This is a genomic window from Micromonospora sp. NPDC048999, assembly GCF_040649295.1.
Classification (GTDB): domain Bacteria; phylum Actinomycetota; class Actinomycetes; order Mycobacteriales; family Micromonosporaceae; genus Micromonospora.
In genome coordinates, this window is sequence record NZ_JBEZFI010000017.1 from 1 (window position 1) to 55,543 (window position 55,543).

Sequence of the window (55,543 nt, forward strand, 5' to 3'; positions counted from 1 at the left end):
GAGTTCTCAAAGAACAACCACACACCATCCGAAAGCCCCGCACCGCAGGACCCCCATCCGGGGCATCTCGTTCAACCGCCCCCGCCGCTCTCGCGGCGGGCACTCTTACTACGTTACCCGGTGGTTTCTGCCGTGTCAAACCGGTGTCTCGCGGTTTGACATGCTTCCACCCATTTGCCGGGCACCACGATCCGACCGACTCACGTCGTCCGCTCCGTGGATTTCGGCAGGACGGCCGCTGCGGTCTCCCGCTCGCTCGCCCGTTTCCCTGCCGGCCGGTAACCATACCCGGTCAGTTCCGCCTCGCCAAATCCGCCTCGCGGCGGATCCGGGGCACTGCCCGTTCCAGGTCTTGCGCTCCGGCCTTCCAGGTCTTTCGCCCTGTTTCGTCCGTTCCGCGCTGGCAGAGAGAAAGTTACGCGCCCAGCGGTTTGATCGTCAAATCCGCTGGGCGCGTCCCGCGTCACATTGTCGAGGTACGACTATTTGCGCAGCTCAACCCCAGCAAAGGAACGCTTGCCGCGGCGCAGCACCAGATACCGCCCGTGCAGCAGGTCCTCCGGGGAGACTGTGGCGTCCACCTCCGTGATGCGGTTGTTGTTGACGTAGGCGCCGCCCTCGGCGATCACTCGCCGCGCCTCCTTCATGCTCGGCACCAGGCCCGACTCCTTGAGCAGGCCGGCGACGTCCGGCAGCTCGTCGAGGTGGACCAGGCCGGCCTCGGTAAGCGCCGCCCGCAGGGTCTCCGGCGTGAGCTCGTCGAGCGAACCCCGCCCGAAGAGCGCCTGGCTGGCCGCGACCGCCTGTGCCATCTCCCGCTCGCCGTGCACCAGCGCGGTCAGCTCCTCGGCGAGCGCCCGCTGGGCGAGCCGCGCCTGCGGGCGTTCCGCCGTCGCCTTCTCCAGCTCCTCCAGCTCCTCCCGCGACCGGAAGCTGAAGTAGCGCAGGTAGCGGCTCACGTCGCGGTCATCGGCGTTGACCCAGAACTGGTAGAAGGCGTACGGGCTGGTCATCTCCGGGTCGAGCCAGACCGCGCCGGTCTCGCTCTTGCCGAACTTGGTGCCGTCGGACTTGGTGACCAGCGGCGTGGTGAAGGCCTGCACCGGGCCGGCGCCGCGCCGTCGGATGTAGTCGACCCCGGCGGTGATGTTGCCCCACTGGTCGGAGCCGCCGTACTGGAGCTGGCAGCCGTGCCGGCGGTGCAGCTCGAAGAAGTCGTTGGCCTGCAGGAGCTGGTAGCTGAACTCGGTGTAGCTGATCCCGGTCTCCAGGCGGGCCTTGACCACCTCACGCGCGAGCATCTTGTTCACCGGGAAGTGCTTGCCGACGTCCCGGAGGAACTCCACCACCGACATCTCGCCGGTCCAGTCCAGGTTGTTGACCAGTTGGGCCGCGTTCTCCCCGGTGTACGAGACGAACGGCGCGAGCTGGTCGCGGATCCGCTGGACCCAGCCGGCGATGACCTCGGGCGGGTTCAACGTCCGCTCCGCGCTCTCCTTCGGGTCGCCGATCTGGCCGGTGGCGCCACCGACCAGCAGCAGCGGCCGGTGCCCGGCGAGCTGGAGCCGGCGGGCCATCACGACCTGCATGAGGTTGCCGACGTGCAGACTCGGGGCGGTCGGATCGAAGCCCACATAGAAGGTGGTCGTCCCGCCGTCGAACAGCTCGCGCAGCTCGTCAAGGCCGGTCGAGTCCTGGATCAGGCCCCGCCACCGCAGGTCTTCGGTCAGGGAGTCCCGCCCGTGCGGGAGGTTGCTGTCGGTCACGGTCACCGATTCTCCCCCATCACCGGCCCCGGTCCGTAGCGGGTTTGCCCGCCAGGGACGACTACGCTGGCCGCGCCAGCGCAGGCGAGGAGGGGTTGCTGTGGAGATGCCGGACCTGACGGTGGGCTTGGTGGCCCTGCTGGGCCTCAAGCTCGACGAGGTCAGCGGGGACCGGGTGGTGATCCGCTGGCGGGTCCGCCCGGAGTTGCACCAGCCGTACGGGATCCAGCACGGCGGGGTCTACTGCTCGGTGGTGGAGACGGCGGCCAGCATCGGCGGCGCCCTCTGGCTGGGCGACCGGGGCCAGGTTGTCGGCGTGTCCAACCAGACCGACTTCCTGCGCGCGGTGCGGGACGGCGACCTGACCGCGGTCGGCACCCCGATCCACCGGGGCCGCAGCCAGCAGCTCTGGGCGGTGGAGATCACCGACGAGCGCGACCGGCTGGTGGCGCGCGGTCAGGTGCGGTTGCAGAACCTGACGTCCGCCTGACCGAGGGGGCGCGTCGGATCCGCGCCCGGCTATCCCCTGGCGTGGGCCGGAGAGACGGGCAGGTCGAGGACGTACGCGTCGCCCTCCCGCTGGAAGCCGAGCCGGTGGTAATAGGGGGCGACCATGCCCGGCGGACTGACCACTCGGCGGAAGCCACGGTCGGTGAAGAGGCGGCTGCGCCGGTAGACGAACTCGCCCGGGGTGAAGTCGCGGAACGACGGGGTGACGTAGTCCAGGTCGATCTGGGCCACCCCGTCAGCCTCGGCGTGCGACACCACCACGCCAACCACCTCGTCGGCGCGGACCACCAGGAACGCCGAACAGTCGGCGGCAGCCGGCTCCCAGCGGAAGTCCGGGTTGAACCGGGCGATGTCGGCCTCGTGCACCCGCAGCGTGTGGGCCAGGAACGCGTCGTCGGTGCGCACCTCGACCACCTGGTACGTCTGCTCGTCGTGCCGGGTGGCCAGCAGCGTGCGCAGATACCAGACGTTGATCACGGCGAGCACCACGTTCAGCCCGACCATGGGCCACACGTGCACGGCGGCGTTGTAGCCGATCAAGATGAGGCAGCCGACCAGGTTGAGGGCACGCAGCCGCAGGATGCGCGTCTGCAGCAGCGACCAGACCAGCAGCGCGGAGCCGGCCCAGCCGACGAGTTCCAGCCAGTTCACCCGGCGAGACTACTGCCTGCGCTGGTCAGCCGCCGATTCGGACAGCTCCAGCACGTACTCCTCGACCTCGGTGCCACGGCCCTCGGCGTACCCGGAATCCTCGCCGATCACGACGAAGCCGCACTTACGGAGCACGGCGAGCGAGGCGGCGTTGTCCTTTGCGGCGCGGGCCTGCACCGGACGCTGCGGCAGCTCGCGCAGGAGCTCGGCCAGCGCGGCCGTGGCGTGGCCGCGACCCCAGCGGCGCGGATCGATCCAGTAGCTGACCTCGGTGTGCTCCCCCACCGGGAAGGCAGCCACCCGCCCGACCACCTCGCCGTCGACCGTCACGGTCCGGGGGACGATCCGCTCGTCGGCGCGGATACGCGCCCAGTGGGCGTCGAAGGCGGCCCGATCGGACGGGTCCTTCGGGCCGAACGCGGCCATCCAGTTGGCCTGCGGATCCTGCTCGTGGCGGAAGAACGCGGGCAGGTCCTCGTCGCGTACCGGGCGGAGCCGCACCTCACTGGTCACCCGGGGAGGATACGCCCTCCGGCCGGCCTCGGGGGACCCCAGCGGGGTCACCCGGGCGGTGGACACGGTGCCCGCACCGGCCCGGCGGACCGGGGGACCCCCGACGATCGGAGCATGACCATGATGCACCGCCGCCCCGCTCGTCCCCACCATCACCACCATCACCACCGTCCCCACCACGGCCACTGCGGCCCGGCGCACCGCGTACGCCTCATCGCCGCCTCGGCGGCCGGAGCGCAGGCAACCGGCGCGCGGGCACTGGGCGCTACGGCCGCCGGGCACTTGGCGCTCGGCGCGGCGGCCCTGGGCGCCGTGGCGGTGGGCGCGCTCGCCATCGGCCGGCTGGCGATCCGGCGGGCGGTCATCCGGGAACTGCGCATCGGCCGGCTGGAGGTGGATGAGCTGGTCGTCCGCCACCGCACTCAGCCCGCCGCGGACGCCGGTTAGGCGTACCGCTCAGGCCGGGTCGCGGCCGGCGAGCAGGTCTTCGAAGCTGGTGGTGAGGGCGAACGGGTCGGCCGGTCCGGCCGCGGCCGGGCGGCGGTCCACCTGCTCGGCCAACTCGCTGCCGGCCCGCCGGATCCGGGCGCGCAGGGCGTTCTCGGCGCCCTGCCCGGACCAGTCCTCGGGCGCCGCGAAGACCGCCGTCGGCACCACCACCGCCCGCAGGTACGTGAACATCGGTCGGACCGCGTGTTCCAGAGCCAGCGAGTGGCGGGCGGTGCCGCCGGTGGCCCCGACCAGCACCGGCCGGTCGGCGAGGGCGTCCTTGTCCACCACGTCGAAGAACGATTTGAACAGCCCGTTGTACGACGCGTTGAAAATCGGGGTGACCGCGACCAGCCCGTCCGCGCTCGCCACCGTGTCCAGCGCTTCCCGCAGGGCGGCCGGCGGGAAGCCGGTGAGCAGGTGGTTCACCACGTCGTGGGCGTGCTCGCGCAGCTCGATCGGCCGGATCTCCACCTCGGCGCCGCGCCGGACCAGCTCGTCGCGGGCGGCCGCGGCGAGCTGGTCGGCGAGCAGCCGGGTCGAGGAGGGCTGGCCGAGGCCGGCCGAGACCACGGCCAGGGTGCGCCGGGTCATCGGCCATCCTCCGCGCCGCTCACGGCGTCTCGGGCCGCCTTCAGGCTGGCGTGTGTGGGCGCCTCGGGCACGTGCGGCGGTCGCAGCGAGTCGAACTCCTTGCGGAGCACCGGGACGACCTCCTCGCCGAGCAGGTCGAGCTGTTCCAGGACGGTCTTGAGCGGCAGCCCGGCGTGGTCGACCAGGAAGAGCTGACGCTGGTAGTCGCCGACGTACTCGCGGAAGCCGAGCGTCCGGTCGATGACCTGCTGCGGGCTGCCCACGGTCAGCGGGGTCTCCCGGGTGAACTCCTCCAGCGACGGCCCGTGCCCGTAGACCGGGGCGTTGTCGAAGTACGGCCGGAACTCGCGGACCGCGTCCTGGGAGTTCTTGCGCATGAAGACCTGCCCGCCGAGGCCGACGACGGCCTGGTCGGCGGAGCCGTGGCCGTAGTGCTCGAAGCGCTGCCGGTAGAGGCCGACCATCCGCTGGGTGTGCTCCTTGGGCCAGAAGATGTGGTTGGCGAAGAAGCCGTCCCCGTAGTACGCGGCCTGCTCGGCGATCTCAGGGCTGCGGATCGAGCCGTGCCAGACGAACGGCGGCACGCCGTCGAGCGGGCGCGGGGTCGAGGTGAACGACTGCAGCGGGGTGCGGAAGCGCCCCTTCCAGTCGACCACGTCCTCGCGCCACAGCCGGCGCAGCAGGTCGTAGTTCTCGATGGCCAGGGGGATGCCGTTGCGGATGTCCTGCCCGAACCAGGGGTAGACCGGGCCGGTGTTGCCGCGTCCCATCATCAGGTCCACCCGGCCGTCGGCCAGGTGTTGCAGCATCGCGTAGTCCTCGGCGATCTTCACCGGGTCGTTGGTGGTGATCAGCGTGGTCGAGGTGGAGAGCAGCAGCCGCTCGGTGCGCGCGGCGATGTGGCCGAGCATGGTGGTCGGCGAGGACGGCACGAACGGCGGGTTGTGGTGCTCGCCGGTGGCGAAGACGTCGAGGCCGACTTCCTCGGCCTTGAGCGCGATGGCCACCATGGCCTTGATCCGCTCATGCTCGGACGGCATCCGCCCGTTGGTCGGGTCGACCGTGACGTCGCCGACGGTGAAGACTCCGAACTGCATGATCCAGCTCCTCGCGTGACGCCCGGGTCGGTGCGGCCCGGATCGCACCGCACAACATACTTGACGAGTCAACTATTCCGGGTCGACGGAACGGCCATCACCGGCGACACCCGCTCGGGTGGCTCCGCTCACAGACGGCAGACCGACCGGCCGCGGGCGGCGCTCCCGATTACCGGTGAAGTGTCAGGTGCGCCGCCGCCGCGGAACATGGCGGCGATAGGCGCTCACCGTCGGGTCACCGTCGATCCAGAACCGCCAGGGCACGTCGAGCGCCCCGGTCACCCCGACTCGGGGGCCGGCCGCGATCGCCGGCACCGGCGCCACGGCGGGCCGTAGCCGTACCGGGCCGTCGCCCAGCAGGTCGGCGCCGTAGACCGCGCGGTCGATGCCGAGCGCCGCGCAGAGCCGGGCGGGCCCGCGTGCCAGGTCCACGTCCCGGCGTACGGCGAGCCGGCGCGCCCGGGCGAGGTCGAGGCCGTCGACCACCTCGCCGGCGCGCAGCAGCACCGCCGACGCTTCCCCTTCCGGGCCGGTCACCACATTGACGCACCAGTGCATGCCGTACGTGAAGTAGACGTAGGCGTGGCCGGACGGCCCGAACATCACCGCGTTGCGTGGCGTGCGCCCCCGGTGCGCGTGCGAAGCCGGGTCCCCGGCGGTGCCCGCGTACGCCTCGACCTCGGTGATCCGGACGGTGACCTCGCCGGCGGTGAGCAGGCAGCCGAGCAGCCCGCGGGCGGCGGGCACCACCGGCCCGGCGAGCAGGTCCGCGAGGGTGGCGAGGTCGGTGCTGGTCACCCGGAAACCCTATCCGGCGACAGCCGGAACTGGCACAGAATGGTTTCAATAGTCCGTTGACAAAGAGCTGTTCAAGCGGCTTTGATGGACGGCATGGTCACCATGGACAACGACCCGTTCACCGCTCCGGACGCTGCCCAGGCCCGGGCCCATCGCAACTACGCCGCGCTGCTGCGCATCGCCGAGCGGCACGCCGGCACCAATGCCCGCCGTCGGCGGTACGCACACCCCGACGTGCCGGACGCGTACGAGGCGGCCACCCTGGTGATGGCCCTGGCCGGCGGTGCGGAGCTGGAGGAGGGCGAGGAGCCGGTCGACCAGGCCGACCTGATGGCCGCGCTGACCCTGATCCCGCACGTGCGGGCGGAGGTCGACGTACTCGAGGCGGGGCTGTTGCAGGTGGCCCGCGCCCGGGGGCTGACCTGGCAGGCGATCGCCTTCGGGCTCGGCCTGGGCAGCGCCCAGGCGGCCCGGCAGCGCTACGAGCGGCTCACCGTCCGCACCGGCACCGCCGACTGACCGGCGGAACTGTCACAGTGCCCGGCGAGACTGCCCAGACGGACGGCAGCGGAGGAACGCGATGACGCGCGACGAGATGCGGGCATACTGCTTGGCGAAGCCGGGTGCCTGGCTGGATCAGCCGTGGGAGGGCGACGAGGTCGTCAAAGTGGGCAGCAGGATCTTTGCCTTCCTCGGCTCGCCGGAGGGCGAGGCGCGGGTGGGCCTGAAGTGCGGCCCGTCCCGGGAGGTCGCCGACGAGTGGCTGCACCGGTTTCCCGACGACGCCCGCCCCTCCCCCTACATCGGGCGGTCGGGATGGAACACGCTGCGGCTCGACGGCGACATCCCCGACGAGGAACTGCGTGAGGCGCTCGACGGGTCGTACGACGCGGTGGTGGCGAAGCTGCCGAAACGGGAGCGTCCGACAGCCTGAACACTCGGGGAAGCGGTGGCCATCCGGCGTAGCGGCTGTTTCGTTGGCACGGCGTCTCGGGAAGACTGACGCCGGCCGTATCGAACAGCCGTTCCCCGGGGGGTTCCATGAAAGCGACCACGCAGGACGTCGTGACGAAACGGTCCGGAGCGGACGGCCGGGTGCCGGCACTGCGGCTGACCGGCCTGCACAAGGCGTTCGGCGCGAACATCGCAGTCAACCACGTCGACCTGGCCGTGCCGCAGGGATCGTTCTTCGGCCTGGTCGGCCCGAACGGCGCCGGCAAGACCACCGCGCTGTCCATGGCGGTCGGCCTGCTGCGTCCCGACGAGGGCCGCTCGGAGGTGTTCGGCGTGGACGTCTGGGACGACCCGGTCCAGGCGCGGGCGCTGATGGGTGTCCTGCCCGACGGGCTGGCGATGCCCGAACGGCTCACCGGCCGAGAGCTGCTCACGTTCATCGGGCAGCTGCGCGGGATCGAGCCGGCCGTGCTCGCCGAGCGCACCCAGGAGCTGCTCGACGTGATGGAGCTCAACGACGCCGAGACCACCCTCGTGGTCGACTACTCGACCGGCATGCGCAAGAAGATCGGCCTGGCCACCGCGCTGCTGCACGGGCCGCGACTGCTGGTGCTGGACGAGCCGTTCGAGGCGGTCGACCCGGTGTCCACGGCCGCGCTCAAGGCGATCCTCGTACGGTTCGTCGAGTCGGGCCGCTCGGTGGTGCTGTCCAGCCACGTCATGCCGCTGGTCGAGCAGCTCTGCGACACGGTCGCGATCATGACCAGGGGCCGGGTCGTCGCGGCCGGGCCGCTGGCCGAGGTCCGCGGCGAGCAGACGCTGGAGCAGACGTTCGTCCGGCTGGTCGGTGGCGACGAGCTCGCCGGCAGGGGGCTGTCGTGGCTGGCGTCCTGATCCGGATGAAGCTGGCGATCATCCGGAACTCCATGACCGGCGGCAAGGCCGCCTGGATGGTCACCGGCGGCATCTTCGGGCTGCTGTTCGCCACCGCCACGATCTGGCTGACGTTCGTCGACATCGCCAGGCCGGGTCTGCTGGGCGATCTGCTCGCCTGCGTCTGGGCGATGTGGCTGCTGGGCTGGGTGATCGGCCCGCTGTGGGGCGGTTCGGCCGTGCTGCGCGCCGACCACTTCGCGCTGCTTTCGGTGCCGCGCCGCAAACTCGCGGTCGGGCTGCTCGGCGCCGCCTTCGTCGGCATCACCACGGCGGTCACGGCCCTGGCCTTCCTCAGCCTGATCACGTACGCGGCGCACCTGGGCGTGGTGGCGGCCCTGATCGCCGTCCCGGCCGCTGCCGGGGAACTCGTGTTCGTGGTGCTGCTGTCGCGCGTCGCGTACGCCCTCCTCGGTTTTGTCGCCACCTCCCGGATCGGCGCCGCGATCACCGGCGTGCTCTTCGCCGCCATGATCGTCCTCGCCCAGTCCGGCTGGATGATCATCGTGGCGATCATCTACTCGGACGTGCTCTCCACCGGCTTCTCGTCCACGTTCTCCACCACGCTGCGCTGGATCCCGTCGAGCTGGGGCCTGGTCGCCGTCGACGCCGCCGGCCACGGCGACTGGCCGCTGGTCCTCGGCGCGCTCGCCGGCCTGGCCGTACTCATCGGCCTGCTCCTGCTGATCTGGGCGGCCACCCTCGGCACGCCACGCCGCTCACGGGTCACCATCCGCGGCATCGGCCACGCCCCCGTGCCGACCGGCGGCCTGTTCGCCGGCCCGACCGGCGCGGTCTTCCGCAAGGAGCTGCGCACCTGGTGGCGCGACCCGCTGCGGACCACCACGGCCACCGTGCCGATCGCCTGGGCGCTGCTCACCGCGCTGCTGCCACTCACCTTCGGCGAGAAGGTGCTGCTGCCGTGGGCCGGCCCAGCCGTCGCCCTGTTCGCCATCACCTCCGCCGGCAACCTGTACAGCCAGGACGGCACCGCCCTCTGGCAGACCATCACGACCGGCGCCCAACATGCGGACGTACGCGGCAGGCAGTGGGCCTACCTGGCCGTGTTCGGCCCGATCTCGATCGCCCTCAGCATCGGCTTCAACATCTGGAGCGGCTACACCTGGGCCTGGCCGTGGATCGCCGCCACCCTGCCGGCGCTGCTCGGCGGCGGTGCCGGCATGATCATCTACGCCTCGGTGGCCGCGATGGTGCCCGGTCCCGACGCGCACAAGCGCCCGGACAACCCGCTCGAACGCGCCGACACCACCGGACAGTCCCAGGTGCTGTTCTGGGCCGGCCTGATCCCGGCCGCCCCGGCGCTCACCGCCGTACTCCTCGGCGACCAGTTCGACCTGCCCGTGCTGCGGTGGGCCGGCGGACCGATCAGCCTGGCGACCGGTGTCGCGCTCGCCTGGTGGCTGGGCTCGGTGGCGAGTAGGCGGCTCACCGCCAAGGGCGCGGAGATGCTGCACCTCATGCATACCGGCCGGAACACGGCTGCGGGCCGGGCAGCGGCGTCGGGCGGCACCAGGATCGAGCTGTCCAAGCGGGACTCGGCGATCCTCGGCCTCTGCCTGCCCGGCGGCTCGATCCTGCTGTTCCCTCAGGGCCTGCTGCCGCTCGTGTTCGTCCTCACCGGCGTCGACGTGAAGTCCTGGTTCCTGGCGATGTACCTGCCGCGCGAGTGGGGGCTACCGGTCGCCGGCGTCAGCATCCTGATCGGCATCTTCCTGTACTCCCAGGCCATCCTGATCACCGTCCGCAACAAGAAGATCCGGGCCCAGCGCGAGGCCACCATGGCCCGCGACCGCGACGCGGCACGAAGGCCCTCAGCGGCACGCTGAGGGCCTTCTGCTCCGTCCCGGGTTCAGCGGGGTACGACCCGCTCGGCGGCCCAGTCCCGCCAGCCGGCCAGCTTGTCCGCGGCGGCGGCGAGTTGGTCGGCCACCGGCCCGGGGCCGGTCGAGCCGGGGGTGGTCCGGGCCGCCAGGGCGGAGCGGACCGAGAGCACGTCCCGCACCGACGGGTCCAGGTGCGGGCTGACCGTGGTGAGGTCGGCGTCGGAGACCTCGTCGAGGGCGCAGTCGCGGGCCACGCAGAGCGCCACCAGCCGGCCGGTGATCTCGTGCGCGTCGCGGAACGGCACGCCCCGGCGGACCAGCCAGTCGGCCACCTCGGTGGCGAGCGAGAAGCCGACCGGCGCGGCGGACACCAGGCGGTCGACGCGTACCGTCATCGTGGAGATCATCCCGGCGAGGGCCGGCAGCAGCAGTTCCAGGGTGTCGACCGCGTCGAAGGCCGGCTCCTTGTCCTCCTGCATGTCCCGGTCGTAGGTCATCGGCAGGCCCTTGAGCATGGTGAGCACGCTCATCAGCCCGCCGACGAGCCGCCCGGACTTGCCCCGGGCCAGCTCCGCGACGTCCGCGTTCTTCTTCTGCGGCATGATCGACGAGCCGGTGGCGAAGGCGTCGTCCAGCTCGACCCAGCCGAACTCGTGCGACGTCCAGAGCACCACCTCCTCGCCGAGGCGGGACAGGTGCACGCCGATCATCGCGGTGACGAAGAGGAACTCGGCGACGAAGTCCCGGTCGGCGACGGCGTCCATCGAGTTGGCGAAGGACGTGCGGAAGCCCAGCTCCTTGGCGACCGCCACCGGGTTCAGCGGCAGCCCGGAGCCGGCCAGCGCGCCCGCCCCGAGCGGGCTGATCGCGGTCCGATGGTCCCAGTCGCGCAGCCGCTCCAGGTCGCGCAGCAGCGGCTGCACGTGGGCGAGCAGCCAGTGGCCGAAGGTGACCGGCTGGGCGTGCTGGAGGTGGGTCATGCCGGGGGCGGCGGTGTCGATGTGCCGCTCGGCCTGCTCGACCAGGGCCTCGGCCAGCTCGACCAGGCGGGCGGCCACCCCGCGGGCGTGGTCACGCAGATAGAGCCGCAGGTCGGTGGCGACCTGGTCGTTGCGGGACCGGCCGGCGCGCAGCTTGCCGCCGAGGCCACCGAGCCGCTCCAGCAGGCCGCGCTCCAACGCGGTGTGCACGTCCTCGTCGTCGACGGTCGGCCGGAACGCCCCGGAGGCGCAGGCGGCCTCCAGGTCGTCCAGCGCGGCCAGCATCTTCCCCAGTTCCTCGGGGTCGAGCAGACCGGCGCCGGCCAGGACCCGGGCGTGCGCCCGGGACCCGGCGATGTCGTACGGGGCGAGACGCCAGTCGAACTGGACGCTCACCGACAGCCGTGCGAGCGCCTCGGACGGTCCGCCGGCGAACCGGCCTCCCCAGAGGCTCGTCCGGTTGGCGGGGGCGCTGTTCTCGGTCAGGCTCTTGTCGTCCACCCCACCCATCATTGCAGCGTTCACCTTTCGCTCCCGACTGCGGGGCTCACTCGCCGCGCTCGTTCACTCCTCGCGGTCGCGCTCACGGTCAGGCGCCGCCGAGCCGGGCGTCCCGCGCGGCGGCCATCCTGCTAGGCAGGCCCCACAGCTGCACGAACCCCTTGGCCAGGGACTGGTCGAAGGTGTCGCCGGTGTCGTAGGTGGCCATGCCGAAGTCGTAGAGGCTGGACTCGGAGCGCCGGCCGGTGACGATGGCCCGCCCGCCGTGCAGGGTGAGCCGCACCTCGCCGGTGACGTGCCGCTGGGCGTCGTCGATGAACGCGTCGAGCGCCTGCTTCAACGGCGAGAACCACAGGCCGTCGTAGACCAGCTCGCCCCAGCGCTGGTCGACGCCGCGCTTGAACCGGGCCAGGTCTCGTTCGACCGTGACGTTCTCCAGCTCCTGGTGGGCGGTGATCAGGGCGATCGCCCCGGGGGCCTCGTAGACCTCACGGCTCTTGATGCCCACGAGGCGGTCCTCGACCATGTCGAGCCGGCCGACGCCCTGGGCGCCGGCGCGCCGGTTGAGTTCCAGGATCGCCTGGTACGGGGTGACCGTCTCGCCGTCGATGGCGACCGGCACGCCCCCGTCGAAGGTGATGACCACCTCGTCGGCGTCCCGCTCCTGCGCCGGGTCGGCAGTGTAGGAGTACAGGTCCTCGATCGGGCCGTTCCAGATGTCCTCCAGGAAGCCGGTCTCGACCGCGCGGCCCCACAGGTTCTGGTCGATGGAGTACGGCGACTTGGCCGACACGTCGATCGGCAGCCCCTTCTCCTCGGCGAAGGCGATCGCCTTGTCCCGGGTCCAGGCGAAGTCCCGGGCCGGTGCGATGATCTTCAGGTCGGGCGCGAGCGCGCCCAGGCCGACCTCGAAGCGGACCTGGTCGTTGCCCTTGCCGGTGCAGCCGTGCGACACGATCGTGCCGCCGTGCTTCGTCGCCGCGGCGACCAGGTGCTTGACGATCAGCGGCCGGGACAACGCCGAGACCAGCGGGTACCGGTCCATGTAGAGGGCGTTGGCACGGATCGCCGGCAGGCAGTACTCGGCGGCGAACTCGTCGCGCGCGTCGACCACCTCCGATTCGACCGCGCCGCAGTCCAGCGCGCGCTGCCGGATGACGTTCATGTCCTCGCCGCCCTGGCCGACGTCGACCGCTACCGCGATCACCTCGGCGCCGGTCTGCTCGGCCAGGTACGGAATGGCGACGGAGGTGTCGAGACCCCCGGAGTACGCCAGGACGACCCGCTCGCTCATGGTGTGCTGCCCCCTTCAACGGTTTCTTCCCGGCGGGCCCACGCGGCGAGCTTGTCGCCCAACGCGGCGCCGCCGACGGCCTCGCGGGCCACGACGAGGATGGTGTCGTCGCCGGCGATGGTGCCGACGACCTCGGGCAGGCCCGCTCGATCCAACGCGCTGGCCAGGTAGTGGGCTGCGCCCGGCGGGGTGCGCAGTACGGCGATGTTGCCGCTGGCGTCGACCCCGTTGAGCAGTTCACGCAGCAGCCGGACGAGCCGGGCCGGGGCCGTCTCGGCCTCGCGCAACGGCCGGTGGCCGTCCTCGGGGATCAGGTAGACGGCGCGCCCGTCGCCGCCGCGGGCGGTGACCGCCCCCAGTTCCTTCAGGTCCCGGGAGAGGGTGGCCTGAGTGACCTGGATGCCGTCGCCGGCGAGCAGGTCGGCCAGCTCGGTCTGCGAGTGGATCGCCTTGTCGCGGATCAGCTCGACGATGCGGCCGTGCCGGGCGGCGCGGGTCAGCGGGGCGGTCATGTGGATGCCTCCAGGAGAAAGGTCAGCAGCGCCTTCTGGGCGTGCAGGCGATTCTCCGCCTCGTCGAACACCGCGCTGTGCGGCCCGTCGAGCACCTCGTCGGTGATCTCCTCGCCCCGGTGGGCGGGCAGGCAGTGCAGCACGATGACGTCCGCCGCGGCGTGGCCGAGCAGCGCGTCGTTGACCTGGTAGGGCAGGAACGGGGTGAGCCGGTCGAGCCCGTCGCTCTCCTGGCCCATCGAGGTCCAGGTGTCGGTGGCGATCACGTCCGCGCCACGGACCGCGTCGACCGGGTCGGTGAGCGCGCGGACCGACCCGCCGGTGCCGGCGGCGATCTTCTCGGCCCGGGCGACCACCTCGGGGTCGGGCTGGAAGCCGACCGGCCCGGCGACCCGGACGTGCATCCCTGCGGTCGCCCCGGCCAGCAGGTACGAGTGCGCCATGTTGTTCGCCGCGTCCCCGACGTACGCCAGGGTGCGCCCGGCGGTCACGCCGAACCGTTCCCGGACGGTGAGCAGGTCCGCGAGGAGCTGGCACGGGTGGTAGGCGTCGGTGAGTGCGTTGATCACCGGCACGGTGGCGTGCGCGGCGACCTCGGCGATCCGGTCGTCGCCGTGGGTGCGCAGCACGATCGCCGCCACGTAGCGGGAGAGCACCCGACCGGCGTCGGCCAGGGTCTCGCCCCGCCCGAAGTGGGTGACCTGGGTGTCCACCACGAGCGGGTGCCCGCCCAGCTCGGCGATGCCGACGTCGAAGGAGATCCGGGTCCGCAGGCTCTGCTTGTCGAAGAGCACCGCCACCGACTTCGGCCCGGCGAGGGGCCGCAGCGCGAACCGGTCGGCCTTCATCCGGGCGGCGAGGTCGAGCACGGCCGTCTGCTCGGCGGGCGACAGGTCGTCGTCGCGCAGGAAGTGCCGGATCATGCGGAGACCTCCGTCGTGGTCGGGCTCGGCGCCGGGCCGGTCGAGATCTTGGAGGATTTCGGCCCCTGGAGGGGCCGCTTCCTTCCAAGATCCGGGGCGGGCGCGGCGGTGTCGAGGGCGGCGGGGAGGGCCGCGAGGAAGGCGTCGGCCTGTTCGGCGGTGAGGATCAGCGGCGGGGCGAGCCGGACCACGCCGGGCTGCACCGGGTTGACCAGGAAACCGGCGTCGCGCAGCGCGGTGGTCACCGCGCCGGAGACCGGCTCGGCGAGCACGACGCCGAGCAGCAGGCCGGCGCCGCGGACCTCGGTGACGAGGGGGTGGCCGAGCGCCTCGATCCCGCCCCGCAGCCGCTCGCCGACCCGCTTCACGTGGTCGAGCAGTCCCTCGTTGGCGATGGTGGCGACCACGGCGAGGGCGGCCGCGCAGCTGACCGGGTTACCGCCGAAGGTGGTGCCGTGTGAGCCGGGGTCGAGCAGGTCGGCGGCCCGGCCGAAGGCCAGGCAGGCGCCGATGGGCAGGCCGCCGCCGAGCCCCTTGGCCAGGGTCACCAGGTCCGGCTCGACGCCCTCGGCCTGGTGCGCGAACCAGTGCCCGGTACGACCGACGCCGGTCTGCACCTCGTCGAGCACCAGCAGCGCGCCGTGCGCGGCGGTGATCCGCCGAGCCTCGGTCAGGTAGCCGGCGGGCGGCACGACGACGCCGTTCTCGCCCTGGATCGGCTCGATGATCACCATGGCGGTGGCGTCGGTGACGGCCGCTTCCAGGGCGGCGGCGTCGCCGTACGGGACGTGGGTGACGTCGCCGGGGAGCGGGCGGAACGGGTCGGCCTTGGCCGGCTGGCCGGTGAGCGCCAGGGCGCCCATGGTCCGGCCGTGGAAGCCGCCCCGGGCGGCGACCACGTGGGTACGCCCGGTGAGCCGGGAGAGCTTGAACGCGGCCTCGTTCGCCTCCGCGCCGGAGTTGGCGAAGAACACCCGCCCGGGGCGGCCGGCCAGGGCCAGCAGCAGTTCGGCCAGGGCGACCGGCGGCTCGGCGACGAACAGGTTGGACACGTGCCCGAGGGTGGCGACCTGCCGGGACACGGCGGCCACCACGGCCGGGTGGGCGTGGCCGAGGGCGTTGACGGCGATGCCGCCGAGCAGGTCGACGTACTCCCGGCCGGCCTCGTCGACCACGACGGCGCCGGAGCCGGAGACGAGCGCCAGCGGCGGGGTGCCGTAGTTGTTCATCAGGGCCTGGCCCCAGCGTTCGACCAGCGTGCTCATGACGCGACCACCATCGTGCCGAACCCTTCCGAGGTGAACACCTCGAGCAGCGTGGAGTGGGCGACCCGGCCGTCGACGACGTGCGCGGCGGGCACTCCCCCGCGTACCGCCCGCAGGCAGGCCTCCATCTTCGGGACCATCCCCGACTCCAGGGACGGCAGCAGTTTCGCCAGGTCGTCGGTGCTGATCTCACTGACCAGGCTGGACGTGTCGGGCCAGTCCGCGTACAGGCCGGGGACGTCGGTGAGCACGACCAACTTGCGCGCGTCGAGAGCGACCGCGAGCGCGGCGGCGGCGGTGTCGGCGTTGAGGTTGTGCAGCACCCCGTCGACGTCCGGCGCGACCGTGGAGATCACCGGGATCCGGCCGGCCGCGATCAGGTCGGCCACCGCCGAGACGTCCACCGACTCCACGTCGCCGACCTGGCCGACGTCGACCGGCTCCCCGTCCACGTACGCCGGGCGGCGCACGGCGGTGAACAGCCCGGCGTCCTCGCCGGAGAGCCCGACGGCGAACGGCCCGTACGCGTTGATCAGCCCGACCAGTTCCCGGCCGACCTGCCCCACGAGGACCATTCGCACGACGTCCATCGCCTCGGGGGTGGTGACCCGCAGGCCGCCCTTGAACTCGCTGGCGATGCCGAGCCGCCTCAGCATGGCGGAGATCTGCGGCCCACCGCCGTGCACGACGACCGGCTTGAGGCCGGCGTACCGGAGGAAGACCATGTCGGCGGCGAAGGCCCGCTGCAACTCGGGGTCGACCATCGCGTTGCCGCCGTACTTGACCACGACGGTGGCGCCGGAGAAGCGGGCCAGCCAGGGCAGCGCCTCGATCAGCGTCTCGGCCTTGGCCTGGGCCCGGGTGAGGTCGGCGGTGAGGCTCATGAGGAGTACGCCGAGTTCTCGTGCACGTACGCGTGCGACAGGTCGTTGGTCCAGATGGTCGCCGCCGTGTCCCCGGCGTGCAGGTCGATCCGGATGGTGACGTCCCGCCCGGCGAGGTCGACCTTGGACCGGTCCTCGGCGGCGGCCCCGTCCCGGCACACCCACACCCCGTTGACCGCGACGTCCACGCCGTCCGGCTCGAACGCGGCGGCGGTGGTGCCGACCGCGGCGAGGATCCGACCCCAGTTCGGGTCGTTGCCGAACAGCGCGGTCTTGACCAGGTTGTTCCGGGCCACCGACCGGCCGACCTCGACCGCGTCCTCCTCGCCGGCGGCGCCGACCACCTCGATGGCGATCTGCTTGGTGGCGCCCTCCGCGTCGGCGATGAGCTGCTGGGCCAGGTCGTGGCAGGCTGCGGTGACCGCGGCGGTCAGCTCGGCCTCGCTGGGCTCGATGCCGGACGCGCCGCTGGCCAGCAGCAGCACGGTGTCGTTGGTGGACATGCAGCCGTCGGAGTCGACCCGGTCGAAGGTGACCCGGGTGGCGGCCCGCAGCGCGGCGTCGAGGGTCCCCGGTCCGGCCACCGCGTCGGTGGTGAGCACGCAGAGCATGGTGGCCATAGCGGGGGCGAGCATGCCGGCGCCCTTGGCCATGCCGCCGACGGTCCAGCCACTGCCCCGGGCCACGGTGGTCTTGGGACGGGTGTCGGTGGTCATGATCGCCTCGGCGGCCTGCCGGCCGCCGTCGCGCGACAGCCCGCGCACGGCACCGCGTACGCCGGAGAGCAGGGCGGACATGGGGAGCCGCTCGCCGATAAGGCCGGTGGAGCAGACCGCGACCTCGCCCGCGCCGAGCATCAGCCGGGGGCTGCTCGCGGTGAGCGCGGCGGCGGTGTGCTCGGCGGTGGCGTGGGTGTCCTGGAAGCCGGCCGGGCCGGTGCAGGCGTTGGCCCCGCCGGAGTTGAGCACCACGGCGCGGACCACGCCGCCCCGCACGACCTTCTGGGTCCAGAGCACCGGCGCGGCCTTGACCCGGTTGGCGGTGAAGACGGCGGCGACCCCGGCGTCGGGCCCGTCGTTGACGACGAGGGCGACGTCGCTGGCGCCGCTGGCCTTGAGGCCGGCGGCGACACCGGCGGCGCGGAAGCCTCGGGGGGTGGTGACGGTCACGGAGCCACTCCAAAGGCGGACAGTCCGGTGGTCTCGGGGAGGCCGAGCATCAGGTTGGCGTTCTGCACGGCCTGGCCGGCCGCGCCCTTGCCCAAGTTGTCGATGGCGCTGACCACGATCACCCGGCCCGAGTCGACGTCGACCGTGGCCTGGAGGTGGCAGGAGTTCGAGCCGGCGGTGGCGGCGGTGTGCGGCCACGCCCCCTCGGGCAGCAGGTGCACGAAGGGCGCGTCCGCGTACGCCCGGCCCAGCACCTCGCGCGGGTCGGCGTCGCCGGTCGGCACGGCGGTGACCGTGGCGAGGATGCCCCGGGGCATGGGAGCGAGCACCGGGGTGAAGGAGACGCTGGTCGCCCCGGTGGCCTGCTTGATCTCGGGCACGTGCTGGTGGGCGCCGACCTTGTAGGGCGACAGGTCGCCCATCACCTCGCTGCCCAGCAGGTGGGCCTTCGCGGCCCGGCCGGCGCCGGAGGTGCCGGAGGCGGCGACCACCACCACGTCGGTGGGGTGGACCGCGCCGGCGGCGATCAGCGGGGCGAGGGCGAGGGTGGTGGCGACCGCGTAGCAGCCGGTGCTGGCGACCCGGGTCGCGGCAGCGATCTCGGCCCGCTGACCGGGCAGTTCGGGCAGCCCGTAGGTCCAGGCGCCGGTGTGCGGGCCGCCGTAGTAGCGGGCCCAGGCCGCCGCGTCGCGCAGCCGGTGGTCGGCACCGAGGTCGATCACCTTGACCGTGGCGGGGAGGGCGGCGGCGAGGGCCGCCGACTCGCCGTGCGGCAGGGCCAGGAAGACCAGGTCCGCGTCGGCCAGGGTGGCCGGGTCGGTCGCGCCGAGCACCAGGTCCAGCCCGACGAGCTGCGGGTGCACGGCGGCGACGGGTTGGCCGGCCTGAGTGTGGGCGGTGGCCGCGACGAGGTCGAGTTCGGGGTGCCCGGCGAGCAGGCGAAGCAGTTCGCCGCCGGCGTACCCGCTGGCCCCGGCGACCGCTACCCGGATACCCATACCCACCTCCGCATGACTATGCAAAGAAGGCTAACAGGGGTTGGCGAGGCGCTGCAAGTTCATACAGCAGAACGCATGAAATTCGACGACCGGCGCGGCACCCCAGGCCGCGCGCTCATCACTTGTGGGGCAGGCCGGGCGGTGGCGCCATCTCCCGGAGAAACACCCGCCAGCTGATCACGTTCGCGGCGGCGACGCCGATCAGCACGACGGCGGCGGCCACGGCCACCAACAGGGGCGGCAGCAACAGGGCCACCGGGGTCAGGACCGCGAGCGCCAGCAGCCCGCTCGGCCGCGACCACGAGACCCGGCTGAAGCCGGCGTAGTCGAGCATCCCTCGGCCGACCAGGAACAAGGCCGGGCCGCCGAGAGCGACCGCGATCGGGACAGCACGGTCGCGCCGAAGGGGTGCGAAATGATCAACCTGTCCCCCACCGCGCTGACCGCGACGCCGACCACCATGAGCAGGTGCGCGTACGACGCGACGTCACCCACGTAGGCCGGGCCCGGGAGGACGCGATGGCGCACGATGACCATGACCTGGATCATCGGCCGGGTGGGGTCGTATCGGTTGGCCGTCCAGGCCATGCGGTACCAGAGCCACCAGAGGGCCAGGGTCAGCACCATCGCCGAGTAGAAGCCGCACCAGTTCAGCTGCTCGACCAGCCGGTCCGAGAGGCGGGTGAAGGCGAACACGAGGACCACGTCGAAGAGCAGCTCGACGAAACCGGCCCGGCTCGGAGGCTCCCGGCTGCCCGGCAGCTCGGTCGCCGCACCCCGCATGGCCATATGCTTCTGCCCTACTTATCCCCTTTGGCCCAGTATCCCGCAGCGGCAGCCGGACGGCGGTCAGTCCCTCGTCTGCGGCCGCCGCGCCGTCCGGGCCTGTGCCCGCCGGTGCCGCAGGATCATCCAGGTCAGGGCGATGGTAAGCCCGGCGAGAACCCAGATGAAGGCCATCAGCTCATAGAATTTCATCGTTTTGAACCTCCCTCGTCAGGGGCGGCTTCCGCCACCCGAATCCGGTTCGAGCACGGTCAACGCCGCGACGATCAGCGCCTCGACGCCGGCCGGCAGGGCCAGCCCGACGCTCGGGGCGAAGGCCGCGCTGTGATTCGTCGGCAGGCTGCCGAGCTTCTCGGCCGCGCTCGCGCCAGCTGCCGCCCGCCACTGACGCGGCCCGACCGTGCCGAGCATCCAGTAGCTGCTCGGGATGCCGGCGGCCAGGAGTGGGAAGTCCTCGGACGCCAGGGACGGCGGCCACCAGGCGACCCGTTCCGCGCCGAACGCCCCCTCGTGGGCGGCCCGCACCCGTGCGGTCACCGCCGGATCGCCCTGGTAGGCCGGGGCCCGCGACACCACCCGTATCCGCGGCTCATCCGGGCTGCCGGCAGCCTCGCAGCAGGCCCGAACCATGCGGACCACGCTCTCCAACACGCGGTCCAGCGTCTGATCGGACAGCGCCCGGATCGTGACCCCGAGCGTGGCATGGTCGGCGATGACACCCGGATGCCGACCGGCCCGCAGGGTTCCCACGGTGAGCGCTACCTGCTCGGCCGGGCTCACCTGCCGGGCCACGATCGTCTGCAGCTGCACGACGATGCTCGCCGCAAGCACCACCGGGTCCACGCACAGGTGCGGCGTGGCGGCGTGGCCGCCCCGCCCGGTCACGGTGACGTCCAGGGTGACGCTGCCGGCCGTCATCGGGCCGCTGCCGTGGGCCACCATTCCCGCGGGCAGTGGCGCCGCGTGCTGGGCGAGGACAAAATCGGGACGGCCGAACCGCTCGTAGAGGCCGTCATCGAGCAGGTCCGCCGCGCCCCGCAGGGTCTCCTCGGCCGGCTGCCCGAGAACGAGGAGCGTCCCCCGCCAGCACTGCCGGTTGCGGGCGAGGTGCGCGGCGGCACCGACGACCGCAGCCAGGTGCAGGTCGTGCCCGCAGGCATGCATGACCTGCACGACCTGGCCGTCGGCGTCGACACCGGTGGCAGTGCTGGCGTACGGCAGCCCGGTCTCCTCCGCCACGGGAAGCGCGTCGAGCTCGGCGCGGATCAGCGCCGTCGAGCCGATCCCGTTGGCGAGGACACCGACGACGCCGTGCCCGCCGACCCCGGTCGTGACCTGGCAGCCGATCTCCCGCAGCGCCGCCGCGAATCGGGCAGCGGTGCGTTCCTCCATCCCGGACAGTTCCGGGTGTGCGTGCAGGTCCCGGTAGAGCCGGCCCGCACGGTCGACGACGTCCGGATCGACAGTCAGGCCGGCGGCGCGGACCCGGGTCTGCGGTGCGGGGGACGCCATGGAGCAAGCCAAGTACAGGTTGCTGTCATCCCGCTGTCATCGGTTGACAGCGGGATGGGACTGCGGGCGAAAGCGATCGGTGAGCGCCCTGGGGTGTGCTGACGTTCGAGGCCGGACCAGCCGGCCGAACACCCACCGTTGGGAGGCATCATGACGCCGGAGACCGACCTCAACGCCCTGGCCGAGGAGATCATGGAGCTGGAGTCGGAGACCTTCGCGATCTCCGACTACGCCGACGCGTCCGAGGCGATCCTCGCCTCCTGCTCCTCGTCGGGCACCACCTCGACCTGCAGCAGCACCACCTCCACCACCAGCTGCTGCGCCTGACCGAAGGCAACAGCACGTCGGGCCGTCCATCCGGGCGGCCCGACGTCTGCGTACCCCCTGGTCGCCGGCTTGGAGGAACGCGCCGGTGCCGCCATGGAGCAAGCCAGGTACAGGTTGCTGTCAATCCGCTGTCGCGAGTTGACAGCGGGATGGGACCGCGGGCGAGGGCGATCGGTGAGCGCCCTGGGGTGTGCTTACGTCGGAGGCCGGACCCGCCGGCCGGACACGACCGTTTGGAGGCATCATGGTGCCCGAGACCGACCTCAACGCCCTCGCCGAAGAGATCATGGAGCTGGAGTCGGAGACCTTCGCGATCTCCGACTACGCCGACGCGTCCGAGGCGATCCTCGCCTCCTGCTCCTCATCGGCCACCACCTCGACCTGCAGCAGCACCACCTCCACCACCAGCTGCTCGGCCTGACCGAAGGCAGCAGCACGTCGGGCCGCCCGGGTGGGCGGCCCGACGTGTGCGTATCCGCCGGTGGTCGGCCTAGGGGAACGGGTGCGGCACCAGACGCAGATCGTCGTCGGTGCGGACGCCGTCGGCCAGCCCCGCCGCCTGCGGCGCCGTACGCAGCCGCGGCATGTGCGGGGCCCGCTGCCGGGTCCAGCCGAAGTCGATCGGCAGCAGCCCGGGCACGATCATGCACACCGAACGGAGCCCGATGGCCTCCTGCTCCGGTGTGGTCTGGTCGACCATGATGGCCTCGAACCCGCGCTCCCGCAGGGTGTCGAGCACCCGATGGAGGTCGTCGAGCAGGTCCCCGCTACCTGACGGGCGGTAGCCGGCGTACACCTGCTCCATGGGCAGCGGCCCGCCGCCCCGCAGGTACGTGCCGGCGTGCTCCGCCATCCGCGGCAGACCGAACAGCGCCGAGTGGTCCGGCAGCCGGCGCACCAGCGTGTAGTCGTCGGCCATCAGCTCCAGCTCGGCCCGGCGGCGACGCACCGTACCGGGCTGATGGGGGATGTAGGTGAGCGTTTCGGCGAGCGCGCCGACGACGGCCTGATCCGGGTCGACGTGGGCCGCGGCGGCGAACGACAGCAGGCCGGGACCACCGTCGTGGCGTACGGCGAGGCTGGTGACGACGGGCACGTCGAGGTCGATCCGGTTGTCGAAGGCGAACAGGCGATACCCCTGCAGCTCGGCCCGGTCGGCCATCGCCCGCACCTGCGACGGGCCGGAGGCCAGGTCGATCCGGGGCAGGGTCAGGTCGCCGTACCAGGCCAGCAGGAACGCGTCGCGCTCGATCAGCTCCAGCAGCCCGAACAGGGCCGCCTCGGTAAGACAGCTGCCGGTGGCGCAGCCGCTGGAGGACGACAGCACGAAGGTGTCGTCCGCGGCCGGCGAGCTGTAGAAGCAGAGCCGGCGTGGCACGAGCACCGGCCGGTCGGTGTGGAGGTTGTGGCCCCACACCCACGGTATCGGCCGCTCCGGCGAGAACCGGCGCAGGATCGGGTCGGTGTCGTACCCGGCGTCGGGAAGGGTGCCGCAGCTGTCCGGATGCAGGGCGTGCTCGCTGACGTCGGCGTAGGCCGCGACGACCGGGGTGACGTTGCGTCGGCGGTGCGTGCCCGCGTAGCGCTCCAGGCCCTCCAGGTACGCCAGTGACCGGCTGGCATCGTACCCGGTCGACTGGCCGCTCCAGGAGACGTCGAGCAGTCCGCCGTAGCCCCGGATGAAGACGCTGCCGGTGACCGGCGCGGTGGTGGGTGAGGTGATGGTGAGCTGGGTGCCCGCGCCCAGGGCTCCGCAGACGGGGTTGACCAGCGCGGTCTCCGGCATCGGATAACCACCGGCGGCGCGGAGGCGGTACGAGTCGGGCTGCGGCTTCGGCAGTGGCTGCCGCAAGCCCGCCGGGTCGGTGGGCGTGTCGGGCCGCGGGACCGCGCACGTCGGGCAGCGCGGCTCGGCCAGGATCGGATACGTCCGCACCCGCAGGCTGCCGAGGTCGAGTTGGCTGACCCGGGCGAGCGGGGCGCTGTGCCGGTCCCAGGTGGGCGGCGGTGGCAGCGGCGGGCCGGTGTGGACGGCCCGGTAGAGGTCCCAGACCGCGTCGAGGTGGTAGGCGGTCAGCGGCGGCCACGGACCGACCGCGGTCATCCGGTCACCGACCTCCAGGGCGTCGCGTTCGCTGCGGGTACGCAGCCGTTGCCACCGCACGGCCAGGCAGTGCCCGCACGCCGGGCTCGCCGCCGCGCCGCCCACCGGGCCGATCAGCACGGCGTCCGCGCTGAGGTGCACGGTGGCGTGGCGGCGGTCGGGCTGCGGCCCGGCGAGCGCGTCGCCGCCGCCCAGCGTCACGACGCGCGGTTCGCGGCCCGTGGGCTGCGCCGTCCAGCGCTCGTGCAGGTGGTCACGCAGCCGGGCCGCAGCGGCGGACAGCGGGGCAGTCGGCACTGCCGCCGCCGCGGTCGTGGTCATTTGTCGTGGCTCCAGCGGAAGGTACGCACACCGACGGCCGCGAACACGACGGCGAAGGCGACCAGTGCGCCGCACGCCAGCAGGTAGTCGTTCATCGTGCCGAACCCGGTGAACGCGTACGCCATGCCGTCGTTGACGTACCGCAGCGGCAGGGCCCGCGAGATCCCCTGCAGCCAGCCCGGCATCAGCTCGAGCGGGTAGAACGAGCCGGACAGGAACGCCATCGGCACCACGATGCAGTTGGCGATCGCGGCGACCGCCTCGGGGGTGTCCGCCCGGGAACCGACGATCAGGCCGAGGGCCAGGAACGCCGTCACCGCGAGCAGCATCACCGGCACCGACAGCGGCCACTTCGGGTCGGGGCGCATGCCGAGGATCGGCAACATGGCGACCCCGACGAAGAGTAGGCTCTGGGCCACGCCGATGGCGAGCGCGACGACGTAGCGGGAGCCGATCACCGACCAGATGCTGGTCGGGGAGAGCCGGATGATGCGCAGCAGGTCGTCGTTGCGCCACTGCATCAGGGTGAACGACACCCCGAACAGTGCGGCGCTGGCCAGACCCCAGGACAGGACGCCCGGGGCGATGAAGTCGATGTAGCCGTGGCCGGTCTCGGCGACCTCCTGGTTGTGGAAGATCAGCCCGAAGATGACCAGGAAGACGAGCGGGAACGCGAACGTGAAGAAGAGTGTCGTGGCGTCCCGGACGGTTGCCTTGTAGGTGGCTCGGGACAGTGCGGCGTACGCGCTCATACCTGGGCAGCTCCCATCAGCTCGAGGTAGACGTCTTCCAGGGTGACGGGCCGGGTCTCCACGTCGTCCAGGCTGTCCTCGGTGCCGAGCGCGGCCAGCACCCGGGCGGCCTGCGTCGTACGCAGGACGATGGCGCCGTCCTCGAGGTCGATGCCGTCGACGCCGTCGAGTTGGCCGGCCCGCTCGGGGCTCAGCCGGCCGGGGGGCACGACCAGGCGGGTGCCGACGCCGGAGCGGGCGATCAGCTCCCGGGGGGCGTCGAGGGCGAGGATGCGCCCGGCGGAGAGGATGGCGACCCGGTCGCACAGCCCCTGCGCCTCGTCGAGGTGGTGGGTGGTGTAGACGATGGTCTTGCCGCTGGCCTTGAGCTCCCGCAGCATCTGCCCGAGGTCGCGGCGGGCCTGCGGGTCCAGTGCGGCGGTGGGCTCGTCCAAGAAGATCACCTGCGGGTCGTGCACGAGCGCCGAGGCGATGGCCAGGCGCTGGCGCTGGCCGCCGGAGACGTTGGTGACCCGTACGTTGGCCGAAGCGGTCAGCCCGACCAGCTCCAGCGCCCGGTCGGCGGCGGACGCGGGCAGGCCGTACAGCGCGGCGACCGTCACCAGGTGCTCGCGGGCGGTCAGCCGGGTGAAGAACGCCGAGCGCTGGGTCTGCACGCCGATGAGGGGCAGCAAGGCGAGGTTGCGCGGGGCCGGCGACATGCCCAGGACGGTCACGGTGCCGCTGTCGGGGGTGCGCAGGCCCTCGATCATCTCGATGAGCGTCGTCTTGCCCGCGCCGTTGGGCCCGAGCAGACCGAAGAACTCGCCGCGGCTGATCGAGACCGAGATGTCGTCGACCGCCCTCACCTCGCCATACGACTTGCTCACTGCGTCCAGCACGATCGCTGGACCGTCGGTGGGTGACATTGGCTCGCCTTTCACTGGTTGTCCTGCCGGGAAGGTTGAGGCTGCGACGGGTCGGTGGGGCGGACGCGTCGGGGCCGGGCCAGCCAGCCGGCGGTCGTCAGGCCGACGATCGCGGCGGGCAGGACGTAGCCGAGCGCGCCGAGACCGGGCTCGAGCCGCGCGCCAACGAAGTAGATCACGGTGACTGCGACCGTGGCGACCGCGAATATCCACCAGATGCCATAGAGGCCGAGACAGATCGCGGCCCGGCGCGGGTAGCGCGGGCTGGCTCGCCGCAGCAGGCGTCGAGGCGCCGTGTACAGGTAGCGGCGGCTCTCCGGGGCCAGGTCCAGCATGCCCAGCAGATGACTGACGATCTTGTAACCGTCCAGTGGCGACAGGGGAATGACATTGACCAACGTCTGGGCCGCGCCGAGGAGCACGTACGCGCTGAACAGCCCGCCGGCGGGACCGCCCGACGCGGCCGCGAGCGCCGCGCCGGCGAGCAGCAGGAACAGGCCGTTGGCCACCGCGCCGGCCGCCGCGATCACCACCTGTTCCCGACGTCGCGGCAGATACTGGTAGTCGTCGACCCGGCAGGTGAGCGTGGCCAGGTTGATGCGGTTGACGGTGGCTCCGAAGTGCACGGCCGCCACCGCGTGGGCGAACTCGTGCAGCGCGGCGCCGAGCCAGGCGAGCAGCACCAGCACGAGCAGGCTGACGGGATCGGTGAACGCCGGGCGCGCGGCCTGCCAGAGCGGATCGAGCCGCAGCACGACGCCCACCAGCAGCGCGGCGACGAGCACGCACAGCAGCGCGAAGACCGCGGGGTGCAGCAGCCACCGCAGCCGGCGGGCCCACCAGCCGACCGCCCGGTGCCGCGCGGGCGTCGCCACGGGCTCAGCGGCGTCGCTGCTGAGCAGGTCGCGCTCGTGCAGCAGCCACAGCAGCCGGACCCAGTGCTCGTCGTTGAGACGGCGACCGAACTCGGCGGCGTACTCGGCGGTGATCTCGGCCAGCGAGCGGACGCCGTCGAGGCGGCGGACGAGGAACTGTTCCTTGGCCGCGATCTCGAACGCCCGGCCGTCGCGGCGGTTCTTGATCAGGTAGACGGTGGCGGGCCCGCGCCGCAACGGCCGCGAGAAGATCAGATCCTCGCGCAGTCGGGGGCGTTTGGCCAGCAGGCCCGAGCCGGTCACGCCGGCACCGCCGGGTCGCGCAGCACCCGCGCGAGCAGGTAGGACAGGTACGCCTCGTCGCGGATGGTGGCGTGCAGCCGGTTGTTGGTCATGTGCAGGTACGGCGAGAGCAGCGCCGCGAGCGCCTCACCCGGATCGGTGATGACCCGGTCCTCGCCGCCGCTCCACGTGCTGACGGTGAGCCGACCGGAAGCGGCCAGGTCAAGCACCTTCCCCTTGAGCTGCACGGCGTGTTCGGCCCAGCCACGCAGGAATCCCGGCAGGCGCTGGGTCTCGCCCCGCTGCACGAGGGCGAGGATCAGCTTCACCCGGCGACCCAACTCCTCGGCGACGCCGTCGTACATGCGGGTGTACTCCTCGATGCCGATCAGGCTGGTGCCGGCGAACGCGCGGTGCCAGAACTGGTGATAGCGGTCGAGGAAGTCGACCAACTGCTCCCGGTCGGTCAGGAACGTGCCCGCCATCACCGTCATCAACTGCGCGGCGACGCCCAGCAACACGGGACGCAGGTGCAGGTTCATCGACGAGACGGCCCGCAGGACCACGTCGCTGGAGTGCTGGAAGTGCCACTCGGCGACCTCGATCCCCTCGGGCCCGCCGTACTTGCCGTATTCCGGCTCATAGGGCCGGTAGCTGACGGAGTTGTTGGGCTGCAGCAGCATCTGCCCGTTCGCGTCGACCAACTCCGGCGGCCTGCCGTCGGGGAACTCCAACGCGAACAGGATGTCGTAGAGCTCCCGCAGGTAACCGTGGCCCATCGCGTAGAGCGCCGGGCGGACGGCGAGGAACCGGCCGACCGCCGCCTCGGCCTGGGCCCGCACCGCCGGCTCGTCGGCGGGGGTACGCGGGCGCAGCCGCAGCCGCACGTGCGGCCCCTCCAACCAGTAGTTGATGAAGAAGTGGCCGGCGAGCAGCCCCTGCTCGGTCAGGTCGCGGATCAGCGGTGCGACGCACTCGACCAGCAGGGGCTGCGGGTTGGCCGCGTAGAAGATGTGCAGGGCGAGCCACTGTCGACGCGGGTCGGTGGCCCGATCGGCCTCAAGTGGCGCGGCGCCGGCTGACGCGGTCATCGGTTCTCCCCGGGGTCGGTACGGAAGGTCTCCACGGCCAGTTCGCAGACGTGGTCACCGCGCTCGCCGCGGGCCGCCAACTCGTTCGCGGCGGGCAGCAGCTCGCGGAGCACGATCCGGTCGTCCGGCGCGTCGAGGGCGGCCCGCAACGCCTGCAACGACAGCGGGCTGTCGAAGTCGACGTACTGCGGCTTCGGGTTGGCCACCAGCCGACCCGGCTCGGCCGGGTAGACGGTGGCGAACACCTGCGGCGGCAGGCCGTGTCGCGCGCGCCACCGGCGCCAGTCGAGGAAGGCCGCCGGGTCGGCCGCCGGATCACCCGCGTCCGGCAGGTCGCGTACCCGCGCCGACCAGCTGCGGCGGCTGAGCACGACGTTGCCGGCGCGCAGCCGCGGTCGGGTGGTGACCCCGTCGCGGCCGGCCACGGCGGGCACACCGCGCCACGCGTCGAGCCGCGCCAGCGACGCCGGCGACAGCAGCAGAAGGGTACGCGGGATCTGCGGCAGCGCCATCGGCACCAGGTAGCCCAGGTAGACGGGGATGACCTCCCGGTCGAGACGGGTGGACCGCAGCACGATCCGGTCGGTGTCCGGGTCGTGCACGAGATACAGGTCGTCGAGGGTGAGCTGCCGTTCCGGCGGGGCGCTGCTGGTCTCGCCCGGGCAGACGATGACGTGGTCGGTGAGCCTCGCGTGCAAATTCAGATTGGTGGTGGCGGACCCACCGGTCAGCTCCGCGAACACCGCGCCGGGCGGCGTGATCGCGCTCGCCTGCCGACGCAGCCGATCGGCGAGCGTCGGGGTGTCGCGGTCGAAGCAGTGGGTGAAGCGACTGAACGGGAAGGACAGCCCACCGAACGACTGGTTGAGCACCACCAGCGGGTCCGGGTCACGCATGGCCAGCTGCACGAAGTGCCCCTGCGGATGGAAACCACGGGTGGTGTCGCCGAGCATCGCGCCCACCTCGTCGAACAGGTCCGCCGGCAGCAGCAGTTCGTTCCGGTCCGGGTGGGCCTCGGCGAGCGCGCGCAGTCGGTCGGCGAAGGTCTGCCGGGCCTGGTCCAGCGCGGTCATCTCGGGCCTGCCCAGCCAGTTCTCCTCCGGCGTGTACGTGCCGTCGTCGGCGAACGGACGGTGCCCGGCGGTGTAGGAGGAGTACTGGTCGTAGAGGTCGTCGTGGAAGTCCTCGACCAGGCGCAGCAGGTCGTCGCAGCGGCCGCCGACGCCGAACCGGGCCAGGAAGAACCCGTGGAACATGATCCGGTGAGGCAGATTCTGGTCGAAGGCGGGCAGGATCCGTTCCACCGCGGCGAGCTCGGTGCCGACCAGCCGCTGCCAGGCCCCGGCGGACACGGCGACGGGTGCACCGCCGACGCGGCTGTCCTCGTACAGCAGGGTCTGCGGCAGGGCCGCGTCCTGCTCGCCGAGGGCCGCCATCGCCGCGCGCAACGCGACCCGCAGCGTGTCCAGCAGTTCCCGGCGTCGCCCGAGGTCACCGCGCCGGTAGGCGTCGACCAACTCCACGATCTCGTCGAGCCGGCCGGCGAGCTCGCGGGCCCAGGGCCGGTCGAGCTCTCCCAGCGTGCCGGCCAGCGTCCGCATCGGATCCGGGGTGTGCACGTCGGTGTCCAGGCCCACCAGCCGGAGCATGCCCAGTCGCAGCAGGGTCGACAGGTACGCCTCCCCGTCGGCCCGGGTGGCGCCGGTCCGCTCGCACAGCCGATCCACCAGGTCGGCGCAGCGAATCGTGCCGCGTTCCTGCAGCAGGGTGGTGAGCTCGTCCAGGACCCCGCTGCGGCGCAGGAAGAACAGCCCATCCCGCACCGAGTCGAAGCTGACCGCGGCGCTGTCGTCGCCGGCGGTGACCCAGTGGCGCACGTACCGGATCCGGTCGGCGTCGCGACGCCAGCCCGGGCTCAGCGCGACCGGCAGGTCGCCGCGCCGCCGCGGATCGGCGCTGATCAGGTCGGCCAGTCGGGCGACGAGCACGACGTTGAGGCGGACATGGCGCTGCCAGTCCTCGCCGACCGTGATGTCCAATCCCGACCCGGTGTCGTCGAAGCGGCCCAGGGCGATCGCGGTGAAGGTGCTGAACGGGCTGGTCTTGCACGCGGTGCGGTAGAGGTAGGACAGCAGGGAGCGCTCGACGCGGCGGGTCCGCTTGTTCGCCGGGCGGGTCAGGTCCGGCCGGGCGGCCGTGGCGAGCTGCCCGTCGAGGGTCGGCGAGGCGAGTTGCAGGCCGCCGCGCAGGCGCGGTTCGTCGGCCAGGTCCCACAGCGACGCGCGCGCCCGGGCGACGTCGGCGGCGAACACCGTGGCCCCGTCGGCCTGGAGTCGGGCGAGCCGCACGCGCAGGTCCAGCCACCGCCGCACCGCCGGCAGCGCCGACGGGCGGGCGCGTTCGACCGCGGCGAGTGCCGGTTCGGGGGAGGCGGGCAGGGCGTTGTTGAAGATCTGCCGCCGCAGGGCCAGCAAGCGCCGCCGCGAGTGCTCGTCCTCGTTGGCGTTGACGAGGTCGTGCAGCAGTTGGCTGAGGTCGTCCCCGTCGGCCGTGAGCCGGTCGTGCAGGGCGAGCACGGAGTCGGCCCATTCGCAGGCCTGGGGACAGCGGAGCGGGTCGACCGTCGACAGGGGCAGGCCGGCGACCCGGGCGGTGAAGTAGGACCCCGTCCGCCAGTGCGCCTCGGCGGCGGGTCGGAGTGGGCTCTGCGCCCGCGCTGCCGGTGTCATCGCAGCTCGTAGCGGTAGTCGCCGAGCTGGGTGCGCTCATGGCCGGCCAGCATGATGAGCAGCGGGAACTCGCCGGCGTCGGAGAGTGCCAGCTCCTCGACGTACGAGACGCTGTCGAAACCCAGCGCCACTCCCGCGCCGAGGCGCAGTGCCGCGGCGGCGGTGTAGAAGGTCTGGGAGATGGCGCCGACGGTGGCGTTGACGAGGTTGTAGCCCCGGTCGCCGGTGGCGTCCAGCACGGCATGGGTGCGTACGGTCGGGACGAGAACGACCGCGGCCTGTTCCAGGTTGTAGTTGGCCAGGAAGTAGTTCCGCTGGAGGAAGTCGCCCGGCGGGCCGCCGGTGACCCGGACCAGGGTGTGTTCCTCGGGGTCGTACGCGTAGCCCCCGGCGGGCACGCCGGCGACATGGTTGACGAAGGCGTAGACCTTGGCCAGCGGACGGTCGGCGGCGCCGTCGATCTCGCACGGCACGGTGGTGCCGGCGGTCGCCCGCAGCAGCGCCGCGAGGTGTTCCGCCGAGATCGGCCGGCGGGCCGAGAACCGGCCGAAGCTGCTGCGGCGGTCCGCGAGAGCGGTGCTGACGGGGATCTCCATCGGCGCGGCGGGCGGCAGCGGCAGCCCGGTCCCGGCCGGGGCCGGGTGCGCGGCGGCGTCCGCGAGGGCCCCGATCGGCGGCCGGTCGACGGCCGCGGCGGTGCTGCGGTTGATCCGCCGCAGCGTGTCGAAACTGATCACGGTGCGGGACCGCTCCTGGTCGGTGTGGCGGACCCGCCCGGGCGTCGGCGGCGGCGCGTCCACCGCAGCAGCGGGCGCGGCCCAGGTCAGGGGCACGACCGCGAACAGCGCCTCGTCGTCGGGTGCGAGCCCAAGCAGGTCGGCGAGGTCGGCCTGGTCGAACCACAGGACCGGCCGGATCTGTCGGCCCTGGGCGCCGGCCCACAGTCGCCAGGTCTGCAGCAGGGTGCCCACGTCCATCGACACGGCATGGTAGGAGAAGTTGTTGTACTTGAAGGCGTTCTGCCAGAACTTGACCCCGATGACCAGGAACTGGTCGGCGGGGCGGCGCGGGTTGACCGCCGCGTTCACGCGGGCGGTGACGTCACCGGCCAGCAGCCGTTGCATCGCGTGCCGGGCGTGGGCGTAGTAGTAGACCCCGGGGCTGACCCCGGCGCCGGGCCCCGCGACCCAGTAGACGCTGCACGGGTAGAGGCCGCCGCCGGAGGCGGTGCCGCGGTGCCAGTTGGCGTGGGCGTACGAGGGCAGCGCGGCGAGGTCGGTGTTGGCCTGGATGCCGAGCCGACGCCCGAGCAGCCCGTACGAGTGGTGCAGCATGCCGGCCAGCAGCGCCAGCGTGAACGGCTCGTCGGCGTCGCCGGGGCCACGCAACGCGCTGTCCAGATCCGCGCTGACCGCCGGCGCGGTCGGCAGCGGGAAGGCGGTCGCCGCCGGGTAGTACTTGCCGCGCCGGGGTGCGTCGGCCCAGTTGGGGGTGAAGTCGACCGGAGGCATCGGATCACGGCCGCGGCGCAGGATCGCGGTCGCGTACGCGTGGGCGAAGCCGGGGGTCTCAGGCATCATGGCGGCACCTCACGGGAACGGGTGGGGAACGGAGTGGATCTCGTCGTCGTGCAGGTCGCGGTCGAGCAGGCCGGCGCTACGGAAGGCGGTCCGCAGCCGCCGCGAGCGTGGGGCGCGCTGGCGCATCCACCCGAAGTCGATCGGCAGGAGCCCCGGTACGACGACGCTGGCGGTGGCCAGGCCCAGGTCGCGCTGTTCGGGTGTGGTCTGGTCGACGGCGATCACGTCGAAGCCCTGCGCGGTCACCGCCTTGAGGCAGTACTCGAGGTCGTCGCGCAGATCGCCGGAGACGGGTGGGGCGGGGCGGTCCCGCTCGTACAGGTCGGTCATCGGCACCGGGTGCGGGCCGCGCGCCAACAGGAACGCGGCGTGGTGCGCCATCTCGGGCAGGCCGTACAGCAACGGGTGGTCGTGCAGGCCCTGCACCTGGGAGAAGTCGGTCACCATCCGGCGCAGGCGGGCCTCGTCGGCGCCGGCGCGGACCCGGACCATCACCGAGTCGGTGGCGATCTCGCACAGGGCCGCCGTGATCGCGGCCTGCGGGTCGAGGCTCGCCCCGCCCCCGAACGCCAGCGTGCCGAGGCCGCCGTCCTCGCGGGTGGCCACCGCGGTGACCACCGGGATGTCGAAGGTCATCCGGGTGTCGAAGAACCTGGCGCGGTAGCCGTACATGGCCAGCCGGTCGATCATCATGCGGGTCTGCGGCCGTTCGATGCTGGCCGGATCGATCTCCGGCAGCGACCGGGCGCCGTACCAGGCCAACAGGAAGGCGTCCCGCTCGACCGCCTCCATCAGTCCGTGGTAGACCGCCTCCACCAGCGACGCGCCGGAGGCGCACCCGTTGGACGTCTCCTGGACGAAACGTTCCTCGATGCTCGCCGCGTGGTAGTAGACGAGGACCTCGGGCACCAGCAGCGGTCGCTGGTCCCGCAGCGACCAGCCCCAGACCCAGGTGATCGGCCGCTCCGGATCGAATCGGCGCACGTACGGGTTGGCCTGGTAGAACTCGTCCGAGTAGAGCCCGCACTCGCGGGGGTCGAGGGCGTCGTCGCCAAGTTCGCGCAGGGTCGCGGTGACCACGGTGCGCTTGGTGCGGGGGCGCAGTCCCGCGGCGCGTTCGAGACCTTCCAGCACGGCGATGCGGGCGCTCCGCCGGTAGCCGTCGGCGTGCCCGCCGTACAACGTCTCCCGTAGGTAGCGGCCGCTGCGCAGGGTGAAGGAGCCGACCGCCGGGGAGGTCGACAGCGAGGTGACGTCCTGCCACAGGGGTGCGCCGAGCGCACCGCAGACCGGGTTGGCGAAGGCCTCGACGTTTAGCGGGTAGGCGTCCAGGTCCTGGCCGCGGAACGTGCCCGGCGCGCTCTTCGGCGTGGCGCGCAGCTCGATCGTGGCGAGCTCCGGCGCGTCGGCGACACCGCCGCCACACCCGGGGCACTCCGGGTCGGCCAGCAGCGGAACCCGGTGCACCCGCAGGGTCTGCAGGTCGACCTGGAACACCGTGCTCGGGCCGCCGTCGTCAGGTGTGCCGGTGGTGCGGCGCGCCTCGATCAGGGCGTGCAGGAAGTCCGCGACGAACGGGGTCGCGTACGGCCAGGGACCCGCCGCGACGGTGTCTCCGCCGAGCTCGACCGCATCCCGCAGATCGCGGTGCCGCACCGCCTGCCAGCGCCGCGCCAGACAGGTCCCGCACGCCGCCGCCTGCGGCGCCGGCCCGAGCAGCGCCACGTGCCCGTACAGCAGCACGCGGGGTGACCGAGCCGGCCGGGCCGGAGCGGTCAGCTCGTCGCGTACCCCCAGCGGGACCACCTCGGCGTCGCAGCCGCGCTCGGCGAGCAGACGCGCCAGGCCCGCGCAGATCAGCTCGTCGACCACCGCCATCTCGCTCATGCGGCCACCAGCACCTTGACCGCGACGAGCCCGCCGGCCGCCAGGTCCGCGCCACCGACGGGCGCCACGAGGACGTCGTGGCCGTGCTCCCGCAGCCGGCGCAGCACATCGGCCCAGCGGCTGTCCCCGCCGGCGCCGGCCACCGTCTCGCCGTGCGCCGCGACGGTGCCGGCGTCGAAGTCACCCAGCACCGGGTCGCCGACGTCCGGGACCAGATCCGGCGCCTGTTCGCGCAGCTGCGCCTGGCCCAGCAGGTCGCGTAGCGCGGCGACGGCCGCCCCCGTCCACACCGGGTCGGCGGCGAGGGCGTACGACCACTGGCCGTGCGTCTGGTCCCGGTAGCGCGCCAGCAGCACCGTCAACCCGGTGGCGGGCTGGCCGCCCAGGTCGAGCAACTCCATCGTGACGCCGAGGTTCGCCGCCGACTTGGTCAGGAAAACCAGCTCGGGGTGGGTGCCGATGGAGTCGAGGCGGACCTGCCGCGCCGTGGCCCGACCGTCGACGACCTGCCGCAGCGCGTGGTAGGCGAGCGCGGAGGCCAGCCCGGCACGGACCGCTTCGGCGAGGTCACCACCCGCGCCCCCGCCGGCGCAGGTCGGCTCCGCGCCGCGACCGCGGTTGGCCGCCCCGAACGGCTCCAGCACCGCTGTCGGCACCGCCGCCACCTGGCCGGTGAGCAGCGAACGGGCCGCGGACCAGCCCTCCGCGACGGGGTCGCCCCAGCCCGAGGCGAGGCCGAGCCGGGCGGCGTCGAGCCGGGGAGCGTCGTCGGGGGCGGGTCGGGCGACCGCGGTGTGGCCGGCGCCGGTCACGGCCGCCACCCGCAGCGCCCGTAGCCGGGCAGCGGCGACGTGATGGACGTCGAAGGCGCTCACGGTACGGCGTCGGCCGCTGCCGTCGGTGAACTCGACCGCGCCGATCTTGATCGGGGTCTGATCCCAACGCTCGTCGTCGTAACGGCGGAACACACCCAGGCGAGGCTGGAGCAACGGCTGGTGGGCGGCCAGCCGCGCCACGGCCTCCTGCGCCTGCGCGGACGGGTCCTCCTCGTCGTCGGTACCGGCGGGCCTGACGTCCAGCTCGACGTCGTCCCAGGACGGCTGCGGCGGCTCCGGGCGGCAGAAGACGCACCGGGGGTGGGTCAGCAGCGGCTCGGCCAGGACATCGAGCGACGCGAGGTGCTGCACGATCACACTGCCGTCGGTTTCCGGCGGGAGCGCCCCGGTGGTGAGCCGGAAGACCTCGTACGCCAGCAGGTTGCCGACCATCGCCGCCAGCGGCCCGTCCGGCTGGGCGACCGCCGGCGCGGCACCGGACGGCAGCGCCGCGGCCCGCCACACGTTCCCGGCGGCGCCGGTCGCGTCGTTGTCGGCGAGTCGCATCATCGCGCAGCACCAGCAGCCCTGCCGGCCCTCACCCTGCACCGGGCCCACCAGCATGCGCCCGCCGGCGACCCAGGCCGGCAGGAGCAGCCGGTCCCCCGGGATGCCCGCGGCGAGCAGCCGCAGGGTGTCGCGGGGAGCGTCGTCGCCGGCCGCCACGACGACGACGTCCGCCGCCTTCAGTTCCGACCAGCCGATGTCGGTGCCCGCACCGGGCAGCTCCGCGACCGTCGCGACGCAACCCGCCGCGTTCAACTCGGCCAGGTCCGCCGAGAGCGGCGGCGCGACCGCGGGCGACACGGTCACCGTGGCGGCGCCGTTGCGCAGCAGGGCGGCGGCGCACGCCCGAGCGACGGGGCCTGTGCCCAGCACCGCGACGCGAGTCGCGCGGAAGGCGGCGAACCGCTGCGGCGCCCGGTCGGTGTAGTGGTCAAGGTAGGCGATCTGGGCGGCGAAGTGCTCGGCCACGGCCGGGTCCAGGGTCGCCGACGGGTCGTCCTCTTCCGGGACGTCGCGAGCGAATCCGCGTGCGTAGAGCGCGCTGACCAGCTCGCCGATCATGGCACGCTGCGCGGTGGGCAGCGGGGCGCAGATGTCGGCGACCCTGTTGCGGCCGTTCAGGTGCGGGACGAGCAGTGACGCCAGCCGGTACGCGGTGGCCGAGGACAGCCGGAAGCCGCTGTTGGCATTGTGGAACAGCACCCCGTCCTCGGTGCGGGTGAACAGCACGTCGTGGCGCATCCGCGGGCGTGTCCGCGCCACCGTGTCGTAGGCAGTGCTCATCGAAGAGATCCCTTCGCTCGGTACGGGGGTGGTGGCGGGCCCTGGGGTGGTGCGTGACGGTTGGCGGCATCTCGTGCGTGCAGCCGCAGCAGGTCCCGGATCCAGTAGTGGTCCGCGGCCTCTTCGACCAGGCTGTGGTCGACGAGTTGGTCGAGGAGGTCGCGGGCTGCGGCTGGTTCGACGTCGAGCAGGTCCACGGCCCGGTCCGTGGTGATCTTGTCGGGGGCCGAGGTGGCCAGCCGGAGGAACGCACCGGTCAGCCGCCCTCCCGCCCGGGCCAGCGCGGCGTCGAGGCGGAACCCGAGCGACATGTCCGGATCACCGGGCAGGCTCAGCCGGCCGACGAGGTCCGCGCGCAGCCACTCGACCGCTTCCGCGAGGGTCATGCGGGCCCGCAGGAGAATGCGGGTGGCGGCGATGCGCAGGGCCAACGGCAGGTGCTCGCACAGCGCCGCGAGGGTCGCGGCGGCCTGCGGTTCGCCACTCACCCGCTCGGGCCCCAGCGCCGCGTCGAGCACCCGCAGAGAGTCGGCGGGATCGAGTGGCTCGACCCGATGCAGCCAGCCACCGAGCCGCGCGACCAGACCGGACAGGCTCGGCCGGCTCGTCAGGAGCATGACGTCGCCGGGGGCCAGCAGTGCCGGCAGTTCCCGCGCCTGCGTGGCGTCGGCGACGTCGTCGACCAGCAGCAGCCGTGGACCGGTACGGACGCCGTGGCCGCTGATCGCGGCCAGCAGCTGCCGCTCGGCGTGCTCGATCGGTGAGACGGCACCGGTGGTGCCCGACATCTCCACCGACAGTTGACCGCCGGGAAAGTCGTCGGCGACGAGCTGCGCGACGTGCCGCGCCAGTGCGGTCTTGCCGACGCCCGGCGGGCCGCTGAGCACCACGATCGGGGTGCCCGCGCGGAGTCGGTCCGAGATGGTGCGGCAGAGCGCGACCCGGCCGACGAAGCCGGGCGCGACCGTGGGGTGACCGAGTGGCGAGGCGGGTCGCGCCACCGGGCCGGCCGGGGCGGGCGGTTCGCCGCGCAGGATGGTCAGTTCCAGCTCCCGCAGCGCGGGGCCGGGGCCGACGCCGAGCTCGTTGCCGAGATGCTCCCGGATCCTGCGCAGTTCCGCCAACGCGTCGGCCTGCCGGCCGGTCCGGTACAGCACCTCGATGAGCTGCTCGGAGAAGCGCTCGTTGGCCGGATAGGCGCGGGTCGCGGCCCACAGGTCCACCAGCACCGAACGGTCGCGGCCCAGCCCGACCTTCAGGTCGCAGACCCGCTCGATCACCCGGACCCGCTCCTCGCTGATGCGGGGCACGATGTCCCGGTGCAGCGACTCCGACGGCACGTTGGCCAGCACCGGGTCGTTCCACAGCGCAAGCGCCTCCGCCAGCACGGCCAGTTCGACCTCGGGATCCGGTTCGTCGCGGGTCTGCCGGATCAGGTCGCGGAAGCGCATCAGGTCGACGGTGTCCGCGGTGGCCGTGATGCGGTATCCCCCGGGCACGGTCTTGATCACACTGCCGGTGATGCCGTGGCGAGTGAACAGCTGTCGGAGCCGGAGCGCGCACGTCTGCAGCGCGGCCTTGGCCGAGGCCGGCCGTTCGTCGCCCCAGATCGCCTGTTGCAGGGTGGCGACCGACACCACCTCGTCGGGATGCAGCAGCAGCGCCGCCAGGAGCGAGGCCACCTTCGACGACGGCAGGACCAGCGCGTCGACGCCGCTGGTGAGGGTCAGCGGGCCGAGCACGCGGAACGCCGCGGTTGGCGCGGCCACCGGAGGCGCGTCACGCCGCCCGGGCGGGCTCACCACTGCACGCTCCATCGTGATCTCCCCGTGTCGATGGACGAACGCCGGCCTAAATGACCGTCCAGCCACGCAACGCCGGCACACTCCGGATCGCACGCTCGCAGACGCGCTGCACGATGTAGTCGGAAATTTCCTGCTCGGAGGCCACCGTGAACACCGCGACCGCCACCCGCCCCGCGATCGCGCGGGCGTGGATGTGCCTGATGCCGTCGGCTGCGGTGGCGTTGAGCCACAACAGGTCCGTCAGCTCGCCGGCGGACAGGTCGCAGTCATCGTGCGGTGGCCGCAGCGCGATCCGGGTGAGCAGCACGGTGAGCCTCCGCCGCGAGTCGCGGTCACGAACGACCTGGGACCGGCTGTCCACTGTCGCCCGGTACGCATCGGGCACCTCCCTCGCCTGCGGCACTTCTGTAGCGACGTCGGAGAAAGCGTGCGGTTCGGTCGTCGCTCCTGTCATCACCTCGGGCGTTGCCGGAACCGGCCGTGGCCGGTTCCGGTACGGCCGGAGATCGCCATACATTCACCATTGTCGCCTTAGTGGCTGCCGGACCCACTTGTCGCATTGATAAACATTGCCGCCCTGCGCACCGGTTCGCACCCCAGCTGGTCAGGGTCTTCACGACCCGAACAGCCAATTGAGACCTTGCGATGAACACGAATTCAATTAAGATGATCAATTCATGACGCCGGGGAGGAGACCTTGCTCGAACGGATGGGAGTGTCGGCAAACGCCGAAGCCGTGTACTGGGCCATGGTGGACCACCCGGCGTGGGACGTGGGCGAACTCGTCGCGCATCTCGACATCCCGGAGACGGCCATCCATGACGCGCTGTCCGCCCTGGCGGACCAGGCGCTCATCACACCGTCGACCAGCCGGCCGGGCACCCTGCGCGCGGTGAGCCCACAGCTCGGCCTGATCGCCCTGCTGGACCAGGCCGAGCAACAGATGCTCGCCCAGCAGGCGAAGCTCCAGGCGGTTCGCGCCTCGGTCCTCGCCCACGCCGCCCGCCGTGACACCCATCGAGAACGGGAGGAGATCGTACGGCTGGAAGGGCTCGACGCGGTGCGCGATCGCCTCGCCGAACATGCCAGCACCGCGATCGACAGCTTCCAGACGCTGACCACCGGCGCGGCGATGCCGACGGAAGCCATCGAGACCGGCAAGACGCTGAGCCGGATCGCGCTGTCCCGGGGCGTGACGATCCGGCACATCTACCAGGAGAGCACCCTGCAGGACGCCGACTCGCTCGCCTACGCCCAGTGGATGGCCGAACGAGGCGAGCAGAGCCGGGTCATGCCGGAGGCCCCGGTACGCATGACCATCGTCGACCGGCGGTTCGCACTCATCCCGATCGAGCCGCGTTCCGGGCGCGGCGCACTGGAGATCCGCGGTAACCGTCTCGTCTCGGCGTTGTGCCTGCTGTTCGAGATGCTGTGGGACAAGAGCACACCCTTCTCCCGGCGATTCGCGAACAGTCACGGGCTGAGCGACCAGGCGACCGCCATCCTGCGGCTGCTCCGTCGGGGCCGCACCGACGAGGCGATCGGCCGCCAGCTGGGGCTCTCCGAGCGCACCGTGCGCCGCACGGTGTCCGACCTGATGAAGCGCCTCGACGCCGATAGCCGCTTCCAGGCCGGCGTGGAGGCGGCGCTGCGCGGCTGGGTCTGATCGCGCCGGGCAGCATGCCACCGAAGGGCATAGCCGGCGACCCCGCGGCCAGGGTCGCCCACGATGGACGGCCTATCCACGTCACATCACCTCCGATCAGGGCCCTGGCGGTCCCACGGCGTCAACACAGGACGGGCATCAGGTGGGCAAGCTGAGCCGAACCGCCATCAGATGTTCGAGCCCGCTTGCTCTACAAAATGATCTTTGTTCTCGCTCGTCGCGCCCAATGCTCTTGCAGAACACGCAGACGAGGAGCACGAGACATGTCGAACAACCCCAGTCGGCGGGCCCTACTTCAGGGCGTCGGGCTTCTGGGCGTCGGTACCGCTGCGGGAACGTTGCTTCCCGCCGGCACCGCCTACGCAGCCGAGGCCGAGAAGTCGGCGCCGGGTCGGCAGTCCGACCCGAACGAGCCCCGGTTCACCCTTGCGGTGGTCCCGGACACCCAATACCTGTTCGATGCCGATCGCGGCGACCCCGCCCCGCTCAGCGCAGCCTTCGACCACCTGGTGGCGGCACGTGCCGAGCAGAACATCGTCTTCACCGCGCACCTCGGTGACGTCGTGGAGAACGCCGAAGCGGCAGAGTTGGCTCGGGCGGGCAAGGTGTTCGACATCCTCGACCGGCACAAGATGCCGTACAGCGTGCTGGCCGGCAACCACGACATCAACCCCAGCACCGACGATCAGCGCGGGGCCAGCCCTTACCTGGATGTGTTCGGGCCGAACCGGTACCGGAAGATGTCGACCTTCCGCGGCGCCACCGTGGATGGTTACAACACCTACCACATCTTCACTGCGGGCGGACGGCAGTGGTTGCTACTCGCCCTCGACTGGCGCCCGTCGGCCGGCACGTTCACCTGGGCCCGGGAGGTGCTCCGCACCCATCCGCAACTGCCGGCGATCCTCACCACTCACGACCTCGCCTCCGCCGACGGCAACGGCCAGGCGCGGCTGTCCGGGCACGGCCAGCGACTGTGGGATTCGCTGATCAAGGAGCACGACCAGATCTTCCTGACCTTGAACGGTCACTACTGGCCGTCGGGCCGCACCGTCCTGCGCAACACCGCCGGCAACGACGTGCATGTCCACATCACCAACTACCAGGACCGCTACTACGGCGGCAGCGGCATGGTTCGCCTCTACCACTTCGACCTGGCGCGCAACACCATCGACGTGGAGACCTTCTCGCCGTGGATCCTTGAGAAGGATCCGGCCCGGCGGAACGCGTTGGAGCAGCAGGAAGTGGAGTTGACCGACGCGGTCAACCGGTTCAGCATCGCGATCGACTTCACGAAGCGCTTCGCCGGCTTCGCTCCAGTTCCGCCGCGCGGACCCAGGCCGATCAGCCAACTAGTCGTCCCCGGCACCGTCGCATACTGGCGCTTCGACCAGGTCGGCCCCGACGGCACCCCGGTCCCCGAGGGCGCCCAGATCGCCGACCTCTCCGGCCGTGGCAACCACCTGACCCGGGTCACCCTCCCGGGCAGCGACCAGACCGCGATGCGCTCCAGCGGCGAGCACCACCCCGACCAGCCCGCACACGCCAGCCTCTTCCTCGACGGACGAAAGAAACCAGCACGGGGCGCCTACCTGCAGACGGTGGACAAGGCTCCACTCAACGCCATGACCTTCCGTTCCGGCTACACCATCGAGGCGTTCATCAAACTACCGTCGGACGTCCGGGCCACCAACCACGCCTGGATGAGCGTGCTGGGCAGGATGGGCAGCGGCCAGAACGCGGGCAAGACCGGCGGCGACCCCGCCGAGCCGCTCGCGACCCTCAGCCTCTCCGACGGCATGGCTCTGCAGTGGGCGGTCTTCCCGCTCAACCAGAACGACATCTCCACAAACTGGGGCCACGAGATGCGGGCCGGCGAGTGGTTCCACGTCGCCGTGGTCAACGACGGCAAGACCACCACGATGTACGTGAACGGCGCAAAACTGTTGCGTAACCCCTCTACCCCCGCGATCGGGCTGGCCACCAGCGACGAACCGTGGCTGGTGGGTGCGTACCACTACGACCGGATCGTGGAGCAGGGTTTCTACGGCTGGCTCGGGGACATCCGGATCGTGGACCGGCCGTTGAAGGTCAGCCAGTTCATGCAAGCGTCTCAGTTCAGCTAAGCCTGACGGCAAGCCCCGTCGCGGATTGGCGGCAAGGGCCCCTTCCCGGCGCGCGAGCGCGCCGGGAAGGGGCCCTTGCGTTCGGGCCGGTTACAACCGGCACCGAACCGACACCAGCAGCTCAGCCGGGTCAGGCGCCGCGCAGGGTGGCGCCGAAGCGGCGACCGGCCTCGGCGACCGCCGCGTCGCGGGCGGCCACCGCCTCCTCGGCGGTCAGCGTCCGGTCCGGCGCCCGGAACGTCAGCTTGTACGCCAGCGACCGGCGGCCCGCGCCAAGCTGCTCGGCGGCGTACACGTCGAAGAGCCGCACGTCCTCCAGCAGCTCGCCGGCCCCCTCGACCAGGGCCCGCTCGACCTCGGCGGCGGGCACCGACTCGTCCAGCACCAGCGCCACGTCGATCAACGCGGGCGGGAAGGTGGAGAGGGCCGGGCCGGCCACCATCGGGGCCGGGGGCAGCGCGTCCAGGTTCAGCTCCATGGCGCAGGCGCGACGGGGCAGCTCCAGCGTCGCCACCACGGCCGGGTGCAGCTCACCGGCGTACCCGACCACGGTGCCGTCCACCAGCAGCTCGGCGCAGCGGCCGGGGTGCCAGGGCGCGCGCGCGGCGGCCCGGACGGTGACCCGGTCGGCCGGCATGCCGGCGGCGGCGAGCACGGCCCGGCCGGCCTCGACGGCGTCCGCCCAGCCGGCCGCCCGGCCCGCGCCCCACCAGCCGGCGGGCTCGATGTCACCGGCCAGCGCCACGGCGACGTGCCGGGGCTGGTCCGGCACCACCGCGTCGGCGGCGGCGAACTCCTCGTCGGTGGGGCGGCGGTCCACGCCCATGGCCGGCGGCGTGCCGACGCCGGGGCGCGGGTGGAACACCGCCCCGATCTCGTAGATCGCCACGTCGCGCTGGCCCCGGCCGATATTGCGCTTGAGGATGCCGAGCAGCGGGCCGAGCAGCGTGGTGCGCAGCAGCGGCTCCTCCTCGGACAGCGGGTTCGCCAGCCGCACCGCCGGGCGGCGGGGGTCGTCGGCCGGCAGGCCGAGCTGGTCGGCCAGCTCCACGGAGACGAACGGGTGCGCGAGGACCTCGGTGTAGCCGCGCTCGGCGAGCGACCGGGCGACCGCTCGGCGGCGCTGCTGCGGCCAGGTGAGGCCACGGCCGGGCGGCGCGGTGGGCAGCACCGACGGCAGCCGGTCGTACCCGTCGAGGCGGACCACCTCCTCGACCAGGTCGGCCGGGTCGGTGAGGTCGGGTCGCCAGCTCGGCGGGGTCACCGTGAGCACCTCGGCGCCGCCGGCGGCGGCCACCCCGACCTCGCCCGGGTCCTCGCCGAGCCGGTCGGCGCCCCGCTCGACCGTGCAGCCGACCTGCTCCAGCAGCTCGACCACCCGCTCCGGGGAGTACGCCACGCCGACCCGGCGCGACGGCAGGTCCGCCGGCAGGGTGACCGGGGTACGCGGCCGGACGTGGTCGAGGTCGAGGATCTCCCCGCCGACCGCGCCCCCGGCGTGCTCGGTGAGCAGCCGGACCGCCTTCTCCAGCGCGACCAGCGGCAGGGCCGGGTCGACACCCCGCTCCCAGCGCTTGGCCGCCTCGCTGAACAGCCGGTGCCGGCGGGCGGTGCGCCCCACCATCGCCGGGTCCCAGTGCGCGGCCTCGAACAGCACGTTCGTGGTGGAGGCGATCACCTCGCTGGTCTCGCCGCCCATCACCGCGGCGAGCGAGATCGGGCCACTGTCGTCGCAGATCACCATGTCCTCGGCGACCAGCGTCCGGCTCACCCCGTCCAGGGTGGTCAGCTTCTCCCCCGGCTCGGCGCGGCGGACCACCAACGGCCCGTTGATCCGGTCGGCGTCGAACGCGTGCATCGGCTGGCCGAGTTCGAGCATCAGGTAGTTGGTGATGTCGACCGGCAGCGAGATGCTGCGGATCCCGGCCACGGTGAGCCGCTGGGACATCCAGCCGGGCGTCTGCGCGGTCGGGTCGACGCCCCGCACCATCCGGGCGGCGAACCGGTCGCAGCCGACGGTGTCCCGCACCTCGACCGGGTACGCCGGCTCGGCGGTGGCGCCGGGCGCCGGGATCGCGGCCGGGTCGTGGAACGGCACACCGAGGGCGTGCGACAGCTCGCGGGCGATGCCCCGCACGCTCAGCGCGTACCCCCGGTCGGGGGTGATCTCCAGGTCGACCACCACGTCGTCGAGGCCGACCACCGGCCGGGCGTCGTCGCCGGGCTGGGCCTTGGTGTCCTCGGGCAGCACGATGATGCCCGAGTGGTCGTCGCCCAGGCCCAGCTCCTTCGCCGAGCAGATCATGCCGTGGGAGTTGCGCCCGTACGTCTTGCGCGCGCCGATGGCGAAGTTGCCGGGCAGCACGCCGCCGGGGAGGATCACCACCACCCGGTCGCCCGGGGCGAAGTTGCTGGCCCCGCAGACGATCTCCTGCGGCTCACCGGTGCCGTTGGCGGTGCCCACGTCGACCCGGCAGAACCGGATCGGCTTCTTGAAGCCGGTCAGCTCCTCGATCTCCAGGACCTCACCGACCACCAGCGGACCGGTGACCGACTCCCGCAGGTCCTCGATGGACTCGACCTCGATGCCGAGGTTGACCAGCGCCTGCTCCAGGTCGCCGGCGGACAGCTCGGCGGGGAGGTCGACGTACTCCCGCAGCCAACTGACAGAAACTCGCATGACTATTGACCACCGTCTCCGTTAGCTCGTGGCGCCGTTCAGACCCCGAACGCGCGGGTGAACCGCACGTCTCCCTCGACCAGGTCCCGCATGTCGCCGACCCCGTGCCGGAACATCACCGTCCGGTCGATGCCCATGCCGAACGCGAATCCCGAGTAGACCTCCGGGTCGATGCCGCAGGCGCGCAGGACCCGCGGGTTGACCATGCCGCAGCCGCCCCACTCGACCCACCGCGGCCCGGCCTTGTGCTCGGGGAACCAGATGTCGAACTCGGCCGACGGCTCGGTGAACGGGAAGTAGTGCGGCCGGAACCGGGTCTTCGCGCCCTCGCCGAACATGGCCCGGGCGAAGTGGTCCAGCGTGCCGCGCAGGTGCGCCATGGTGATGCCCTTGTCCACCACCAGGCCCTCGACCTGGTGGAAGACCGGCGCGTGGGTGGCGTCCAACTCGTCGGTGCGGTAGACCCGGCCGGGCACCACCACATAGATCGGCGGCTTGCGGGTGAGCATGGTGCGCGCCTGCACCGGTGAGGTGTGCGTGCGAAGAACAAGGCCGGAACTCGCTGCGCCACCGGATGCCGCTGCGGCGGCGGCCCCCGCCTGCGGTGCGATGTGGAAGGTGTCCATCAGGCCGCGCGCCGGATGGTCGGCGGGGATGTTCAGCGCGTCGAAGTTGGTCCACTCCAACTCGACCTCGGGACCCTCGGCGATCTCGTAGCCCATCCCGATGAACAGGTCGCTGACCTGCTCCATCAACGTACTCAGCGGGTGGCGGGCACCGCGCGGCCGCCGGTCGTACGGCAGGGTCACGTCGACCCGCTCCTCGACCAGCACCCGCTCGGCCTGCTCCCGATCCAGGACCTCCTGGCGGGCGGCGTACGCGGTCTCGATGGCGCGGCGGGCCTCGTTGACCCGCTTGCCGGCGTCGGCCTTGGCGGCCGGCGGCAGCGCGCCGATCTCCCGGCGGGCGAGCGAGACCGGGGCGCGGTCACCGAGGTGCGCGGAGCGCAGCGCGGTCAGCACGTCCGGGTCGGTGGCGGCGGCGAACGCCTTCTCGGCCTCGGCCACGGCCTCGGCCAGGGCGGCCGGGTCGAGCAGGGCGACCTGCTTCGGGTCGTACGGGTCGTTGCGGTAGCTCATGGAACGGGCACTCCCTCACGGCGGCGCCGGCCCTCACGGGCGGCTAGGCGAGTCTACGGACGCGCGGCTTCGCCGCAGCCCGCCGGTAGGGAGATGTGCAGGAGGAAGGATCAGGCCCGCCGCCCGCCGACACCGGCGGGCTGGCTAAACGAACGCCGTGACACGGTCCGACTCCCCTGCTGTCTGTGCGCGTGACACCGGGTCAGCGCAGAGCTCTCGCTGAAGCGTACAGGCAGACGGCCGCGGCCGCAGCCAGGTTCAAGCTCTCGGCACGCCCGTGCAGCGGCACCCGGACCCGGGCGTCGGCCGCGCCGGTCAGCGCCTCGGGCAGGCCGTGCGCCTCGGAGCCGAAGAGCCAGGCGGTGGGGGTGGCCAGCCGGCCGGCGTCGGCGAGGTCGTCGAGGTCGCTGTCGCCGTACCCGGTGGTGGCGAAAACGCTCAGCCCGGCGGCCCGCAGCGCGTCGACGGCCGCGACGGGGTCGGCGGCGCGGACCACGTCGACGTGGAACAGGCTGCCGGCGGACGCCCGCACGCACTTGCCGTTGTATGGGTCGACCGCGTCACCGGCGAAGATCACCGCGCCCGCCCCGGCCGCGTCGGCGGTGCGCAACACCGTGCCGGCGTTGCCCGGGTCGCGAATCTCGGCGAGCACCGCGACCAGCCGCGGCCCGCGCGCGAGGGCCTTCTCCAGCGGTACGTCCAGGTGTCGGCAGACGGCGACCAGGCCCTGCGGGGCGACGGTCTCGGCGAGCGCCGCCAGGGCCTCGTCGGTGACCTCGGAGACGGGCACGTCCGCCCCGGCGGCCCGGGCGGCGAGGTCGGCGTACCGGTCCAGGGCGGCCGGCGTGCCGAAGAGCTCGACGACGGTGCCGGCGCGGGCCAGTGCCTCACGGACGGCCTGCGGCCCCTCGGCCAGAAACCGGCCGGTGGCGTCACGGTCGCGGCGGCGGTGCAGCCGGCGGGCCGCGACGACCCTGGGGGTACGCGGAGTGAACGGGCCGGAGACAGCCTCGAGGCGCCTCCCGCGCGATGGTGATGGCATGGGAGACGCCTCGATCTATCTGCTGGTACGGGTGGATCAGGCGGCCTGGGCCGCGGCGCCACCGGTGCCCTCGGCCGCCACGGCGGCGCGGGCCAGCTCGACGAGCGCGGCGAACGACGCGGCGTCGTTGACGGCCATGTCGGCCAGGATCTTGCGGTCGACCTCGATGCCGGCCAGGCGCAGGCCCTGGATCAGCCGGTTGTAGGTCATCCCGTTGGCCCGGGCGCCGGCGTTGATCCGCTGGATCCAGAGCTGCCGGAAGTCGCCCTTGCGGTCGCGACGGTCCCGGTAGGCGTACTGCATCGAGTGCAGCACCTGCTCCTTGGCCTTGCGGTAGAGGCGGGAGCGCTGACCGCGGTAGCCGCTCGCGGTCTCCAGCAGGGTACGACGCTTCTTCTGGGCGTTCACAGCCCGCTTGACGCGTGCCATCTCAACTCCTTCTTCGGTTCAGGTGGCGCGCGTCAGCGGCCGAGCAGCTTCTTGATGCGCTTGACGTCGGACTTGGCCAACTCGACCGTGCCGGTCAGCCGACGGGTCTGGGTGGAGGGCTTCTTCTCCAGGTTGTGGCGAAGGCCGGCCTGCTGGGCAACGATCTTGCCCTTGCCGGTCACCTTGACCCGCTTGCCCATACCCGTGTGGCTCTTCATCTTCGGCATGTGGAACGTCTTCTCCCTGTTACTGGCCGCTGGTGTCAGCGGTCGGGCCGGTCTCACCGGCTGCTGCGGTCTCGCCAGCCTCCGGAGTCTCGCCGGCCACCGGAGCACCGGCCTCCTCCGCAGCCCGTTCCCGGGACCCACCGCGGGACGCCGTGGCGGCGACCGCGGAGGCCTTGACGGCCCGGTGCGGAGCGAGAACCATGATCATGTTTCGGCCGTCCTGCTTCGGCGCGGCCTCGACGTATCCCAGGTCCGTGATCTCGGACTCGAGCCGGCGCAGGAGCCGGTAACCCAGCTCCGGGCGGCTCTGCTCGCGACCGCGGAACATGATCGTCACCTTGACCTTGTCGCCCGCCTTGAGGAACCGCACCACGTGACCCTTCTTGGTCTCGTAGTCGTGCGGGTCGATCTTCGGCCGGAGCTTCATTTCCTTGATGACGGTCTGCTGCTGGTTACGCCGCGCTTCGCGCGCCTTCAGTGCGCTCTCGTACTTGAACTTGCCGAAGTCCATGAGCTTGCACACCGGCGGGCGCGCCATCGGCGCAACCTCGACCAGGTCCAGGTCGACGTCCGCGGCCAGCTGCAGGGCGCGCTCCAGCGGGACGATGCCCACCTGCTCACCCTCAGGGCCGACCAGTCGGACCTCACGTGCCCGGATCTGCTCGTTCACGCGTGGTTCGACGCTGATGGGGCCTCCTCGAGTCGAGTCTCCTACGGTGCCGACTCCGCAGGCTCCCGGGCGGGAGCCGACCCGGAAAGCAGAAGGCCCCGGCGCATGCCAGGGCCCGCTCGACCGGTCGGCACGATCACATGATCGCGCATCCGGAACCGGGACGTGCCCGGAACCGGGGACCGGACCCGGCCGCCTTCGCGGCGACTCGGGTGGGAGCAGGCGCTCCGCTTCAGGACCGCCCTCACGTCAGCGACGGGAGCAGTCTGGTCGACTCAGCAACATTACACCGTCGCCCCGCCAACCCCCAACTCGCCCCGCCGAGCCGCGCATAACGCGCGGCAAGATCCGCACAGTTTCCCCGCACATGCGGCCTCCCGACGCGGCGAGGCAGCAGTTTCCCCGAAGTTGCGCGGATCTCGGGTCAGCGGGGGTTGTCGGCGAGGGCGGCCAGGTGGGCCTGGTGGAGGCGGCGCAGGGCGCGCACCCCCTCGACCGCGAGTTCCTTGTCGGCGGCCTGGAGGGCGACCATCGGCAGCAGGTCGTCGTCGTGCAGCTCCAGGCTGGCCCACGGGGCGCCACGGTCGAACCGGACCCCGCGCACGACCTCCCAGGGCAGCTCGTGCGAACCGATCACGTTGCGGACCCGGACACCCTTCACGTCGGCCACCACACGGGGACGGGTGAAGAGCAGGATGCCGAGGGCACCGAAGACACCCAGCCCGATCATGGCGAGCTGGTCGCCCCGCTGGAACGTGCCGTAGCCATTGCCGACGCCGCCGGTCAGCGAGGTGGCGACCAGGCTGAACACCAGCAGCACTGCGGCGGCCGACACCCAGCAGACCAGCCGGATCCGGCGCGGCCGCAGGGTCACCACTGACTCGCTCCGCTCGCTCACGCCACCGCCTCGCTGCGCTCCGCGGCGGCGCGAGGCGCCGCGCTGCTGAGCCTGATGGTTCGCTCGCTCCGCTCGCTCACGCCACCAGTCTGCCATCCGGCTCGGGCTCGCGTTCCGTCGCCACACGCGACGGCGCGCGCCGCCGTACGCCGGCCACCAGCACGGCGAGCCCGGTGAGCGCCGCGCCGGCCAGCACCGGCCAGCGCGCCCCGGCCCCGCCGGGCAGCAGCACGTCCAGCAGCAGGGCCCCGCCGAGCTGCCCGGCGACCAGCGCGAGGCCGGTCCGCAGCACCCCGGCCGCGCGGACGCCCACCAGCAGGGTGAGCACGATGCCGACCCCGAGCAGGCCGCCGGTGTAGAACCACCACTGCCCGGGCCAGGTGGGCCGGACGGCGAACGCCCCGACCAGGGCCGCGACCGCCAGGATCACCGGGGTGCCGACGGCGAAGTTGACCGCGAGCCCGGCGGCGGTGCTGCCGGCGGCGGAGACCCGACCGTTCAGCGCGGACTGCAGGGCCACCGCCAGCCCACCGGCGACCGCGAGCAGGACCAGCCCCAGCGCCAGGTCACCGACCGGCCGACCGAGCTGGGCGAGGGACACCGCGACGATGCCGAGCAGCCCCCCGGCGACCCGGGGCACGGTGAGCGGCAGCCGTCCCGCCGGGGACAGGCCCGCCCGGTCCACGGCCAGCCCGCTCAGGCTGCCGCCGGCCACCTGGGCGATGGTGAAGACGGCCACCCCGAGCACCGGCACGACGTACGTGGCGATCACCACGATCGCCGCGCCGCCGAGGCCGCCCAGATACGCCCACCAGGGCAGGCCGGCGCGGCGCAGCGCGGCCAGCCCGCTCCGCATCGAGGGCACGGCGAGCAACCCGACCAGGACGAGGAGGCTGCCGCCGAGGTTGTTGACCACCGCGCCGAGCATCGGGGCGCCGGCCCGCTCCCCCAGGCCGGCGTTGACCAGGCTCTGCGCGGCCGCGGCCACCCCGCCGAGGACGACCAGCGCCAGAGCGGCCGGAGCCGGCAGCGGCCTCACAGCCGGCAGGCGTGGATGTTGGTGACCAGGATGGCCCGAGCACCCAGCTCGTAGAGCTCGTCCATGATCCGGTGCACGTCGTCGCGCAGGACCATCGCCTGCACGGCTACCCAGCCCTCGCGGTGCAGCGGGGAGACGGTCGGCGACTCGATGCCGGGGGTCAGCGAGCTGGCCCGGTCGAGCAGCCCGGCCGGCACGTCGTAGGCGAGCATCACGTAGCGGCGGGCGACCAGCACGCCGTGCAGCCGGCGCAGCAGTTGGTCGGCCTGCGCGCAGCCGGGGGCCCCGAGCCGGCGGACCAGCACCGCCGAGGAGTGCAGCAGCGGCTCCCCGAACACCACCAGCCCGGCCTGGCGCAGGGTGACGCCGGTCTCCACCACGTCGGCGACCACGTCGGCCACGCCGAGACGGATGGCGTTCTCCACCGCGCCGTCCAGGCGGATCACCTCGGCCTTGACGCCCAGCTCCGCCAGGTGCCGCTCGACCAGCCCCGGGTACGCGGTGGCGATCCGGTGCCCGCCCAACTGCTGGACGGAGTCCACGTCCTCCGGGCGGGCCGCGAACCGGAACGTGGCCCGCCCGAAGTTCAGGTCGACCACCTCCTCGGCCGGCGCGCCGGAGTCGATCAGCAGGTCGCGACCGGTGATGCCGACGTCGAGGTCACCGGAGCCGACGTAGGTGGCGATGTCCTTGGGGCGCAGGTAGAAGAACTCGAGGTCGTTGGCCTCGTCGCGGCAGACCAGGTCCTTGAGGTCGGTGCGCTGGCGGTAGCCCGCCTCGCGCAGCATCTGGGCGGCCGACTCGGCCAGGGTGCCTTTGTTGGGTACAGCGACACGCAGCATGGGTGGAGTGCTCCTTCGATCGATCGGAATGATCAGCAGACGGAAACACTCACAGATGTCGGTAGACGTCCTTGAGTTCGAGCCCGGTGGCGAGCATCAGCACCTGGGCCTGGTAGAGCAGCTGGGAGATCTCCTCGGCGGCCCGCTCGGGGCCCTCGTGCTCGGCGGCCATCCACGCCTCGGCCGCCTCCTCGACGACCTTCTTGCCGATGAAGTGCACCCCCTTCTCAAGCGCGGTGACCGTGCCCGAGCCCGGGGTGCCGGCGGCGGCCTTGGCCTGCAGCTCGGCGAACAGCTCCTCGAACGTCTTCACGAAGCGCGATTCTTCCAGCTCGCCGGCGGAAGCGGGTGCGGCGGGTCCGGGTCGGCCCGGTGGCCGGGACGGCACGTGATCCAATTTCTCACCCCAACGGTGAGACAAATATCGATCACGACCGTTCATGGCTCTACGCTGTCCGCCATGGCCGACACCCCTCGCATCCTCGCGCTCGGCACGGCCGGCGCCGTCCTCGTCGCGGTTGCCGCCTGCGCGCCCCAGGACGATCAGCCCCCCGTCCCGAACCCCACCGCCGCCGCGTGCACGAAGGGCACCATGCCGACGCGGACCGCCGGCAAGCTGACCATCGCCACCGACGAACCGGCGTACGAGCCGTGGTTCCGCCAGAACAAACCGGACAACGGCGAGGGCTACGAGGCCGCCGTCGCGTACGCGGTGGCCGAGAAGCTCGGGTACGCGCACGAGGACGTCACCTGGACCCGGGTCAAGTTCGACGCCGCCATCGCCCCCGGCCCGAAGACCTTCGACTTCGACATCAACCAGTTCTCCGTCACACCGGAGCGCCAGCAGGCGGTCGCCTTCTCCGCGCCCTACTACCTGGTGCGGCAGACCGTGATCGCGCTCAAGTCCTCGAAGATCGCCGGGAAGAAGTCCCTGGCCGACCTGCGGGACGCCACCCTCGGCGCCCAGGTCGGCACCACCAGCTACCAGGCGATCACCGACGTGATCAAGCCGACCCGGAAGCCGCAGGTCTTCAACAACAACGACGACGCCAAGAAGGCGCTGCAGAACGGTCAGCTCGACGGCCTCGTGGTGGACCTGCCGACCGCCTTCTACATGACCGGCGCGGAACTCACCGACGCCGTCATCGTCGGCCAGGTGCCGCAGGTCGGCGCGCCCGAGACGTTCGGGCTGCTGCTGGACAGGGACACCCCGCTCGTTCCCTGCGTCAACGCGGCGATCGACCAACTCGCCAAGGCCGGCACGCTCAAGGAGCTGCAGCAGAAGTGGCTCGCTGAGGCGGCCGGAGCGCCCGAGCTCACGTGATCCTGCTGGAGCACACCCCCTCGTCCGCCCAGCAGCGGCGGACCGCGTACCGGCGTCGGCAGACCGTACGCAGCGTGCTGGTCGCCGCCTGCTCCACGGCGGCGCTCGGCACGCTGCTGGTCACCGCCGTCACCGGCGCACCCGGCTGGGACCGGGTCCGCGAGTCGTTCCTGGACCCAAAGATCGCCCGGGAGGCCCTGCCGGCGGTGCTCGACGGCCTCAAGCTCAACGTCCAGCTGCTGCTCTGTTGCGCCGCCGGCGCGCTGCTCCTCGGGCTGCTCGTCGCGCTCCTACGTACGCTGCGCGGCCCGGTCTTCTTCCCGGTGCGGGCGCTCGCCACCAGCTACACGTACACCTTCCGGGGTCTGCCGCTGATCATCGTGCTCTACGTGCTGACGCTGGGCGTGCCGGGCCTGCGGTTGCAGGGCATGCCCCCGGTGCTGGTGCTCGGCGGGCTCGCGCTGGTGCTCACCTACGGCGCGTACCTGGCCGAGGTGTTCCGGGCCGGCATCGAGTCGGTGCACCCGAGCCAGCTCGCCGCCGCCCGGTCGCTCGGGCTGAGCTACCGGCAGACCATGCGGCACGTGGTGCTGCCGCAGGCCGTCCGCCGGGTGGCCCCGCCGCTGCTCAACGACGTGGTGGCGTTGCAGAAGGACGTGGGACTGGTCTCCCTGGCCGGGCCGATCGACGCGGTCCGCGCCGCCCAGATCGCCACCGCGCAGCACTTCAACTACACGCCTTACATTCTGGCCGGCATGCTGTTCGTGCTGCTCGCCATCCCGCTGATCGCGGTCACCGACTGGGTGACGCTGCGCGCGGCCCGACGCCAGTCCGGAGGTTGAGATGCCGGTGCTGAGCTGCCGAGGGCTGCGCAAGGAGTTCGCCGGCCACGTGGTGCTCGACGGGCTCGACCTGACCGTCGACGAGCATCAGGTGGTGGCGCTGATCGGGGCGTCCGGGTCGGGCAAGTCGACCCTGCTGCGCTGCGTCAACCTGCTGGAGGAGCTGGACGACGGCACCATCGAGCTGGACGGTGAGGAGATCTCCGATCCCCGGGTCGACCCGGACCTGGTCCGCCGCCGGATCGGCATGGTCTTCCAGTCGTACAACCTCTTCCCGCACCTGACCGTGCTGGAAAACATCGTCCTGGCCCCGCGTCGGGTGCACCGGCGGGCCCGGGCGGAAGCCGAGGCCCAGGCTCGGGAGTTGCTCGACCGGGTGGGGCTGGGCGAGAAGGCAAGGGCCTATCCGGACCGGCTCTCCGGCGGGCAGCAGCAGCGGGTGGCGATCGTGCGGGCGCTGGCCAACTCGCCCCGGCTGATGCTGCTGGACGAGGTGACCTCGGCGCTGGACCCGGAACTGGTGGGCGAGGTGCTGACGTTGATCCGCGAGCTGAAGGCGGACGGGATGACCATGGTGCTGGCCACCCACGAGATGGGGTTCGCCCGCGAGGTGGCCGACCAGGTCTGCTTCCTCGACAGCGGCCGGGTGGTGGAGGCCGGGCCGCCGGAGCAGGTGCTCGGCGAGCCGACCCAGCCGCGTACCCGGCAGTTCCTGAGCCGGATCATCGAGGCCGGCCGACTCTGACCAGGACTGCTGTGGGTATTCGCCCATCGCGGGCCGGCTTGATCAACTCCATGTGCGGCAAGTTGTGGTCAAAACAGAGGACGAGACCACAGCTTGCCGCACACCGAGTTGATCAAGCCCCATGTCCGGGTACGCCTGGGCCGACAGGTAGGCCCCGTGAAAAGAGGTCTTTCGAAAGTGGCCTTTCGAAAGATATCCTTTGACGCATGCCCGAGCAGCAGCCCCGTGAGATCACCGACGTCGACACCCTTCGCGCCCTCGCGCACCCGCTGCGGCTGCGCATCCTCAACACGGTCGGCCTCTACGGCCCGCTGACCGCCACCGAGGTGGCCGAGCGGGTCGGCGAGAGCCCCGCCAACTGCTCCTGGCACCTGCGACAGCTCGCCAAGTACGGCTTCGTCACCGAGGCCGGCGGCGGCACCGGTCGGCAGCGGCCGTGGCGGCTGGTCACCGAGGGGCACCGGTGGGGCGAGGGTGAGCAGAGCCCCGAGCTGGCGCGGGCCGGCGACGCGGCCACCCACGTCCTGCTCGACCTGGAGTACCGCAAGCTCCGGGACTGGCTGGCCGTCCGCCGGCAGGAGTCCTCCGTCTGGCGCGACGCCGGTTTCTTCAACCAGTCCATCGGCTGGTACACCGCCGACGAGCTCGCCGAGATGAAGCAGGAGATCGGGTCGCTGTTCGGGCGGCACCTGGACCGGATCAGCGACCCGGCGGCCCGCCCGGCCGGGTCACGGCCGGTGCGGTTGATGGCGTGGGGCGTACCCGAGGTCGACGGACCGGCAGCCGGCAGGGCCGACCCCGCACGGAACGCGGAGGGCGGACCGGTCGGCAACAACGCCGAAACCACGGAACACGGAACGGTCGTCGGCGACGCCGACACGAAAGAAGACGGGGAACGATGAGACACCTGCTGCGCCGGCCGGACTTCCGGCGGTTTTTCCTCGCGCTGACCGTGAGCATGGTCGCCGAGTCGGTCCTGCTGCTGGCCCTGGCCGTCTGGGTCAAGGAACTGACCGGCTCCGACGGGCTGGCCGGCGCCACCTTCGTCGCGCTGACCGCGCCGATGGTGCTCGCCCCGCTGGTCGGCTGGGTAGTCGACCGGGCACCCCGCCGGACGCTCTTCGTGGCGCTCAACGCGATCACCGCCGCGCTGCTGCTGCCGCTGCTGACCGTGCACGACGCCAGCCGGCTCTGGATCGTCTACGCGGTCGCCGCCGGCTACGGGCTCTCCTACATCGCGCTCGGCGCGACGGTCACCGCGCTCGTGCAGGAACTGGTCCCCGCCGAGCTGCTGCCCGACGCCAACGGCGTGTCCCAGACCGTCAAGCAGGGGCTTCGGCTGGCCGGCCCGCTGCTCGGCGCCGGCCTCTACGTCCTGCTCGGCGGCCCGGCGCTGGCCGCCGCCTGCGCGCTCGGCTTCCTGTTGGCGGGTGCGATCGGTCTGGCCCTACGCCCGGCTTCGGCTTCGGCTTCGGCTTCGGCTTCGGCTTCGGCTTCGGCTTCGGCTTCGGCTTCGGCTTCGGCTTCGGCTTCGGGCGAGGGTGCGGGTGCGGGGTTCGGGGCGGTGGCCAACGGAGACCCGGGTGCCGCATCGGGCGAAGCGGCGACCCCGAGTGGGGCCGGCGCCGGAGCCGCCGGCAACGGGCGCGGTGCGCTGGTCGCCGGGCTCCGGCACCTGGTGGCCGAGCCCGCGCTGCGCCGCGCGTTGGTGGCGGTGGTGGTCGCCACCGTCGGGCTGGGGTTCGGCGAGACGCTGTGGTTCGCGTACGTGGACCAGGGGCTCGGGCGGCCGCCCGCATTCCTGGGGGTGCTGGTCTCCGTGCAGGGGATCGGCGGCCTGGTCGGCGGAGTCGGCTCGGCGGCGCTGGTACGCCGGCTCGGCGAGCTGGGCACCCTGGCGCTCGGCGTGGCCGCCCTCGCCGTGGGCACCCTGGCCATGGTCCGCCCGAGCCTGGTGCTCGCCTTCGTCGGCATCATGCTGATCGGGCTCGGGCTGCCGATGTCGATGGTGGGCACCATGACGCTGATTCAGCGACGTACCCCGCCGGACCTGGTCGGCCGGGTCTCGGCCGCGC

The 55,543-nt window shown here is 72.3% G+C and carries 54 protein-coding genes (1 of these 54 cut by a window edge); 15 read left to right on the forward strand and 39 right to left on the reverse strand.

Annotated features, from left to right (window positions below):
- Positions 1 to 482: 482 nt before the first annotated feature.
- A complete protein-coding gene (gene tyrS, locus AB0C02_RS18890) occupies positions 483 to 1,766 on the reverse strand; it encodes a tyrosine--tRNA ligase (RefSeq protein WP_357549753.1) in 1,284 nt (427 codons plus the stop codon).
- A gap of 106 nt (positions 1,767 to 1,872) precedes the next feature.
- On the opposite strand from tyrS, the gene AB0C02_RS18895 reads away from it, so the two are divergent.
- A complete protein-coding gene (locus AB0C02_RS18895; RefSeq protein ID WP_357549754.1) occupies positions 1,873 to 2,256 on the forward strand; it encodes a PaaI family thioesterase in 384 nt (127 codons plus the stop codon).
- A 29-nt stretch (positions 2,257 to 2,285) separates the two neighbouring features.
- On the opposite strand, the gene AB0C02_RS18900 is transcribed toward AB0C02_RS18895, so the two are convergent.
- On the reverse strand, positions 2,286 to 2,927 hold the full coding sequence (locus AB0C02_RS18900; RefSeq protein ID WP_357549605.1) for a hypothetical protein: 642 nt from the start codon (positions 2,925 to 2,927) through the stop codon (positions 2,286 to 2,288).
- A 9-nt stretch (positions 2,928 to 2,936) separates the two neighbouring features.
- A complete protein-coding gene (locus AB0C02_RS18905; RefSeq protein ID WP_357549608.1) occupies positions 2,937 to 3,440 on the reverse strand; it encodes a GNAT family N-acetyltransferase in 504 nt (167 codons plus the stop codon).
- Positions 3,441 to 3,554: 114 nt separating this feature from the next.
- On the opposite strand from AB0C02_RS18905, the gene AB0C02_RS18910 reads away from it, so the two are divergent.
- Positions 3,555 to 3,887: a hypothetical protein gene (locus tag AB0C02_RS18910; RefSeq protein ID WP_357549610.1), complete on the forward strand. Its 333-nt coding sequence runs from the start codon at positions 3,555 to 3,557 to the stop codon at positions 3,885 to 3,887.
- Between the two features lie 9 nt (positions 3,888 to 3,896).
- On the opposite strand, the gene AB0C02_RS18915 is transcribed toward AB0C02_RS18910, so the two are convergent.
- From AB0C02_RS18915 to AB0C02_RS18925, 3 genes are all read right to left on the reverse strand, one after another.
- The gene (locus tag AB0C02_RS18915) at positions 3,897 to 4,523 is read right to left on the reverse strand and encodes an FMN reductase (RefSeq protein ID WP_357549613.1); all 627 of its coding nucleotides are present in this window, start codon (positions 4,521 to 4,523) and stop codon (positions 3,897 to 3,899) included.
- Positions 4,520 to 5,620 carry an LLM class flavin-dependent oxidoreductase gene (locus AB0C02_RS18920; protein WP_357549616.1) on the reverse strand — a complete coding sequence of 367 codons (1,101 nt, stop codon included), beginning with the start codon at positions 5,618 to 5,620 and terminating at the stop codon, positions 4,520 to 4,522. Before AB0C02_RS18920 ends, AB0C02_RS18915 begins: the two co-directional genes overlap by 4 nt.
- A gap of 183 nt (positions 5,621 to 5,803) precedes the next feature.
- Positions 5,804 to 6,418 (reverse strand): DNA-3-methyladenine glycosylase, encoded by a 615-nt coding sequence (locus AB0C02_RS18925; protein ID WP_357549619.1) that lies wholly within the window; start codon positions 6,416 to 6,418, stop codon positions 5,804 to 5,806.
- 84 nt (positions 6,419 to 6,502) lie between these two features.
- Between AB0C02_RS18925 and AB0C02_RS18930 the strand changes: the two genes are divergently transcribed.
- From AB0C02_RS18930 to AB0C02_RS18945, 4 genes are all read left to right on the forward strand, one after another.
- On the forward strand, positions 6,503 to 6,937 hold the full coding sequence (locus tag AB0C02_RS18930) for a DNA-binding protein (RefSeq protein WP_357549621.1): 435 nt from the start codon (positions 6,503 to 6,505) through the stop codon (positions 6,935 to 6,937).
- A gap of 61 nt (positions 6,938 to 6,998) precedes the next feature.
- On the forward strand, positions 6,999 to 7,352 hold the full coding sequence (locus tag AB0C02_RS18935) for an MmcQ/YjbR family DNA-binding protein (protein WP_357549625.1): 354 nt from the start codon (positions 6,999 to 7,001) through the stop codon (positions 7,350 to 7,352).
- Positions 7,353 to 7,483: 131 nt separating this feature from the next.
- Positions 7,484 to 8,266, forward strand: a complete 783-nt coding sequence (locus tag AB0C02_RS18940) for an ABC transporter ATP-binding protein (RefSeq protein WP_357549627.1) — start codon at positions 7,484 to 7,486, stop codon at positions 8,264 to 8,266.
- The gene (locus tag AB0C02_RS18945; protein ID WP_357549629.1) at positions 8,251 to 10,152 is read left to right on the forward strand and encodes a hypothetical protein; all 1,902 of its coding nucleotides are present in this window, start codon (positions 8,251 to 8,253) and stop codon (positions 10,150 to 10,152) included. Before AB0C02_RS18940 ends, AB0C02_RS18945 begins: the two co-directional genes overlap by 16 nt.
- A gap of 23 nt (positions 10,153 to 10,175) precedes the next feature.
- Here AB0C02_RS18945 and argH read toward each other — a convergent pair whose 3' ends face one another.
- The 12 genes from argH to AB0C02_RS19005 form a co-directional block, all read right to left on the reverse strand.
- Positions 10,176 to 11,639, reverse strand: a complete 1,464-nt coding sequence (gene argH, locus AB0C02_RS18950; RefSeq protein ID WP_357549755.1) for an argininosuccinate lyase — start codon at positions 11,637 to 11,639, stop codon at positions 10,176 to 10,178.
- Positions 11,640 to 11,718: 79 nt separating this feature from the next.
- Positions 11,719 to 12,924 carry an argininosuccinate synthase gene (locus tag AB0C02_RS18955; protein WP_357549631.1) on the reverse strand — a complete coding sequence of 402 codons (1,206 nt, stop codon included), beginning with the start codon at positions 12,922 to 12,924 and terminating at the stop codon, positions 11,719 to 11,721.
- Complete coding sequence (locus AB0C02_RS18960; protein WP_357549635.1) at positions 12,921 to 13,436, reverse strand: arginine repressor; 516 nt, start codon at positions 13,434 to 13,436, stop codon at positions 12,921 to 12,923. Before AB0C02_RS18960 ends, AB0C02_RS18955 begins: the two co-directional genes overlap by 4 nt.
- The gene (gene argF / locus AB0C02_RS18965; protein ID WP_357549638.1) at positions 13,433 to 14,359 is read right to left on the reverse strand and encodes an ornithine carbamoyltransferase; all 927 of its coding nucleotides are present in this window, start codon (positions 14,357 to 14,359) and stop codon (positions 13,433 to 13,435) included. The genes AB0C02_RS18960 and argF overlap by 4 nt, the downstream gene beginning before the upstream one ends.
- Entirely contained in the window at positions 14,356 to 15,624 is a 1,269-nt protein-coding gene (locus AB0C02_RS18970) for an acetylornithine transaminase (RefSeq protein ID WP_357549640.1), read from the reverse strand. The genes argF and AB0C02_RS18970 overlap by 4 nt, the downstream gene beginning before the upstream one ends.
- Positions 15,621 to 16,508 (reverse strand): acetylglutamate kinase, encoded by an 888-nt coding sequence (gene argB, locus AB0C02_RS18975; protein ID WP_357549644.1) that lies wholly within the window; start codon positions 16,506 to 16,508, stop codon positions 15,621 to 15,623. The genes AB0C02_RS18970 and argB overlap by 4 nt, the downstream gene beginning before the upstream one ends.
- Positions 16,505 to 17,677: a bifunctional glutamate N-acetyltransferase/amino-acid acetyltransferase ArgJ gene (argJ, locus tag AB0C02_RS18980; RefSeq protein ID WP_357549646.1), complete on the reverse strand. Its 1,173-nt coding sequence runs from the start codon at positions 17,675 to 17,677 to the stop codon at positions 16,505 to 16,507. The genes argB and argJ overlap by 4 nt, the downstream gene beginning before the upstream one ends.
- On the reverse strand, positions 17,674 to 18,675 hold the full coding sequence (gene argC / locus AB0C02_RS18985) for an N-acetyl-gamma-glutamyl-phosphate reductase (RefSeq protein WP_357549649.1): 1,002 nt from the start codon (positions 18,673 to 18,675) through the stop codon (positions 17,674 to 17,676). The genes argJ and argC overlap by 4 nt, the downstream gene beginning before the upstream one ends.
- Positions 18,676 to 18,793: 118 nt before the next feature.
- Positions 18,794 to 19,030: a hypothetical protein gene (locus AB0C02_RS18990; protein WP_357549652.1), complete on the reverse strand. Its 237-nt coding sequence runs from the start codon at positions 19,028 to 19,030 to the stop codon at positions 18,794 to 18,796.
- Positions 18,937 to 19,458, reverse strand: a complete 522-nt coding sequence (locus AB0C02_RS18995) for a low temperature requirement protein A (RefSeq protein ID WP_357549655.1) — start codon at positions 19,456 to 19,458, stop codon at positions 18,937 to 18,939. Before AB0C02_RS18995 ends, AB0C02_RS18990 begins: the two co-directional genes overlap by 94 nt.
- A gap of 66 nt (positions 19,459 to 19,524) precedes the next feature.
- Positions 19,525 to 19,653, reverse strand: coding sequence for a hypothetical protein (locus tag AB0C02_RS19000; RefSeq protein WP_357549657.1), 129 nt, complete (start codon positions 19,651 to 19,653; stop codon positions 19,525 to 19,527).
- Between the two features lie 18 nt (positions 19,654 to 19,671).
- Entirely contained in the window at positions 19,672 to 20,973 is a 1,302-nt protein-coding gene (locus AB0C02_RS19005; RefSeq protein WP_357549660.1) for an amidohydrolase, read from the reverse strand.
- A 150-nt stretch (positions 20,974 to 21,123) separates the two neighbouring features.
- Between AB0C02_RS19005 and AB0C02_RS19010 the strand changes: the two genes are divergently transcribed.
- Entirely contained in the window at positions 21,124 to 21,300 is a 177-nt protein-coding gene (locus AB0C02_RS19010) for a thiazolylpeptide-type bacteriocin (RefSeq protein ID WP_357549664.1), read from the forward strand.
- Positions 21,301 to 21,544: 244 nt separating this feature from the next.
- Complete coding sequence (locus tag AB0C02_RS19015) at positions 21,545 to 21,721, forward strand: thiazolylpeptide-type bacteriocin (RefSeq protein ID WP_357549666.1); 177 nt, start codon at positions 21,545 to 21,547, stop codon at positions 21,719 to 21,721.
- A 69-nt stretch (positions 21,722 to 21,790) separates the two neighbouring features.
- Here AB0C02_RS19015 and AB0C02_RS19020 read toward each other — a convergent pair whose 3' ends face one another.
- Genes AB0C02_RS19020 through AB0C02_RS19070 form a run of 11 tightly spaced genes read right to left on the reverse strand, consistent with a single transcriptional unit; the run spans position 21,791 to position 38,106 of the window.
- Positions 21,791 to 23,725 carry a TOMM precursor leader peptide-binding protein gene (locus AB0C02_RS19020; RefSeq protein WP_357549667.1) on the reverse strand — a complete coding sequence of 645 codons (1,935 nt, stop codon included), beginning with the start codon at positions 23,723 to 23,725 and terminating at the stop codon, positions 21,791 to 21,793.
- Positions 23,722 to 24,477 (reverse strand): ABC transporter permease, encoded by a 756-nt coding sequence (locus AB0C02_RS19025; protein WP_357549668.1) that lies wholly within the window; start codon positions 24,475 to 24,477, stop codon positions 23,722 to 23,724. Before AB0C02_RS19025 ends, AB0C02_RS19020 begins: the two co-directional genes overlap by 4 nt.
- Complete coding sequence (locus AB0C02_RS19030; protein ID WP_357549669.1) at positions 24,474 to 25,400, reverse strand: ABC transporter ATP-binding protein; 927 nt, start codon at positions 25,398 to 25,400, stop codon at positions 24,474 to 24,476. The genes AB0C02_RS19025 and AB0C02_RS19030 overlap by 4 nt, the downstream gene beginning before the upstream one ends.
- Positions 25,397 to 26,563 carry a peptidase M50 gene (locus AB0C02_RS19035; protein WP_357549670.1) on the reverse strand — a complete coding sequence of 389 codons (1,167 nt, stop codon included), beginning with the start codon at positions 26,561 to 26,563 and terminating at the stop codon, positions 25,397 to 25,399. Before AB0C02_RS19035 ends, AB0C02_RS19030 begins: the two co-directional genes overlap by 4 nt.
- A complete protein-coding gene (locus tag AB0C02_RS19040; RefSeq protein WP_357549671.1) occupies positions 26,560 to 27,633 on the reverse strand; it encodes a lantibiotic dehydratase C-terminal domain-containing protein in 1,074 nt (357 codons plus the stop codon). The genes AB0C02_RS19035 and AB0C02_RS19040 overlap by 4 nt, the downstream gene beginning before the upstream one ends.
- Entirely contained in the window at positions 27,630 to 30,362 is a 2,733-nt protein-coding gene (locus AB0C02_RS19045; RefSeq protein WP_357549672.1) for a lantibiotic dehydratase, read from the reverse strand. The genes AB0C02_RS19040 and AB0C02_RS19045 overlap by 4 nt, the downstream gene beginning before the upstream one ends.
- Positions 30,359 to 31,942, reverse strand: a complete 1,584-nt coding sequence (locus tag AB0C02_RS19050; protein ID WP_357549673.1) for a nitroreductase family protein — start codon at positions 31,940 to 31,942, stop codon at positions 30,359 to 30,361. The genes AB0C02_RS19045 and AB0C02_RS19050 overlap by 4 nt, the downstream gene beginning before the upstream one ends.
- 9 nt (positions 31,943 to 31,951) lie before the next feature.
- On the reverse strand, positions 31,952 to 33,829 hold the full coding sequence (locus tag AB0C02_RS19055; RefSeq protein WP_357549674.1) for a TOMM precursor leader peptide-binding protein: 1,878 nt from the start codon (positions 33,827 to 33,829) through the stop codon (positions 31,952 to 31,954).
- The gene (locus AB0C02_RS19060; RefSeq protein ID WP_357549675.1) at positions 33,826 to 35,994 is read right to left on the reverse strand and encodes a TOMM precursor leader peptide-binding protein; all 2,169 of its coding nucleotides are present in this window, start codon (positions 35,992 to 35,994) and stop codon (positions 33,826 to 33,828) included. The genes AB0C02_RS19055 and AB0C02_RS19060 overlap by 4 nt, the downstream gene beginning before the upstream one ends.
- Positions 35,991 to 37,811: a BTAD domain-containing putative transcriptional regulator gene (locus AB0C02_RS19065; RefSeq protein WP_357549676.1), complete on the reverse strand. Its 1,821-nt coding sequence runs from the start codon at positions 37,809 to 37,811 to the stop codon at positions 35,991 to 35,993. The genes AB0C02_RS19060 and AB0C02_RS19065 overlap by 4 nt, the downstream gene beginning before the upstream one ends.
- 34 nt (positions 37,812 to 37,845) lie before the next feature.
- Complete coding sequence (locus tag AB0C02_RS19070; RefSeq protein WP_357549677.1) at positions 37,846 to 38,106, reverse strand: hypothetical protein; 261 nt, start codon at positions 38,104 to 38,106, stop codon at positions 37,846 to 37,848.
- 441 nt (positions 38,107 to 38,547) lie between these two features.
- Here AB0C02_RS19070 and AB0C02_RS19075 point away from each other — a divergent pair, with 441 nt between their 5' ends.
- Together AB0C02_RS19075 and AB0C02_RS19080 are read left to right on the forward strand one after the other, a co-directional pair.
- A complete protein-coding gene (locus AB0C02_RS19075; RefSeq protein ID WP_357549756.1) occupies positions 38,548 to 39,465 on the forward strand; it encodes a LuxR C-terminal-related transcriptional regulator in 918 nt (305 codons plus the stop codon).
- 263 nt (positions 39,466 to 39,728) lie between these two features.
- The gene (locus AB0C02_RS19080) at positions 39,729 to 41,591 is read left to right on the forward strand and encodes a LamG-like jellyroll fold domain-containing protein (protein WP_357549678.1); all 1,863 of its coding nucleotides are present in this window, start codon (positions 39,729 to 39,731) and stop codon (positions 41,589 to 41,591) included.
- A 130-nt stretch (positions 41,592 to 41,721) separates the two neighbouring features.
- Here the strand turns inward: AB0C02_RS19080 and pheT are convergent, their stop codons facing one another.
- From pheT to AB0C02_RS19130, 10 genes are all read right to left on the reverse strand, one after another.
- A complete protein-coding gene (gene pheT, locus AB0C02_RS19085; protein WP_357549679.1) occupies positions 41,722 to 44,271 on the reverse strand; it encodes a phenylalanine--tRNA ligase subunit beta in 2,550 nt (849 codons plus the stop codon).
- Positions 44,272 to 44,309: 38 nt separating this feature from the next.
- Positions 44,310 to 45,410, reverse strand: coding sequence for a phenylalanine--tRNA ligase subunit alpha (pheS, locus tag AB0C02_RS19090; protein WP_357549680.1), 1,101 nt, complete (start codon positions 45,408 to 45,410; stop codon positions 44,310 to 44,312).
- A 202-nt stretch (positions 45,411 to 45,612) separates the two neighbouring features.
- Positions 45,613 to 46,452: an RNA methyltransferase gene (locus AB0C02_RS19095; protein ID WP_357549681.1), complete on the reverse strand. Its 840-nt coding sequence runs from the start codon at positions 46,450 to 46,452 to the stop codon at positions 45,613 to 45,615.
- A gap of 36 nt (positions 46,453 to 46,488) precedes the next feature.
- Positions 46,489 to 46,881 (reverse strand): 50S ribosomal protein L20, encoded by a 393-nt coding sequence (gene rplT, locus AB0C02_RS19100; protein ID WP_357549682.1) that lies wholly within the window; start codon positions 46,879 to 46,881, stop codon positions 46,489 to 46,491.
- A gap of 32 nt (positions 46,882 to 46,913) precedes the next feature.
- Positions 46,914 to 47,108: a 50S ribosomal protein L35 gene (gene rpmI / locus AB0C02_RS19105; protein ID WP_088645193.1), complete on the reverse strand. Its 195-nt coding sequence runs from the start codon at positions 47,106 to 47,108 to the stop codon at positions 46,914 to 46,916.
- Between the two features lie 19 nt (positions 47,109 to 47,127).
- Positions 47,128 to 47,778, reverse strand: coding sequence for a translation initiation factor IF-3 (gene infC, locus AB0C02_RS19110; RefSeq protein ID WP_357549683.1), 651 nt, complete (start codon positions 47,776 to 47,778; stop codon positions 47,128 to 47,130).
- 424 nt (positions 47,779 to 48,202) lie between these two features.
- Positions 48,203 to 48,655: a PH domain-containing protein gene (locus tag AB0C02_RS19115; protein WP_357549757.1), complete on the reverse strand. Its 453-nt coding sequence runs from the start codon at positions 48,653 to 48,655 to the stop codon at positions 48,203 to 48,205.
- A 97-nt stretch (positions 48,656 to 48,752) separates the two neighbouring features.
- The gene (locus tag AB0C02_RS19120; protein WP_357549684.1) at positions 48,753 to 49,715 is read right to left on the reverse strand and encodes a DMT family transporter; all 963 of its coding nucleotides are present in this window, start codon (positions 49,713 to 49,715) and stop codon (positions 48,753 to 48,755) included.
- Positions 49,712 to 50,557 carry an ATP phosphoribosyltransferase gene (hisG, locus tag AB0C02_RS19125; protein ID WP_357549685.1) on the reverse strand — a complete coding sequence of 282 codons (846 nt, stop codon included), beginning with the start codon at positions 50,555 to 50,557 and terminating at the stop codon, positions 49,712 to 49,714. The genes AB0C02_RS19120 and hisG overlap by 4 nt, the downstream gene beginning before the upstream one ends.
- A 49-nt stretch (positions 50,558 to 50,606) precedes the next feature.
- Entirely contained in the window at positions 50,607 to 50,870 is a 264-nt protein-coding gene (locus AB0C02_RS19130; RefSeq protein ID WP_357549686.1) for a phosphoribosyl-ATP diphosphatase, read from the reverse strand.
- 147 nt (positions 50,871 to 51,017) lie between these two features.
- Between AB0C02_RS19130 and AB0C02_RS19135 the strand changes: the two genes are divergently transcribed.
- The 5 genes from AB0C02_RS19135 to AB0C02_RS19155 all read left to right on the forward strand — a co-directional run.
- Positions 51,018 to 51,881: a transporter substrate-binding domain-containing protein gene (locus tag AB0C02_RS19135; RefSeq protein WP_357549687.1), complete on the forward strand. Its 864-nt coding sequence runs from the start codon at positions 51,018 to 51,020 to the stop codon at positions 51,879 to 51,881.
- A complete protein-coding gene (locus AB0C02_RS19140; RefSeq protein ID WP_357549688.1) occupies positions 51,878 to 52,723 on the forward strand; it encodes an ABC transporter permease subunit in 846 nt (281 codons plus the stop codon). Before AB0C02_RS19135 ends, AB0C02_RS19140 begins: the two co-directional genes overlap by 4 nt.
- Before the next feature lies 1 nt (position 52,724).
- Complete coding sequence (locus AB0C02_RS19145; RefSeq protein ID WP_357549689.1) at positions 52,725 to 53,468, forward strand: amino acid ABC transporter ATP-binding protein; 744 nt, start codon at positions 52,725 to 52,727, stop codon at positions 53,466 to 53,468.
- A 206-nt stretch (positions 53,469 to 53,674) separates the two neighbouring features.
- Positions 53,675 to 54,370 carry a helix-turn-helix domain-containing protein gene (locus tag AB0C02_RS19150; protein WP_357549690.1) on the forward strand — a complete coding sequence of 232 codons (696 nt, stop codon included), beginning with the start codon at positions 53,675 to 53,677 and terminating at the stop codon, positions 54,368 to 54,370.
- Positions 54,367 to 55,543, forward strand: the 5' portion of a protein-coding gene (locus tag AB0C02_RS19155) for an MFS transporter (protein ID WP_357549691.1). It continues 212 nt past the right edge of the window; 1,177 of the gene's 1,389 nt are visible here — the first part of the coding sequence; its start codon is at positions 54,367 to 54,369; the stop codon falls past the right edge of the window. The genes AB0C02_RS19150 and AB0C02_RS19155 overlap by 4 nt, the downstream gene beginning before the upstream one ends.

Bases quoted from the DNA above. Each gene is read 5' to 3' on its own strand.
- AB0C02_RS18895 (WP_357549754.1), top strand. From the start codon at position 1,873: ATGCCGGACCTGACGGTGGGCTTGGTGGCCCTGCTGGGCCTCAAGCTC.
- AB0C02_RS18910 (WP_357549610.1), top strand. From the start codon at position 3,555: ATGACCATGATGCACCGCCGCCCCGCTCGTCCCCACCATCACCACCAT.
- AB0C02_RS18915 (WP_357549613.1), bottom strand. From the start codon at position 4,523: ATGACCCGGCGCACCCTGGCCGTGGTCTCGGCCGGCCTCGGCCAGCCC.
- AB0C02_RS18920 (WP_357549616.1), bottom strand. From the start codon at position 5,620: ATGCAGTTCGGAGTCTTCACCGTCGGCGACGTCACGGTCGACCCGACC.
- AB0C02_RS18930 (WP_357549621.1), top strand. From the start codon at position 6,503: ATGGACGGCATGGTCACCATGGACAACGACCCGTTCACCGCTCCGGAC.
- AB0C02_RS18935 (WP_357549625.1), top strand. From the start codon at position 6,999: ATGACGCGCGACGAGATGCGGGCATACTGCTTGGCGAAGCCGGGTGCC.
- argH (WP_357549755.1), bottom strand. From the start codon at position 11,639: ATGGGTGGGGTGGACGACAAGAGCCTGACCGAGAACAGCGCCCCCGCC.
- AB0C02_RS18955 (WP_357549631.1), bottom strand. From the start codon at position 12,924: ATGAGCGAGCGGGTCGTCCTGGCGTACTCCGGGGGTCTCGACACCTCC.
- AB0C02_RS18960 (WP_357549635.1), bottom strand. From the start codon at position 13,436: ATGACCGCCCCGCTGACCCGCGCCGCCCGGCACGGCCGCATCGTCGAG.
- argF (WP_357549638.1), bottom strand. From the start codon at position 14,359: ATGATCCGGCACTTCCTGCGCGACGACGACCTGTCGCCCGCCGAGCAG.
- AB0C02_RS18970 (WP_357549640.1), bottom strand. From the start codon at position 15,624: ATGAGCACGCTGGTCGAACGCTGGGGCCAGGCCCTGATGAACAACTAC.
- argB (WP_357549644.1), bottom strand. From the start codon at position 16,508: ATGAGCCTCACCGCCGACCTCACCCGGGCCCAGGCCAAGGCCGAGACG.
- argC (WP_357549649.1), bottom strand. From the start codon at position 18,675: ATGGGTATCCGGGTAGCGGTCGCCGGGGCCAGCGGGTACGCCGGCGGC.
- AB0C02_RS18995 (WP_357549655.1), bottom strand. From the start codon at position 19,458: ATGCGGGGTGCGGCGACCGAGCTGCCGGGCAGCCGGGAGCCTCCGAGC.
- AB0C02_RS19000 (WP_357549657.1), bottom strand. From the start codon at position 19,653: ATGAAATTCTATGAGCTGATGGCCTTCATCTGGGTTCTCGCCGGGCTT.
- AB0C02_RS19005 (WP_357549660.1), bottom strand. From the start codon at position 20,973: ATGGCGTCCCCCGCACCGCAGACCCGGGTCCGCGCCGCCGGCCTGACT.
- AB0C02_RS19010 (WP_357549664.1), top strand. From the start codon at position 21,124: ATGACGCCGGAGACCGACCTCAACGCCCTGGCCGAGGAGATCATGGAG.
- AB0C02_RS19015 (WP_357549666.1), top strand. From the start codon at position 21,545: ATGGTGCCCGAGACCGACCTCAACGCCCTCGCCGAAGAGATCATGGAG.
- AB0C02_RS19020 (WP_357549667.1), bottom strand. From the start codon at position 23,725: ATGACCACGACCGCGGCGGCGGCAGTGCCGACTGCCCCGCTGTCCGCC.
- AB0C02_RS19025 (WP_357549668.1), bottom strand. From the start codon at position 24,477: ATGAGCGCGTACGCCGCACTGTCCCGAGCCACCTACAAGGCAACCGTC.
- AB0C02_RS19040 (WP_357549671.1), bottom strand. From the start codon at position 27,633: ATGACCGCGTCAGCCGGCGCCGCGCCACTTGAGGCCGATCGGGCCACC.
- AB0C02_RS19045 (WP_357549672.1), bottom strand. From the start codon at position 30,362: ATGACACCGGCAGCGCGGGCGCAGAGCCCACTCCGACCCGCCGCCGAG.
- AB0C02_RS19050 (WP_357549673.1), bottom strand. From the start codon at position 31,942: ATGATGCCTGAGACCCCCGGCTTCGCCCACGCGTACGCGACCGCGATC.
- AB0C02_RS19055 (WP_357549674.1), bottom strand. From the start codon at position 33,829: ATGAGCGAGATGGCGGTGGTCGACGAGCTGATCTGCGCGGGCCTGGCG.
- AB0C02_RS19060 (WP_357549675.1), bottom strand. From the start codon at position 35,994: ATGAGCACTGCCTACGACACGGTGGCGCGGACACGCCCGCGGATGCGC.
- AB0C02_RS19065 (WP_357549676.1), bottom strand. From the start codon at position 37,811: ATGGAGCGTGCAGTGGTGAGCCCGCCCGGGCGGCGTGACGCGCCTCCG.
- AB0C02_RS19075 (WP_357549756.1), top strand. From the start codon at position 38,548: ATGGTGGACCACCCGGCGTGGGACGTGGGCGAACTCGTCGCGCATCTC.
- AB0C02_RS19080 (WP_357549678.1), top strand. From the start codon at position 39,729: ATGTCGAACAACCCCAGTCGGCGGGCCCTACTTCAGGGCGTCGGGCTT.
- pheT (WP_357549679.1), bottom strand. From the start codon at position 44,271: ATGCGAGTTTCTGTCAGTTGGCTGCGGGAGTACGTCGACCTCCCCGCC.
- pheS (WP_357549680.1), bottom strand. From the start codon at position 45,410: ATGAGCTACCGCAACGACCCGTACGACCCGAAGCAGGTCGCCCTGCTC.
- AB0C02_RS19095 (WP_357549681.1), bottom strand. From the start codon at position 46,452: ATGCCATCACCATCGCGCGGGAGGCGCCTCGAGGCTGTCTCCGGCCCG.
- rplT (WP_357549682.1), bottom strand. From the start codon at position 46,881: ATGGCACGCGTCAAGCGGGCTGTGAACGCCCAGAAGAAGCGTCGTACC.
- rpmI (WP_088645193.1), bottom strand. From the start codon at position 47,108: ATGCCGAAGATGAAGAGCCACACGGGTATGGGCAAGCGGGTCAAGGTG.
- hisG (WP_357549685.1), bottom strand. From the start codon at position 50,557: ATGCTGCGTGTCGCTGTACCCAACAAAGGCACCCTGGCCGAGTCGGCC.
- AB0C02_RS19135 (WP_357549687.1), top strand. From the start codon at position 51,018: ATGGCCGACACCCCTCGCATCCTCGCGCTCGGCACGGCCGGCGCCGTC.
- AB0C02_RS19145 (WP_357549689.1), top strand. From the start codon at position 52,725: ATGCCGGTGCTGAGCTGCCGAGGGCTGCGCAAGGAGTTCGCCGGCCAC.
- AB0C02_RS19150 (WP_357549690.1), top strand. From the start codon at position 53,675: ATGCCCGAGCAGCAGCCCCGTGAGATCACCGACGTCGACACCCTTCGC.